This window comes from Mesorhizobium sp. P160927, assembly GCF_057766385.1.
The window spans coordinates 5,689,317-5,746,987 of record NZ_JBYMDW010000001.1; the positions used below are offsets into that span (position 1 = coordinate 5,689,317).

Sequence of the window (57,671 nt, forward strand, 5' to 3'; positions counted from 1 at the left end):
ATTGCGCGCCGCATTGCCGAGATCGAACCCGACGTCATCGTCATCGACCTTGGAAATCCCAACCGCGACATGCTGGAAAACATGTTCCAGCTGTCGCGGGCCGTAAAGCGCCCGATCGCCATGTTCGTCGACCGCTCGGACCAGGCCTCGATCGAGGCCGCGGTCGATGCCGGCGTTTCGGCCTATGTCGTCGACGGGTTGAGGCAGGAGCGCGTCAAGCCGATCCTCGACATGGCGGTGAGCCGCTTCAACGCTTTCTCGCGAATGGCACGTGAACTGGAAGAGGCGCGCAGCGAACTCGAGAGCCGCAAGGTGATCGACCGCGCCAAGGGCATCTTGATGAAGTCGCGCGGCCTGACCGAAGAGGCCGCCTACACGCTGCTGCGCAAGACCGCGATGAACCAGAACCGCAAGATCGGCGACATTGCCCAAAGCCTGGTGACTGCCGCCGGGCTTCTCGGACCGGCGGAGGACGAATGAGCATGGGCGCCGAGCACCAGATCACCGCCGGCTTCATGCCGCTTTTCGATAGCGCCGTGCTGGTCGCGGCCGGCGAACTGGGCTTTGCCGCGCGCGAAGGCATCGATCTCACCCTGCACCGCGAGACCTCCTGGGCCAACATCCGCGACCGCATCGCCATCGGCCATTTCGACCTCGCTCACATGCTCGGACCGATGCCGCTCGCCTGTAATCTGGGCCTCACCCCCCTCGCCTCCGAGACCATCGTGCCCTTTTCGCTGGGGCTCGGCGGCAACTGCGTGACCGTCTCCAACGCCGTCTGGACCGGTATGGCGGCGCACGGTGCCGTACCCGATCTCGATCCGGCCCGTGCCGGCGCGGCACTTGGCGCCTTCATCCGCGAGCGGGCCGATGCCGGCCGCGACCCACTGCGTTTTGCCGTCGTGCATCCGCATTCCGGGCACAATTACGAACTCCGCTACTGGCTTGCTGCCTGCGGCGTCGATCCATCGCGCGAGATCGACATCGTCATCGTGCCGCCGCCGTTCATGGCCGACGCGCTGGCCGCCGGCCGCATCGACGGCTATTGCGTCGGCGAGCCCTGGAACAGCGCCGCGGTGGCGGCCGGCACCGGCCATATCGTCACCGTCAAGGCGCAGATATGGCGCAATAGTCCGGAGAAGGTGATTGGCGTGCGCAAGGCTTGGGCCGAGCAGGTCCCCGAGGCGCTGGCGGCCCTCTTGCGCGCATTGCATCACTCGGCGCGCTGGTGCCAGGATCCGGCGAACCGCGACGAATTGGCCGCGGTGATGGCGCAGCGTGGCTTCCTTGGGCTGCCACCGGCCGTGCAGATGCCGATCCTGACCGGCCATCTTCGGCTGGGCGGCGGGGCGGAGCTGGACATCGACGATTTCTTCGTGCCGTTCGATAAGGCCGCCAACTTTCCCTGGAAAAGCCATTCGCTATGGTTCTACACGCAGATGGTCCGCTGGGGCCACGTCGCGCACACGCCCGACAATCTCGCCATTGCACGCGACTGCTACCGGCCGGATCTCTACCGCTCGGCACTGAAGCCACTCGGGGTGGCGCTGCCCGGCGCCAATGCCAAGGTCGAGGGCGCACTCAAGGCCGCGACCGCGGTAGGCGCGACAGGAGCCGGCCTCATGCTCGGACCGGACGGCTTCTTCGATGGCCAGATCTTCGATCCAGACGAGATCGACGCCTATATCGAGGGGCAAAAACCAGCTCTCGGGGAAGCCTGATCATTTCAGCGCCATGCTTGTGCATTGCACAAAAATTATGCGCCCGGAAGGTGAGCTGACCAATGTTTGACCTCAATCGCCACGGATGGGGTCGCCGCATAATGCTCCGATCATCTTGAATCCGTTTGGAATTTTCTTCCAGAGGTAAACTGGCACGGTTCCTGCTTTGAAATAAACAAGCCCTTCACGGGCAACTGAACAGGCGTCCAATGGCGGGCGCTACAGGCAAAGCTGCCGCTCAGGTCACTGCGTAATCCCAGGGATGCGCGAAGGCCTGGACGGCGGCTTTTTGTTTTTGGCCGAACACGCAATCGACGGCGCTTCCAAGGCGCCCAACCGGAGACGATGATGACGAAACGGATCGGAACTGGCACGTCCCTCAAGGATTTCACCCGCCGCGATTTTCTGGCCAGCAGCGCGCTGACGGCGGGACTGTTCCTCGCCGCGAAGACATTGTTTCCCGCTGGCGCTCATGCCGAAGGGAAGGGCCCCGAAGTAACCGGCGCCAAGCTCGGCTTCATTGCGCTGACCGATGCCGCGCCCCTGATCATCGCCAAGGAGAAAGGCCTGTTCGCGAAATTCGGCATGCCTGATGTCGAGGTCCTCAAACAGGCCTCGTGGGGCGCGACGCGGGACAATCTGATGCTCGGCGGCGAAGCCAACGGCATCGACGGCGCCCACATCCTGACGCCGATGCCTTACCTCATGCACACCGGCAAGGTGACGCAGAACAACCAGCCACTGCCGATGGCGATCGTCGCCCGTCTCAACTACGACTGCCAGGGCATTTCGGTCGCCCAGGAATATGCCGCCACCGGCGTCGGCCTCGATGCCGCCAAGCTGAAGGACGCCTTTGCCGCCAAGAAGGCCGAAGGCAAGGAGGTCAAGGCCGCCATGACCTTCCCGGGCGGCACCCATGATCTGTGGCTGCGCTACTGGCTGGCGGCCGGCGGCATCAACCCGGACAAGGACGTCTCGACCATCGTCGTGCCGCCGCCGCAGATGGTGGCCAACATGAAGGTCGGCAATATGGACGTGTTCTGCGTCGGCGAGCCGTGGAACGAACAGCTTGTCCATCAGGGCGTCGGCTTCACCGCCGCCACGACCGGCGAACTCTGGAAGGGCCATCCGGAAAAGGCGCTCGGCCTGCGCGCCGCCTTCATCGAAAAATACCCCAACGCCACCAAGGCGATCGTCATGGCCGTGATGGCGGCACAGCAATGGTGCGACGCCAAGGAAAACAAGGACGAGATGGCCACCATCATCGGCAAGCGTCAGTGGATGAATGTGCCCGTCGCCGACATCATCGGCCGTCTCAAGGGTGACATCAACTACGGCAATGGCCGGGTCGCCACCGCCACCGACCTCTACATGAAATTCTGGAAGGGCGGCGTGTCCTACCCGTTCAAGAGCCACGACAGCTGGTTCCTCGCCGAAAACATGCGCTGGGGCAAGTTCGCGCCGACTACCGACATCAAGGCGCTGGTCGACCAGGTCAACCGCGAGGATATCTGGCGCGAGGCGGCCAAGGAGCTCGGTGTCGCCGCGAGCGACATCCCAGCGTCGTCCTCGCGCGGCGTCGAGACCTTCTTCGATGGCAAGACTTTCGATCCGGCCAACCCCTCGGCCTATCTCGACAGCCTGACCATCAAGGCATCGGCTTAGTCGGGCCGTTTGTACCCCAACGCAAACGGCGCCAGCGCAGTTCATCGCTCAGTACCGCACCAGCACGCCACGGAGTATCCCAAGGACATGTCCATCCAAGCCGTCGAGGACACCAAGGTGAAAGCATTCCCGGCCAAGCCAGCCGAGGTGGTCGCCTTCACCGCCAAAGCGCGGCGCCGTATCGATCCGGTGGGGGTCGCCACCAAGGTGGCCAGCGCTCTCGTCCCGCCCGCCATCGTCATCGCCCTTCTGCTTGTCGTCTGGCAGGTCGCCTGCTCGTCGCCGACGGCAAGCCTGCCGCCGCCGAGCCAGGTGTGGAACGAGGCCTATGACCTGATCGCGCATCCATTCTTCGACAACGGCCCGCAGGATATCGGTCTTGCCTGGCGCGTGCTGATCTCGCTGCAGCGCGTCGCCATCGGCTTCGGCATGGCGGCGGTCGTCGGTGTGGCGCTCGGCGCGCTGGTCGGCCAGTCGATCTGGGCGATGCGCGGCCTCGATCCAGTCTTCCAGATCCTGCGAACCGTGCCGCCGCTCGCCTGGCTGCCGCTGTCGCTCGCCGCCTTCCGCGACTCCAACCCGTCGGCTCTGTTCGTGATCTTCATCACTTCGATCTGGCCGGTCATCATCAACACCGCCGTCGGCGTGCGCAACATCCCGCAGGACTATCGCAATGTCGCCCGTATCCTGCGGCTGAACCAGCTCGAATTCTTCATCAAGATCATGGTCCCGGCCGCTGCGCCTTACATCTTCACCGGCCTGCGCATCGGCATCGGCCTGTCCTGGCTCGCCATCGTCGCGGCCGAGATGCTGACCGGCGGCGTCGGCATCGGCTTCTTCATCTGGGACGCTTGGAATTCGTCACGGCTGCCCGACATCATCGTCGCGCTCGCCTATATCGGCGTCACCGGTTTCTGCCTCGACCGCCTGGTCGCGGCGGTCGGCGCCTTTGTCACCCGCGGCACGACGGCAAAGTGAGGAGAGCGCCATGACCGCCTATCTCAAGCTCGACCATATCGACAAATACTTCGCTCGTGGCAGTCAGGTCAGCGATGTGCTGAGGGACATCCGACTGACCATCGACAAGGGCGAATTCGTCTCCATCATCGGCCATTCCGGTTGCGGCAAGTCGACCTTGCTCAACCTGATCGCCGGCCTGACCAAGGTTTCCGCCGGCGCGGTGTTGCTGGAGGACAAGGAGGTCGACAGCCCCGGCCCCGAGCGCGCCGTGGTGTTCCAGAACCACTCGCTGCTGCCGTGGCTGACGGTCTACGAGAACATCAATCTGGCGGTGTCGAAAGTCTTCGGCCGCTCGAAGAGCAAGGCCGAGCGGCATGACTGGATCATGCGCAATCTCGACCTCGTGCAGATGGCGCATGCGAGCGACAAGCGGCCGGCGGAAATCTCCGGCGGCATGAAACAGCGCGTCGGTATTGCTCGCGCGCTCGCCATGGAACCCAAGATCCTGCTGCTCGACGAGCCGTTCGGCGCGCTCGACGCCTTGACCCGCGCCCATCTGCAGGATGCGGTGATGGACATCCATTCCAGGCTGGGTTCGACGACGATCATGATCACCCATGACGTCGACGAGGCGGTACTGCTGTCCGACCGCATCGTCATGATGACCAACGGCCCGGCGGCGACCATCGGCGAGGTGCTGCCGGTGCCTCTGGCGCGGCCGCGCCGACGCATCGAACTTGCCTCCGACCGGACTTTCCTGCGTTGCCGCGAGGCGGTGCTGAAATTCCTCTACGAACGCCACCGCTTCGTCGAAGCCGCGGAGTAACCCCATGACCGAAAAACTCGTCATCATCGGCAATGGCATGGCGCCCGGGCGCATGCTGGAGCATCTGCTGGAACAGGCGCCGGGCCGCTACGCCGTCACCATCTTCAACGCCGAGCCCAGGGTCAATTACGACCGCATCATGCTGTCGCCAGTGCTCTCCGGCGAGAAGGCCTACGAGGAGATCATCATCCACGGCGACGGCTGGTACATCGCCAATGACATCACCCTCTACAAGGGCCACAAGATCATAGCCATCGACCGGCAGGCGAAGACCGTCACCTCCGACCACGGCGTCACCGAGCCTTACGACAAGCTTGTCATCGCCACCGGCTCGGTGCCGTTCATCATCCCGGTGCCCGGCCACAATCTGCCGGGCGTGCTGACCTATCGCGATCTGGACGACGTTCAGGCGATGATGCTCGCCGCTCAGTCGCGCGCCAAGGCCGTCGTCATCGGCGGCGGCCTGCTCGGATTGGAGGCGGCGGCCGGCCTTAACGCGCAAGGCATGGATGTCACCGTGCTGCACGTCATGCCGACGCTGATGGAGCGCCAGCTCGATCCGGCCGCCGGCTACCTCCTGCAGCGCGCGGTGGAACAGCGCGGCATCAAGGTCATCACCAAGGCCAACACGCAGGCAATCGCCGGCAATGGCAAGGTCGAGCAGGTGGAACTCGCCGACGGCACAATCATCCCGGCGACGCTGGTCGTCATGGCGGTGGGCATCAGGCCGAACGCCGCTCTTGCCAAGGATGCAGGCATTGCCGTCAACAGAGGCATCGTCGTCGATGCCGGCATGCGCAGCAACGACCCGGATATCTACGCACTCGGCGAATGCGCCGAGGTGGGCGGCATGGTCTACGGGCTGGTGGCACCGCTCTATGAGATGGCGCGTGTCGCCGCTCATCAGCTTGCCGGCGACGAGACCGCCGCCTTCGTCCACATGGACACGCCGACCAAGCTGAAAGTCACCGGCATCGACCTCTTCTCGCTCGGCGACTTCGCCGATGGCGACGACCGCCAGGAGATCGTGCTGCGCGACGCCTCGGCCGGCGTCTACAAGCGGCTGGTGCTCAGGGATGGCCGCATCATCGGCACCGTGCTCTATGGCGAGACATCGGACGGCGCCTGGTTCAACGATCTGAAGAAGAAACAGACCGACATATCGCGGATGCGCGATACGTTGATCTTCGGCCAGTCCTACCAGGGGGGTGCCCCGCTGGACCCTATGGCGGCCGTTGCAGCCTTGCCGGATGATGCGGAAATCTGCGGCTGCAACGGCGTCTGCAAGGGGAAGATCACCGGCGCGATCACGGCCAAGGGCCTGACTTCGCTGGACGACGTGCGCGCCCACACCAAGGCGTCGGCGTCTTGCGGCTCCTGCACCGGGCTGGTCGAAAAGCTGATGGTGCTGACCCTCGGCGACACCTACAACCCGGCCGCCGTGCAGCCCATGTGCTCCTGCACCATTTTCGGCCATGACGACGTGCGCAGGCTGATCAAGGCCAAGGGGCTGAAGACCATTCCGGCGGTCATGCAGGAGCTGGAGTGGAAGACTTCCTGCGGCTGCGCCAAATGCCGGCCGGCACTTAACTACTACCTCGTCTGCGATTGGCCGGACGAGTATGCCGACGATTACCAGTCGCGCTTCATCAACGAGCGCGTTCACGCCAACATCCAGAAGGACGGCACCTATTCGGTGGTGCCGCGCATGTGGGGCGGCGTCACCAATGCGGCCGAACTGCGAGCCATCGCCGACGTCGTCGACAAATTCGAGATTCCGATGGTCAAGGTCACCGGCGGTCAGCGTATCGACATGCTGGGCATCCGCAAGGAGGACCTGCCGGCGGTGTGGGCCGACCTCGGCCAGGCCGGCTTCGTTTCCGGCCATGCCTATGCCAAGGGGCTGCGCACGGTGAAAACCTGCGTCGGTTCGGACTGGTGCCGCTTCGGCACGCAGGATTCGACGGGCCTCGGCATCCGCATCGAGAAGTTCATGTGGGGCTCGTGGACGCCGGCCAAGGTCAAGATGGCGGTGTCGGGCTGCCCGAGGAATTGCGCCGAGGCAACCTGCAAGGATGTCGGCGTCATCTGCGTCGATAGCGGCTACGAGATCCACTTCGCCGGTGCCGCCGGTCTCGACATCAAGGGCACGGAAGTGCTCGGCCTGGTCAGGACCGAGGACGAGGCGTTGGAGCATATCGTAGCGCTGACGCAGATGTACCGCGAGCAGGGCCGCTATCTCGAACGCATCTACAAATGGGCCAAGCGCATCGGCATCGCCGAAATAAAGCGTCAGATCATGGACGATGGTGAGAAGCGCAAGGCCTATTACGACCGCTTCATCTTTTCGCAGAAGTTCGCCCAGGTCGATCCATGGTCCGAGCGCGTGTCCGGCAAGGACAAGCACGAGTTTCGGCCGATGGCCTCGGTCGGGTTTGCGTAGGCGGCGGAGTGATGGAGATGTCGGTGCGAGGCACCCCCTGGGCGCGTTCCTATCAAGCAAAGGCAGCGCTATGAACTGGATATCTATCGGCACCGTCTCCGATATTCCCCGGCGCGGCGCGCGCTGTGTGGTCACTCCGCAAGGCAAGATCGCCGTCTTCCGCACAGCGGACGACGATATCTTCGCCATTGAGGACCACTGCCCGCACAGAGGCGGACCGCTGAGCCAGGGCATCGTTCATGGCGCGGCCGTGACATGCCCCTTGCACAATTGGGTCATCTCGCTTGAGACGGGCAAGGCGCTTGGCGCCGACGAAGGCGCCGTGCGCACGATTCCCGTGAAGCGGGAGGGCGAGCGCCTGTTCATCGCGCTGGAAGCGCTGGCCAGCCGCGCGGCCTGACCCATGGAGATTGACGCAGCGCGCGAGGTGAGGACCACTTGCCCCTATTGTGGGGTCGGCTGCGGCGTGCTGGCGAAGATCGCCGCGGACGGGCAGGTATCTGTCCGTGGGGATCCCGATCATCCCGCGAATTTCGGCCGGCTCTGTTCCAAGGGCTCCGCACTGGCCGAGACCATCGACCTGGACGGCCGGCTGCTCCATCCACAAATCCACGACCGGCCCGCCGGCTGGAACGAGGCGCTCGACCTCGTCGCCTCGACCTTCCAGCACACCATCGCCGAACATGGCCCCGACGCGGTCGCCTTCTACGTCTCCGGCCAGTTGCTGACCGAGGATTACTATCTCGCCAACAAGCTGATGAAGGGATTCATCGGCTCGGCCAACATCGACACCAATTCGCGGCTCTGCATGGCTTCGTCGGTTGCCGGCCATCGCCGCGCGTTTGGTTCGGACACCGTGCCGGGAACCTACGAGGATCTGGAACTAGCCGACCTGATCGTGCTGGTCGGGTCCAATCTCGCCTGGTGCCATCCCGTGCTCTATCAGCGCATCGCGGCTGCCCGGGAAAAGCGACCCGAGATGAAGATCGTGCTCGTTGATCCGCGCCGCACCATGACATCTGACATCGCAGACATGCATCTGGCGATCGCGCCGGATGGCGACGTCGCCCTGTTCACCGGCCTGCTCGCCTGGCTCGGCCAGTACAATGCGCTCGATCGTGCCTATATCACGGCGCATACGGCCGGATTCGGACAAGCCCTGTTCGCCGCTTCGACGCTCGATCTTGCCGGCGTCGCTGCCGCCACGGGCCTCAGCGAAGACGAACTTAGCCGTTTCTACAGCCTGTTCGCCAGGACCGAAAAGACCGTCACCGTCTACAGCCAGGGCGTCAACCAGTCGTCCCAGGGTACCGACAAGGTCAATGCCATCATCAACTGCCATCTCGCCACCGGTCGCATAGGAAAACCGGGCGCCGGCCCGTTCTCGGTCACCGGCCAGCCCAACGCCATGGGCGGCCGCGAGGTCGGCGGCATGGCCAACATGCTCGCCGCCCACATGGAGATCGAAAACCCCGGGCACCGTGAACGCGTGCAGCGCTTCTGGAAGGCACCGGCGATTGCCGGAAAGCCCGGCCTCAAGGCGGTCGAGATGTTCAAGGCGGTGGCCGATGGGCGCATCAAGGCGATGTGGATCATGGCCACCAACCCGGTCGATTCCATGCCGGATGCAGGTGCAGTCGAGGCGGCGATCAAGGCCTGCCCCTTCGTCGTGGTGTCGGACGTTCTTGCCAAGACCGACACAATCCGCCACGCCCATGTCCGGCTGCCGGCCACTGCCTGGGGCGAGAAGGACGGCACGGTCACCAATTCCGAGCGCCGCATCTCGCGCCAGCGCGCGTTCTTGCCGGCCCCCGGCGAGGCGCGGCCCGACTGGTGGATCATTGCGGAAGTGGCAAGGCGGATGGGCTTTGGCGAGGCGTTTGCGCGTGAGAGCGCGGCGGGGATCTTTGCCGAGCACGCCGCGCTGTCGGGGTTCGAGAACGACGGCGAGCGGGATTTCGACATTGGCGCTTATGCTGCGATCGATGTTGAGGATTACGAAGGATTGGGTCCGTTCCATTGGCCAGCGCCGAGCCCGGGCACCCCCCTCCGGCCTGCCGAGAGGGGTGGTCACGCTCGACGTCAGTCAGAGAATGACGTTCAAGCTGACCCTCAACCGCGGAAGAATACTCAATCTGGGCACGCCCCAATCACCACCCGCTTCTTCGCCGACGGCAACTTCTACACGCCCGACCGCAAGGCCCGCTTCATCGCTCTGCGCCCAACCGTCGAAACCCGCATCACCGCCGCCTTCCCGCTCGTCCTCAACACCGGCCGTATCCGCGACCACTGGCACACCATGACGCGTACCGGCAAAAGCCCGCGCCTGTCCCAGCACATCGCCGAGCCCTTCGTCGAAATCCATCCCGAGGATGCACAGCGTTACGGCATTGGCGACGCCGACATCGCGCGCGTTTGGACTCCACGCGGCAAGGTGCTGGTCCGCGTGCTGGTGACCACGCGCCAGCGCCCGGGCAGCCTGTTCGCGCCGATGCACTGGACCGACCAGTTCGCCGCCAGGGGCCGCCTCGACACGTTGACGGCATCGCTTACCGATGCCGTGTCGGGGCAGCCGGCGCTAAAGCATGTCGCTGCCCGCATCGAGAAATTCACCGCTGGGGCCTTTGGCTTTGCCGTGACACGCAAAAGGCCCGTGACGATGGCCGCCGACTACTGGGCGATCGCCAGGTGCCGGGGCGGCTGGCGGGTCGAGTTGGCCTTTGCCAATGACGATGCCGACTGGCCAGCCTTCGCCGGCTCGCTCTTCGATGCCGCGGATGCCGAAATGCTCGCCTACCACGACCGCGACGCCGGCCAGCACCGCATCGCCGCTTTCCAAGGCGAGCAGCTGGCGGGCGCCTTGTTCGTCGCCCCCGGTCCAGTCGCGGTGTCGCGCGGCTGGGCCGCCGAGCAGCTCGGCGAGGTTCACGCCAGCCAGCGCGAACGCTTCAGAATCGTCGCTGGCCGCGCCGGTGCCGATAGACCCGATGCCGGCGCGACCGTTTGCTCGTGCTTCAGCGTCGGGGCCAACCAGATCGTGGCCGCAGTGGCGGCCGGCTGCGCCAGCGTCGAAGCCATCGGCGCCGCGCTGAAGGCAGGCACCAATTGCGGTTCCTGCCGGTCGGAAATACGCGCGATCATAAAAACCGGTCGGGTGCAGGCGGCTGAGTGAAGGCGTCCGTCCCACCTGGCAAAGTGGCACGGCCTACGAAATCGGCGAAACCCGCAAGGGCTCCAACCTGTCCAACAGCTAATTCGACCTGGCCGGGGTTCCTCATATTGGTTCATGGGAGTGAAAGATGGCGCCATGGACCAGAAACTGGAGACGCCCTTGACGACCGTTGCGCCACGCTGCGGCTGGATCTCGCCGTTCGGCTAACAATTCGGGAAGGGCTTCTCAAGCCATAGCAAACGAGACGCATAACCGTTGCCGTGGATCTGTGTCTCTGCTGGCCCTGTTCTTCGTAGTTGATCCGTCTGGACATAGATGTCGAAGACTGGAAAATGGGGAACGCAATCTCGCCATGCGAGTTGATCCAAGGCATCGGGAGATCAGTGCTGAATCTGCAAGACATAGCCGGCCATCCAGCCTTGCACCGCTACGTTCAGGAACAGTCGCAGTCCCTGATCCGCATCTATGAGGAAAGCCCGCGACTGGCTTCCATCTTTGCCACGCAGCAACGCTGGCTGTTGGGCCATGTCGGCCTTGCCATGCACTTCAGGCGCGACCCCAACGACCGCCGCAAGGACCTGACGGTATCGCGTTTCATCGAGGTCGTGCACAAGAACGCGGTGGCCAGCCGCAACACGGCGGACGCCTTCATCAAGGAGATGCTGCACTACAACATCGCCGAGTATGTGGCTGGTGGGGACGGCCGCACGCATCCCCTGCAACCGACGGCGGCGACGATTGAGCGATTCACCGGCTGGGTTACAGCCCATCTGCGCACGCTCGACCATATCGATGGCGGCAACCGGCTGGCCAGGTTTCTTGAGCGGCCCGACATGCTTGCCACGCTGCAGCCGCTGGTGGCTGACGGCTTGCTAGCCTCAAAGCCGGTGCGCGAACCCAACCAGACCTTTTCCCTGTTCATCTGGCTCAACAATGGCGGCATCGTCATGGACTGGCTGATGTCAGGCATCAACCCTGACCATGCCGGGCTGGAGCGAATTCCGACCGGCGTGGTTTCGATCGGCGACTTCGCCAAATGGCTCAAGCTGTCGCGGACCCATCTCGGCCGTAAACTGCGCACGGCGGAGGAACTCGGCAGCATTGGCTGGCTTGGTCAGCGCGGCAATTCGGTGATGTGGGTGTCGCACGGATTCTATGACGAATACATGATCGTCCAGGCCGCCAAGCTGGCCGTCGTCGACAGCGCCTTCGCAGCGTGTTTTTCCACCGACCGCCGAGTCCCGCCACCTCCCAACTTGTGAAGGTGATACAGGCTTATTTAAAGCGTCGACCGCGCGGGCGCGGCGCTGGTCAGACTGGTTGCGCCTCTTCGGCGCATCTCGGCACCATGTGAAAGATGTTCGGGTGCGCAAAGACACCCGAACCGGGCCGGCGTTCTCAATCGATGTCGAACGAGACGCCCTGTGCAAGCGGCAGCGCCTTGGAATAATTCACGGTGTTGGTGGCGCGCCGCATATAGGCTTTCCACGCATCGGAGCCACTCTCGCGGCCGCCACCGGTTTCCTTTTCCCCACCGAAGGCGCCGCCGATCTCGGCGCCGGAAGTACCGATATTGACGTTGGCAATGCCGCAATCCGAACCGTCGACACCGAGGAAGCGCTCGGATTCCTGCAGGTCGCGGGTGAAGATCGACGACGACAGGCCGGCGCCGACCGCATTGTGCTCGTCGAGCACAGCGTCGAAATCGGAATACTTCATCACATAGAGGATCGGCGCGAAGGTCTCTTCCGTCACCGGTGCAACCTGCTTCGGCATTTCGACTAGTGCCGGGTGCACATAATAGGCATCGGGATGACCGTTCTCGACTCGGCTGCCGCCAGTCACCTTGCCCCCATGCGCGGCCGCTTCCGTCAGCGCCTTCTGCATGGCATGGAAGGCGGCCTTGTCGATCAGCGGACCGACCAGTGACGAGGTCTCCAGCGGATTGCCGACCGAGACACTCTGATAAGCCTTCTTCAGCCGCGGCACCAAGGCATCATAGACGCTGTCATGGACGAACAGGCGGCGCAGCGTCGTGCAGCGCTGGCCCGCGGTGCCCATGGCGCCGAAAGCGATGGCGCGCAGCGCCATGTCGAGATCGGCCGTCGGGCAGACGATGCCGGCATTGTTACCGCCCAGTTCCAGCACGGCGCGGGCGAAACGCTTGGCCAGGCGCGGACCGACATCCCGGCCCATGCGGGTCGAACCGGTGGCCGAAACCAGCGGCACCCTGGGATGGTCAACCAGGATTTCGCCGACCGCACGGTCGCCGATCAGAACCGGTGCCAGGCCTTGCGGTGCGTCGGTACCGAAGCGCTTGACCGCACGCTTGAAGATCGCCTCGCAGGCAAGCGCGGTCAGCGGCGTCTTCTCCGACGGCTTCCATACCACTGCATCGCCGCAAACCAGCGCAAGTGCTGCGTTCCACGACCACACCGCGACCGGGAAGTTGAATGCGGAGATGACACCGACGACGCCAAGCGGATGCCAGGTTTCCATCATGCGGTGGCCCGGGCGCTCGGTGGCGATGGTCAGGCCGTACAATTGCCGGGACAGACCAACGGCGAAATCGCAGATGTCGATCATCTCCTGAACTTCGCCGAGCCCTTCGGACGGGATCTTGCCGACCTCGATCGACACCAGCCGGCCAAGCTCGGTCTTGTGCGTGCGCAGTTCCTCGCCCAGCAGCCGCACCAGTTCGCCGCGCTTGGGACCCGGCACCAGCCGCCAGGACTGGAACGCCTTGTGGGCTGCATCGATGGTCTTTGCCGCGTCGGCCGGCGAGATCGTCTTCAGCGCCGCGATCGGCTCACCCGTCACCGGACTGCGCACGACCAGGTCGCCGCCGTCAAGCGCCTCCTTGGCCACGCCCAGTTTCGCCAGAAGCTCGGCCGTTTCGTTCGCTATCGTCATTTCTGTCCCTTTCAGAATCCCGCCGCTCGTAGGGCGCGGCTCAACGCCTTGCCATGCCTTCCGGCGCCGTCGCGGCTGGAAGGGGCTGTCATGGCGTGCCATTACCTGTTTCGGGGGAAAATCGCCACCCCGGCATGGTCCAAGCCCGGGCTGCACGATTGAGCCAGACGATGCTTGAGCAGAACGGGCGTAGGGGCTCAGTTTTCCTTTTTCGCCGGCGTGCGTACGGCGCCGTCCTTGATCAGACGGTCGATATGCATGCGGATATGGGCTGCTTCAGCCGCCGTGTTGGCGAGCGCGATGGCGCGGTCGAAGGCAATGCGTGCCTCCTCGCCCCGGTCGAGTTGCATCAACAGCCCGCCCTTGAGGCCGAAGAAATGGAAATAGCCCGAAAGCCTCTGCTCGAGCGGCTCGATCATCGCCAGGGCCGCTTCCGGTCCGCGCACCTTGGCGACCGCGACCGCACGGTTGAGCGTGATGACCGGCGACGGCTGCATCTGCTCGAGCAGGCCGTAGAGCAGGTCGATCTCCACCCAGTCGGTGTCCTCGGCTTTCTCGGCCCGCGCATGGAGCGCTGCGATCGCCGCCTGGACTTGATAGGGACCTGGCTTGCGATGGCGCAGCGCCTTGTCGACGAGCGCCAGCCCTTCGTCGATCATCTTGCGGCTCCACAGGCTTCGATCCTGGTCCTCGAGCAGCACGATCTCGCCGTCATTGTCAAAACGTGCCGGTGCGCGTGCGTGCTGCAGCAGAAGCAGCGCCGTCAGCCCCATGATCTCCGGCTCGGTCTGGAACAGCCGCAGCAGCAGCCGGGCAAGCCGGATCGCTTCCTCGCACAATGGCGCGCGAGCCGGCGCCTCGCCGCTGTTGGTCGAATAGCCCTCGTTGAAGATAAGGTAGACCATGGACGCGACCGCCGCGAGCCGCTCGGAGCGCTCGATCGCGCCCGGCGTCTCGAACGGGACGCCGGCGTCCGCGATGCGCGCCTTGGCGCGGGTGATGCGCTGCTCCATCGCGCTCTCGCCGACCAGGAAGGCGCGCGCGATCTGCTTGACGGTGAGGCCGGAGACGACGCGCAGCGCCACCGCGATCTGCTGCGTCGCGGGTAAATCAGGGTGACAGCAGATGAACAGCAGCCGCAATATGTCGTCGCGATAATGCGCTCCGTCCAGCCGCTCGGCGATGTCGCTTTCGGCGTCCTCCAGATCGGAAACTTGGTCCTCTTCCGGCATCGGCGCCTGCTTGGCACGCTTGCGCACCGCGTCGATGCCGCTGTTGCGGCCGACGAATATCAACCAGGCCGCCGGATCGCGAGGCGGCCCGTTCTGCGGCCAGTTCTTCAGCGCCTTGAGGCAGGCATCCTGGAAAGCTTCCTCCGCCGTGTCGAGATCGCGGAAATAGCGCAGCAGCGCGCCCATCGCCTGTGGGCGGGCAGCGCTGATCGCGGAGCTTATCCAGGCGAGTTCGGTCATGCCGGAACCCTGGTCGGATTGAACACCGATACCGGGCGGATTTCGTAGGAACCGCCGCTTGGGTTGACCTCGGAGAGTTCGCGGGCGAATTCGACGGCCTCGTCGAGGTCGGCGCAATCGAGCGTGTAGAAACCGAGGAACTGTTCCTTGGTCTCGGCGAACGGCCCGTCGATGACCAGCGATTCACCTTTCACTTTCCGCAGCGTCGTTGCCGCCGTCGTCGGCAAAAGCCGCGCCACGGGCCCAAGCCGGCCGGCGTTGGCATACTTCTCCTGAACGCCGAGCAGGTCGGCCATGACCTTGTCGTCCTGTTCCTTGCTCCAGGAACAGACGACGTCTTCGCAGGCGTAGCAGAGGATGGCATAGAGCATGGGCGGTCCTTTCTGTATCAAAGGACGAAACAGTAGGGCCGATCCCGACATGGCGTCGATAAAAAAATCGAGACGTCGCGGATTCAGCGGCCGCTGATTGCCGCCGATCGGTCCTCCTGCGTTTTCAACCACCTCAACACGAGCGCTTCCTCTTCATCAAGGCCTTCGATGGACCGCTTGCGCTTGTTGGCTTCCGCCATTTCGGCAAGCAGTCGTCCTTCGCTCCATGCCTCGAAGACCCGCGGATGGATATAGCATTTGCGGCAGACCGCGCGCGTATTGCCCAGCCGTTCGGCCACCTTGTCGATGAGGTTGTTCATCACCCGTTTTTGCTGTGCCTGGCTCTCAGGCAGTTCCGTCTGCGCAAACAGGGACGCGGCGTGGATGGTGCCGCCCCATGTGCGGAAGTGCTTCGAACTGAACGCGTCGCCGACCGCTTGGCGGATATAGTGGTTCACGTCATCGGAGCGGACAGGGCGTCTGTTACCGTCCTCGTCGAGATACTGGAACAGTTTTTGGCCGGGCAGGTCCTGCGCGCTCCGAACAATCCCCGCGATCCGGCGGTCAACCAGCTTCAATCTCCATTCCTTGCCGGACTTGCCCTTGAAGGCGAAGCGCAGGCTCGATCCCTTGATGTCGACATGCCGGTCCCGCAATGTCGTCAGGCCGAAGCTCTTGTTGTCGCGAGCATAGGCTGCATTGCCGACGCGGATCATCGTGTTGTCGAGCAGCCAGACCACCGCGGCGGCGACGCGTTCGAGCGGCAGGCCGTGACGGCGCAGGTCGCTGTCGATCCTGCGCCGAAGGTCCGGCAGGCTTTCGGCGAAAGCCACCAAGCTCGAATATTTGGCGCCGTCGCGCTCCTCGGCCCATTGCGGATGATAGCGATACTGCTTGCGCCCCCGCTGATCCCTTCCGGTCGCCTGGATATGCCCGTTCGGATCGGGCGAAATCCAGACATCGGTCCAGGCCGGCGGAATGACGATCGCCGCGATGCGCGCTCTGTCGGCACCGGAGACCGCTTTCCCGTCCGCTAGCTTGTAAGCGAATCCCTTGCCTGCCTTCAGCCGACGGATGCCCGGCTCGGCATCGCTGACATAGGTCAGCGCGGCACCCCTGGCGGAAATCTGTGCTCCATTCTTGGCTACGCTATCAGCATCGGCCAATCGGCTGCGCGACGATCCGGTTCTCTGCAGCATGTAAGCTCCACACGAAATATGCGTAGATAAGCTGCGGGTTGACCGCCGGTTCCACACCCGTCTGGAAAGAAGGCAATCCCCGTGGCAGCGGTCAGGCCTACAATGCGCGCTGCATCTGTGTCGGCGGAAGGGATAGCCGGCGGCGCGCCGCGAGCTTGAATTTGTAGCGCAGGCATCGCCAAGCTTCCGAGCGCCGCTTCGGCGCCGCCGAGGCTATTGCGAGAAAGCGCGCGGCCATGTCCAGGTCGCCCCGCGCATAATGGACACGGGCGATCTTGAGCGCGACGAGGCCCTCCCTGGCTTTCAGTGCCGAAATCGGGATGCCGCAATCGGTGAGCGTACGCAGCTCCCGGCGCCAGTCCAGGAAGCGCCGCACCGGGTCGACCGTGAAGCGATCGTCCGAGCGCTCCGCTGAAACTTCGTAGATCATGACGGGGCGGTGAACCATGACCAGCGACGCCTTGCTCATCAGCCGCGCCCAGAACAGCGTGTCCTCATCGAAGGCGAGCCCGACGGGGAACCGGGTCTCGCCGATGAGACGCCGGGAAGCCAGCACGCTGCCCACCGCCACCGAGCGTATATCCCCTTTCACGTAGGCCGAGGCGTTGGTGAGGCAGGCCGCGGTATAGCCGTTTGGCACCTTGATCTGCCGGTCCTGGCCGTTCACCCTGCGCCGGAAGGCGCCGACGATCATGTCGGCCTTGGGCTGGGTTTCCGCCTGCGACAGCAAGGAGCTTAAGCCGCCCTGCAGGTGCAGGTCGTCGGCGTCGATCAGGTAGACCCACGGATGGGCTGCCTCGTCGAGCGCCAGGTTGCGGGCGCCGCCGGCGTCGCGGCAACTGGCGGGCAGCACGCGCAAAGGCAGGGATGATTGCGCCGCGGCCTGCCGCGCCGCATCGGCCGTGCCATCGGTCGATTGGTCGTCGACCAGCAGGACCTCGCCGATAAACCCGGCCTCTCCGCCAAGCGACGCCAGCGTTTTAGCGATCGTTGCCGCCGCATTGTAGGCGGGTATGACGACGCTGACGGTTTTCAATGACAAACCTCATGCCTGTGCGGCAGCCTAGACTATTCTCCGTTAAGACGAATACAGACTAAGGACTTACAGGAAAAGTGTGAAACGGCTTTTCCCGCCGGAATTGCGCGCAATCAAAGACTTGGATCGGCTCGCCTTTTCCGTGAACCGGTGAACTGCTCTACTGGCCGTATCGATCTTTGAGAAGTCTGCCCCATCCTTGTGGGAACTCGCAGCGCCGGGCAAGTTAATGCGCCCCTTTTCACGCTTTTTCGAGCACGACCGGGATGACGTCGACAGCCTGGTCGCCGACCTGTCCGCCAGTCGTCTTCAGCACGCCGACGATGGGCGCCACATCCGAATAGTCGCGCCCGCAACCAACGGTGATATGGTCGTTGGAGGCCCGCATGCCATTGGTCGGATCGAACTCCTGCCAGCCGGCATCACGCCCGCACCAGACCTTGACCCAGGCATGCATGGCATCCGCGCCTTCGAGCCGGGGCTTGCCTTTGGGCGGAATGGTGCGCAGGAAGCCGCTGACATAGCCGGCCGGAATGCCGAGCCCGCGTAAGCCGGCGATCATGATGTGCGAGAAATCCTGACAGACGCCCCGCTTCAGCTGGAAGGCGTCGCTGGCCCGGGTCCGCACCGTGGTCGCCTCGTCATCGTATGTGAAATCGCGATGGATGCGATTGCACAGGTTCATCGCCGTCCCCGCGGCCGAGATTCCGATGCTGTCTTGCGCGAATGCGGTGATCGCCGCATCGATGCCCGCATGGCTGCTGGCGGCCAGGAAATGGTGCGGCGAGGCAGGCGCAAGCGACCGCACGGCGGCCAGATCCTGTCGAAGGCGGCCGAGATCCGGCGACACGTCGAGCCCCGGCTCGGGCCGCGCCACCGACACACGCGCGCTCATCCTGATGTCGAGCGTGTCATGGGCGTCGCGAAAAGCGATCGAAGTGACATTGTTGCCGAAGAAATCGGAAAAATCCGACCTTTCGTTGGGTGCGGGTGAAAAAGAAAGCGAAGCGGCGATGACACGCTGCACACCGTCAATGGTCGACGGCAGCACGCGCACCTGATGGCGTCCGCCACCAGCCGCGGCAGCATAGTCGTAGTGGAGCAGAAGCCTGATGTCGTACAGCATGGCCATCTCTTTCTAGCCGAAATAGGCTTTGGCGAGGCTGCTGTAGAGCCCGCCTATTTCGCCCGCGAGATCGTTCAACGCCTTCACCGTCATGTCTGCCGGCTCCTTGATGGCGATGGACGTGTTGAGCTGCAGGATTTCCTTGGCTGCCGCCGACATGTGCCCCTCGCCGCCGGTCGCCGGCAATAGCCCTATCTCGGCTTTCAGCCGTTCCAATTGGAACAGGATGGAGCGTGGATTGAGTGGATCGAGCGCCAGGAGGTCGATCACCGTGCGCCGGCCGGCCTGCACCGGATATTGCCGTCGATGGGTCATGACGCTGTCGCCGATCTCCAGCATCATGTCCAGCGCCCCGTCCGGCGCCTTGCTGCTGGTCAGTCGGGCCAGCGTGCTGGCGATCTGGATGCCGCGCTCCAGCCGCCGGCCGATCTCGAGGAACCGCCAGCCAGCGAAGCGGTACATGTTCTCATGCAAAAGGCCTGAGAATCCGGCCAGCTTGCGCAGGATCACGGTCATCGCCCGCGTCGCATCGTCGCCGGGCGCCACGGTGGTGGCGAACTGATGGATCGTTTTTGACAAATCCTTGAGCGCCAGCCAGCCATCCGGCGAGAAACGATCGCGGATCTGGCCGGCGCTGTAGACCGCGCTGTCGAGCGTGCCGATCAGCCCTGGCGGGATTGCCGTTTCGACATCGATGCCGAACGGTTCGAGATAATCCCTGATATCGGCCAGCAGCGGCATGTCCGGATCGGACGTTTCGGCGAGCCGCACGTGATAGGCGCGCAGGATACGCACCGTGTCTTCCGAGCGTTCGATGTAGCGGCCGAGCCAGGTCAGGTTTTCCGCCGCGCGGCTGGGCAGGCTGCCGGGCATGGTACGGTTGAAGCTGTCGCTCTCCTGCGGCAGCAGCGTCTCGCGCTCCACGGGTCTGTCGCTGACCACCCAGACATCAGCCGCCTGGCCGCCGCGCTGCATGGCGATCGCCGTTGGGTCGAGCGACAGGCCAACGCGCGCAAACCCGCCCGGCATCACCGTCCAGCCCTCGGGCGTACGCGCCAGGTAGACGCGAAGGCTCGCCGGCCGCGGTTCCAGCCAGCCGCCGACATAGACCGGCGTCGTCGAAAGCGTCACCGCCTCCTGGCCGACGAAGGCCTTGCCGTCGCGTTCGATGCGCGCCACCAGTTCCGCCCGCTCACCGACCGAGAGAGCCGAGCCGAGCTTCGTCTGTCCGTCATCTTCGAAGGCAAGTCTTGTCGACAGCGCCGGGCCGACCACCATGCGGTCGATATTGGCGAGCACGTGGGCGCGCTCCGTCTCCTGTCCGCACCACCATGTCGCCACACTGGGCAAAAGCAGCTCCTCGCCCCACAATTCGCGCGCGATCTTGGGCAGAAAGGCGAGCAGCGCGCGCGTCTCCATCAGGCCCGAGCCCAGCGCATTGACGGTGGACACCGTGCCTTGGCGGATCGCCTCGACCAGGCCCGGCGTACCGATCTGCGAATCCGGGCGCAGCTCGAGCGGATCGGCGAACGCGGCATCGAGCCGCCGCCACAGCACGCTGATCGGCATCAGACCGGACACCGTCCGCACCATCAGCTTGCCGCCGGAAACGGTCAGGTCCTCGCCTTCGAGCAGCATGATGCCGAGGTAGCGGGCGATATAGGCGTGTTCGTAATAGGTCTCGTTGAGTGGCCCCGGGGTCAGGATGGCGACGCGCCCGTCGCTCTCCTTTGCCATGCCGATCAGCGCATCGCGAAAGCGTCGGAAGAAGCCGGCGAGCCGGTGCACATGCATCTCGCCATAGATGTCGGACAAAGCGCGCGTGGTGGCGACCCGGTTTTCCAGCGCGAAGCCGGCGCCCGAAGGCGCCTGGGTGCGGTCGCCCAGCACCCACCAGCGGCCGTCCGGACCGCGGCCGAGTTCGAAGGCGCAGAAGTGCAGGAAATGCCCTCCGGCCGGCCTGGTGCCGACCAGGGGCCGCAAATATTCAGGGCTCGCCGCGATCAGTCCTGCTGGCAGGATGCCTTTTTCGACCAGCCGGTTCGGCCCGTGGATATCGGCAACAATTTCCTCGAACAGTTCGGCGCGCTGCACCAAGCCGGCGCTGACCGCCTGCCACTCGCTGTCCTCGATGAGCACGGGGATATGCGCCAGCGGCCATTCCCGCTCGTTGGCGCCCGCCTTGTCGTAGACGCGGTAGTAGACACCCGCATCGCGCAGATACTGGTCGGCGCGGGCGAAGCGCTGGCCGAGCTTCTCGGCCCCGAGTTCGTCCAGCGCTTCGACAAAATGCTTCCAGACCGGACGGGGATTACCTGACGCGTCGACCATCTCGTCGACGACGCCGTCGATCGGCTGGTAGTGCTCCAGCAGGCTACGGGCCTGCGGCTTGCCGCGCACCCTTTTGTGATTCCCCTTTGCCATGTCAGATCACAGTCTTGGTGGACGCCTGAGGTCAAGGGTCATCGGGAAATCTTCCGCCGGCTGTTCCTCGCGCAACACATAGCCGGAGGGTGTGTGGCCGCGCGGTTCGAAGCGGGCGAGCCGCCGTGCCTCCGCCTCGTTGCCGTTGACCGGGAAAGTGTCGTAGCTGCGCCCCCCGGGATGCGCGACATGGTAGACGCAGCCGCCGACCGCCCGGCCGGACCAGCGGTCATAGATATCGAACACCAGCGGCGTGTTGACCGGAAGGGCCGGATGCAGGCCCGAGGCCGGCTGCCAGGCCTTGAAGCGCACGCCAGCCACCGCGACCTCTCTGTTGTCGGTAACCCTCATCGGCACGATACGACCGTTGCAGACGATCGCATGGCGCTCCGGATTGAGGCCTTCGGTCCTGACCTGCAGCCGTTCGACCGAGGAATCGACGAAGCGCACGGTGCCGCCGATCGCGCCCTGCTCGCCCATCACGTGCCACGGTTCCAGTGCCTGCCGCAGTTCCAGTTTGATGCCGGCATGCTGCACCTCGCCGCAGAAGGGAAAGCGGAACTCGAGCTGGGCATCGAACCATTCGGGCCGGAATTCGAACCCATTGAGCTTGAGGTCGTCGAGCACGTCGAGAAAGTCCGCCCAGACATAATGCGGCAGCATGAAGCGGTCATGGAGCGAGGTGCCCCAACGCGCGAAGCGCCCGTCGAGCGGAGTTTTCCACGCGCGGGCAATGATGGCCCGCACCAGCAATTGCTGCGCCAGGGACATGCGCGCATTGGGCGGCATCTCGAATCCGCGGAATTCGACAAGGCCAAGCCGGCCGGTTGGACCATCCGGGGAAAACAGCTTGTCGATGCAGATTTCCGAGCGATGCGTATTGCCGGTGACATCGGTCAACAGGTTGCGGAACAACCGGTCGACCAGCCACGGCAAGGGTGCGGCACCTTGTTCGGGATGCGGCACCTGCGCCATCGCGATTTCGAGCTCGTAGAGCGAATCGTGCCGCGCCTCGTCGAAGCGCGGCGCCTGGCTGGTCGGGCCGATGAACAGGCCGGAGAACAGATAGGACAGCGAGGGATGCCGCTGCCATTGCAGCACCAGGCTCTTCAGCAGGTCGGGCCGGCGCAGGAACGGGCTGTCATTGGGCGTCGCGCCGCCGACGACGACATGGTTGCCGCCTCCGGTACCGGTGTGGCGGCCGTCGATCATGAACTTGTCGGCGCCAAGCCGCGTCTGCCGCGCTTCCTCGTAGATTGCCGTTGTGGTGGCCACGCAATCTCGCCAGTTGGAAGCTGGGTGGATGTTGACCTCGATGACGCCGGGATCGGGTGCCACGCGGATGACGTTGAGGCGCGGGTCATGCGGCGGACCGTAGCCCTCGATGTGCACGGGAACGCCAATCGCCTTTGCCGCGTTCTCGGCGGCGGCGACGAGTTCGAGATAATCCTCGAGCGCCTCGACCGGCGGCATGAACACGCACAGCCGCCCGTCGCGCGGTTCGACCGAAAGTGCCGTGCGCACCGCGCCACCAATCTCGGTGATCTCCTGCTCGACGCGATCCTGCTGGCCGCTCGTCGCCGTGAACGAAGCTGCGTGCTGGCGGCGGGCCATTTCGTCGGCGCCTTCGAGTTCCGCCGGAGCGGCCGCTGGCAAGATCGCTTCGCGCACGGGCAGCGGGTCACGCGGCAGTGACGGATCGACGGGCACGATGTAGGGGAACTGCGCCGGCGGCACATAGGGCAGCGTGCCCAGCGGCAGGCGATAGCCGACCGGTGAATCGCCGGGCACCAGGAACAGACGGCCGCGCCGCGTCGTCCATTTTTCCGAACGCCAGCGCGGATCCGACGCCTGGCTGTTCCAGCGCTGCACCGGCAGCACATAGCCGGACGGCTTGGTCAGCCCGCGCTCGAACACTCTCGCCATGCGGCTGCGTTCCTCCGGATCTTCGAGCTTCGAATTGGCCGGGTCGACATTCTCGGGCAGCTTGCCTTCCTTGAGCAGCCATTCGGCTGGATCCTCATAGGCTTCGCTGACCATGGACGTGTCGATGCCGAGTTCGCCGGCGATCGCCGTCAGCAGGCTTTCGGCTTGTTTCGGCCCGATATCAGCCGAACTATCTTCCCGCGCGATCAGCGACGGGTCGCTCCACACCGGCTCTCCGTCGGCGCGCCAAAAGAGCGAAAACGTCCAGCGCGGCAGGCTTTCACCGGGATACCATTTGCCTTGGCCGTAGTGGAGGAAACCACCTGGCGCGAAACGTTCGCGCAGTTTTCTGATCAGCGCGTCGGCCTTTTCGCGCTTGGTTGGCCCAACGGCGGCGGTGTTCCATTCGGCGGCCTCGAAATCGTCTATCGAGACGAAGGTCGGCTCGCCCCCCATGGTCAGCCGCACATCCCCGGCCGCGAGCGCGGCATCGACCTTGTTGCCGAGCGCGTCGAGCGCCTGCCAGCTCTCGTCGGAGAAAGGCTTGGTGATGCGCGGATGCTCGGCGATGCGGTCGACCCGCATCTCGAAGCCGAACTCGACATTGGCGAAGCTCCCCATGCCGGAAATAGGTGCGGCATTGCGGAAATGCGGTGTGGCGGCCAGCGGCACATGGCTTTCGCCGGTGAGCAGGCCCGAGGTCGGGTCGAAGCCGATCCAGCCGGCACCAGGAAGATAGACCTCGCACCAGGCATGCAGGTCGGTGAAATCGACCGCTGTGCCGGCCGGCCCATCCAGCGCGACAAGGTCGGGCCTGAGCTGGATCAGATAGCCCGAGACGAAGCGCGCGGCGATGCCGAGATTGCGCAGGATCTGCACCAAGAGCCAGCTCGAATCGCGGCACGAGCCCTTGGCGGCCGCCAGCGTTTCCTCCGGCGAGAACACGCCGGTCTCCATGCGCACGATATAGGCGATCTCGCGCTGCAAGCGCGCATTGAGATCGACGAGGAAATTGACCGTGTTGGGCGCGCTGCGGTCGACGGTTTTCAGAAACGCCTGGAGCAGCGGCCCGGCCGGCTCCGGCGTCCGGTAGATAGTGAGATCGTCGCGGATCTCCTCGGGATAGTCGAACGGGAACGCCTCGGCCGACGGTTCGACAAAGAAGTCGAACGGATTGTAGACGGTCATGTCGGCGACGAGGTCGACCTCGATCTTCAGCTCCGTCACCGGCTCGGGAAAGACGAAACGGGCGAGGAAGTTGCCGTAAGGATCCTGCTGCAGATTGACGAAGTGGTTCGCCGGCTTCACCTTCAGCGAATGGCTCAACACCTTGGTGCGGGAATGCGGTGCAGGCTGCAGCCTGATGATTTGGGGGCCGAGAACCACCGGCCGGTCGTATTTATAGTGGGTCAGGTGGTAGACGGCTGCCAGAATTGCCATGGGGCCCCGGAGTTCGGCGTTTCATCAGCCGAACCCTGACACATCTGGCCGCCATTCTCCAAGCGGATGTTGCGGTGCACCTAAATTAAAGAACCCTTTGCCGCCTTAAAGTCACTCAAAAGAACGCCTGTATTCCGGTCTGCGCCCGCCCCAGGATCAGCGCGTGTACGTCATGCGTGCCTTCGTAGGTGTTGACGGTCTCCAGATTCTGCGCGTGGCGCATGACGTGATAGCCAATCTGGATGCCGTTGCCGCCATGCATGTCGCGGGCCTGGCGGGCGATGTCGAGCGCCTTGCCGCAATTGTTGCGCTTGACGATCGAGATCATTTCCGGCGCCATCTTGCCTTCATCGAGCAGGCGCCCGACGCGCAACGAAGCCTGTAACCCCAGAGCGATCTCGGTCTGCATGTCGGCGAGCTTCTTCTGGTAGAGCTGGGTGCCGGCCAGCGGCTTGCCGAACTGCTTGCGGTCAAGGCCATACTGTCGAGCGCGATGCCAGCAGTCTTCCGCTGCTCCCATGGAACCCCAGGAGATGCCGTAGCGGGCTCGGTTGAGGCAACCGAACGGTCCGCCGAGGCCCTTGGCGTTGGGCAACAGCGCGTCCTCGCCGACCTCGACGCCTTCCATCACCACCTCGCCGGTGATCGACGCCCGCAGCGACAGCTTGCCGCCGATCTTCGGCGCCGACAGCCCTCTCATGCCTTTCTCCAGCACGAAACCGCGGATCTCGTCCTTGCCGTTCTCGCCCTTCAACTTCGCCCATACGACGAACACGTCGGCGACCGGCGCATTGGAAATCCACATCTTGGAGCCGGAGAGCTTGTAGCCGCTGGCGGTCTTTTCGGCGCGGGTCTTCATGCCGCCGGGGTCGGAGCCGGCATCCGGCTCGGTCAGCCCGAAGCAGCCGATCCACTCGCCGCTGGCGAGCTTGGGCAGATACTTCCTGCGCTGTTCGTCCGAGCCATAGGCGTAGATCGGGTACATCACCAGCGACGACTGCACCGACATCATCGAGCGATAGCCGGAATCGACGCGTTCGACTTCCCGCGCCACCAGCCCGTAGGTGACATAGCTGGCGGCGAGGCCACCGAACTCCTCCGGAATGTTGATCCCGAGCAGGCCGGCCTCGCCCATCTCGCGGAAGATCGCCGTGTCGAAGGTCTCGTTGAGATAGGCTTCCTCGATACGCGGCGCGAGCTTGTCGGCGGCAAAGGCGGCAGCGCCATCGCGCACCATGCGCTCGTCCTGCGAAAGCTGGTCCTCGATCAGGAACGGGTCTTCCCACACGAATGCATTCTTGTCGGCCATGGCTTCTCGATCCTTGAGACAGGTGAAGCCCGGCTTATCGGCTCGTGGCCTGAAAAAATCAAACGAAATTGCTTCACCGATCAATGAGCGTTAGGAATGGATCATGAGTGTCCAGCGCCGCCTTTTGCCCAACATCAGCGCCCTTGCCGCCTTCGAGGCCGTGGCGCGACTTGGCTCCTTCACCGCCGCCGCCCGGGAATTGGACCTGACCCAAGGTGCGGTCAGCCGCCAGATCAGGCTTTTGGAAGATCAGTTCGACCGGCCGCTGTTCGAACGCGACAGTCGCAATGTAAGGCTCTCCACGGCAGGTGAAATCTACGCCGAAGCGGTACGCTCGGCGCTTGGCCAGTTGCGTGACGCAGCTCTTGGATTGATGAGCAACCGGCATAGTGGCATCCTGAATCTTGCCATTCTGCCGACTTTCGGCACACGTTGGCTGATGCCGATGATCCCCGATTTCGTCGAGAACAATCCCGACATCACCATCAATTTCGTCACCCGCGTCGGGCGCTTCGACTTCGCCCGCGAACGGTTGGATGCCGCCATCCACTACGGCCTGCCGGACTGGCCGGACGCCGACTCGACACTTCTGGTGCACGAGACGGTGGCGCCGGTGGTGTCACCCGACTTCCTCGCCGGCCGCACCATCGCCACGCCGGCCGATATCGGCCGTTTGCCGCTGCTGCACATGACGACGCGCCCAGGCGCCTGGAGCGAATGGTTCGAGCATCAAGGCCTGAGCGCGCCGACCGGGCCTGGCATGCAGTTCGAGCATTTCGGCACCGCCGCCCAGGCTTGCATGACCGGGCTCGGCGTGGCGCTCTTGCCGCAGATCCTCATCGAGGGCGAACTGCAGCGCGGCCAGCTTGTGCTCGCGCCCGGCCAGCCGATGCAGAGCCGCAGCGCCTATTACCTCGTTATTCCCCACGACAAGCGCGGCTATCCGCCGGTTGCCAGTTTCCGGGACTGGCTGCTAGGCCAGCGTGAGAAGGAGCCAGCTGTTCTGGCTTGGTAGCTACTTTCGCTTCAGCGCGTCCGCCAGCGCTGCGCCGAACGCACCTTGCTGTGCCGGCCGCTCCGGCTGGCGTTGCGGTGTAGGCCCGCGTGGCGCCGGCCTACCGCCGCCATTGTCGCGCGGCCCGCCCTTCGATGCGCCGCCTTCGCCACCGTCCCTGCGCATGGAGAGCGCGATGCGCTTGCGCTTGATGTCGACATCGACGACGCGCACCTTGACCACGTCGCCGGCCTTGACCACCTCATGCGCGTCCTTGATGAAGCGGTCGGCGAGCTGTGAGACATGCACCAGCCCGTCCTGGTGCACGCCTATATCGACGAAGGCGCCGAAAGCGGCGACATTGGTGACGGTGCCTTCCAGCAGCATGCCTGGCTTCAAATCCTTGATCTCGTCGATGCCATCGGCGAAGGTCGCCGTCTTGAAGCCGGGACGCGGGTCGCGGCCGGGCTTCTCCAGCTCCGCCAGAATGTCGCGCACCGTCGGCAAGCCGAAACGCTCGTCGACGAAGACGCGCGGGTCGAGCGCCTTGAGCGCGGCACTGTCGCCCAAAAGCGAACGCACGTCGCGGCCGCAGGCGGCGACGATCTTCTTGGCCACGCCATAGGCCTCCGGATGCACCGACGAGGCATCGAGCGGCTCGCTGCCATTGGCGATGCGCAGGAAACCGGCGGACTGCTCGAACGCGCGCGGTCCAAGCCGTGCCACCTTCAGCAGGTCCTTGCGGCTGGCGAACGGGCCGGTCGAATCGCGATGGGCGACGATGGCGTCGGCGAGCGACGCGCCGAGGCCTGAAACCCGCGCCAGCAGCGGCGCCGAGGCGGTGTTGAGGTCGACGCCGACCGCGTTGACGGCGTCCTCCACGACAGCCTCCAGTGAGCGACCAAGCCGATACTGATCGACATCGTGCTGATATTGTCCGACGCCAATGGATTTCGGTTCGATCTTGACCAGTTCGGCCAGCGGATCCTGCAGCCGTCGCGCGATGGACACCGCGCCGCGCAGCGACACGTCGAGGCCGGGAAACTCGGCGGCAGCCGTTGCCGAGGCCGAATAGACCGACGCTCCCGCCTCGCTGACGATCACCTTGAGCGGCTTCGGGCCGCCGTCCGAAGGCATGTCGGACAGCATGTCGGCGACCAGCTTCTCCGTCTCGCGGCTCCCGGTGCCGTTGCCGATCGAGATCAGCTCGACCTTGTGCTGGCGAATAAGCGCCGCAAGTTCGGCCTGCGTGCCACGCACATCGTTCCTCGGCGGAAACGGATAGACCGTCGTCGTCGCCAGCAGCTTGCCGGTGCCATCGACCACCGCCACCTTGACGCCGGTGCGGATGCCGGGATCGAGCCCCATCGTCGGCCGCGAGCCGGCGGGAGCCGCCAGCAGCAAATCCTTGAGGTTACGGGCAAAGACATGGATCGCTTCTTCCTCGGCCCGCTCGCGCAGGTCGCGCATCAGGTCGAGCGTCAGGTGCAGCGACAGTTTGATGCGCCAGGTCCAGCCTGCCACTTCCATCAGCCAGCGGTCACCGGGCAGGCTGGCAGCGATGGCGTAGGCGTTGGCGATCATCCGCTCGACCGGCTTCACCGACGATGTGTCGTCGGCATCCACCTCGATGTCGAGCGACAGCACCTCCTCGTTGCGGCCGCGCAGCATGGCGAGCGCCCGGTGGCTCGGCACGGTCGCCCAACGTTCGACATGGTCGAAATAGTCGGAGAATTTCGCGCCGGCTTCCTGCTTGCCCTCGACCACCCTGGCGCGCAGGAAGGCGCGCTCCTTCATGTAGCTGCGCAGCTTGCCGACCAGGTCGGCGTTCTCGGCGAATTGCTCCGACAGGATGTCGCGCGCGCCCTCGAGCGCCGCCTTCGCATCGCCTACCTCTGCGGTAACATAGGCGAGCGCGACGTCCGCGGGCACCAGCGAACGGTTGTTGAGAATGGCTTCGGCCAGCGGCCCCAATCCACGCTCGCGGGCGATCTCGGCCTTGGTACGGCGCTTCGGCTTGTAGGGCAGGTATATGTCCTCGAGTTCCGCCTTGGTCGCGGCGCCCGCGATCTTGGTTTCAAGCTCTTCGGTCAGTTTGCCCTGCTCGCGGATCGAGCCCAGGATGGTGTCGCGGCGCGCGTCGAGTTCGCGCAGATACACAAGACGCTCGGCAAGGTCGCGCAATTGCGTATCATCCAGCCCGCCGGTCACTTCCTTGCGGTAGCGTGCCACGAACGGCACCGTCGCACCCTCATCGAGCAGTCCGATCGCCGCGGCCGCCTGTTCCGGCCGCGCCTTGATTTCGGCCGCGATAATGGTTGCGATGCGCTTGATGTCGGATGCCATGTCGTTCCCACTCTCGTCGAAAAGAGCGGCGACCATAAGCGCAGACATCAGGTCCGCCAACCGCCGCGTTTTCAACGGCGGCGGAGGTCCACAGGAAAGCGCCTCGATTTGGGCGCTCAGGCACGGCGCAAGGTGTGTTGAGATTCAGGTCAGGCCAAGCTGAGAACGATGGCTTTCGGGGTCGCTCTCTTGCGACGAGCGCAGCGGACATTCCGTCCTTGAGCGCCGGAAGCGCGGAAAGTCGCCGTTCGCAGGCCGGCATCACCTGAATATCAGCACGCCTTAGACCATCCGGCTCAGCGCCTCGAGGAACGCAACGATCTCGATATCCAGCGGATCGTCGACCGGTTCCGGCTGCGACGACATCTTGGCGATCACCACTTCGGTGCTAGGATCGACATAAAGCCACTGGCCATGGATGCCGATGCCGCAATAGGCGCCGTTCTCGTGTCCTGTCTGGTACCATTTGTTGCGGTAGCGCCCGTTGGGAAACAGCGAAACCATCGTGCCCCGCCGCCAGGCCTCATTACTGCCGCCGGTGCTGGTGGTGTCGCGCACCCAGGCCTCGGGCACGATGCGGTGGCCATTGGCCGTGCCGCCCTGCCGCAGCATCTCGCCGATGCGAGCCAGGTCACGCGGCGTCACCGAAATGCCGCCGGCGGCGCGCGCCGTACCTTCCATGTCGACCCCGACAGAGGCCTCGCTGACGGCGCCAAGCGGCAACCATAGCTTCTCGCGCATGAGGTCGGTGAAGCGCTGGCCCGAGGCGCGCTCGAGCAGCAGCCCGAGCAGGTCGGAATTGGGCGAACGGTAGCGGAAGGTCTGGCCATGCGGCTCGGCAAGCCGCTGCAGGGTCAGGATGAATTCACGCAGGCTTTCGGTGCCGCCGCCGGGATTCCACAGCGTCGCGCGGCGATAGCGGGCGAAGGCGCTTTCCGGATCGAGATAGGCCTCCTCGAAGTCGAGGCTGACGCTCATGTCGAGCACATGCCGAACGCTTGCATCGCCATAGGCCGAGCCGGCTGCTTCAGGGATATAGTCCGTCACCGGCGCTTCCGGATCGAACACCCCCTCGCCTTCCAGTATGCCGGCGATGATCGCGGTCACCGATTTGCTGATCGAGAAGATGATGTGGCGCGCGCCAAACTCCATATGCGGCGCGAACCAGTCGCCAATGATCTTGCCGCCCTTCATCACCGTCACTGCGTCGGTGCTGGAGCGCAGGAGGAATTCAGCCACCGTCTCCGGTGCAGTCGCGACCCTGACCTTTTCCCCGAGCAAGCCGTCCATGTCCCGCTGACGGGCTTCCGCGGCGCCGGGCGCTGCCGCCACACGGGCGGTCGGCACCAGTTCGCCGAGATTCTGGAACGACCACCGATTGAACGGGCTCACACGCCAATTGCTAAGCAGCACCTCGTTGCGGCGGAATCCGTATCGGGTCTCGAACGCGGTCTTGCCGGTCATGGCGTTTCCTCCCAGTCCATTGGTCTTGAAGCTCAGGCAAGCGCCGCGGCGATGGCGTGCACGGCCTTCAGCGTTGCCCTGGAATAGGCGATGTTGCTGAAATCCGGCCATGTCGACAGCTTCACCACGACCATTCCTGTGTTCCAGTCTATGTGGATCAACTGTCCGAACACGCCACGGCACATCAGTGCCCGCGAGCTGGGATTCTCGATCCAGAACTGGTTGCGATAGCTGCCCTCGGGCAGGCTGGCGGAGAAATCCGGACCATGCTTGCCGGTACGCGTCGCCTCGATCCAGTCCGCCGGCACGATGCCGCCGCCATTGTCGAGGATCAGCTGGCCAAAGCGGGCGTAGTCGCGCAGCGTCGCGTTGAAGCCGCCATCGGCTAGCGCATAGCCGGCGCTGTCGACGGTGAAGCAGGCGCTTTCGTCGGCCCCGAGCTTTTGCCAGAGTTCCTCCGAAACTAGCTGCGCCAGCCGCTTGCCCGTCACCCGTTCCATGATGAAGGCGAGCACGTCCGTCTCGATCGATCGATATTCGAACGCGGCTCCATGAGGGCGAACCGTGTCCTTCAAGCCCAGGATCAGTTCGAACATGTGGGATGGCCAGCGGAAATCCGGATCGCTGCCCGGTGGCACCGGCTTCCAGCCCGTGGCGACATCGACCTGGCCGATGTCGGAATAGCGGTCGGTGTATTCCTCCGAGAACCGCACGCCGGTGGTCATATCAAGCACATGCTGGACGCTGGCGCCGGCCCAGCCGGTCGCGCTCAGTTCCGGCAGGTAGTCTGTCACCGGCTTCACCGGATCAATCAGGCCGCGCCCGGCCAATATGCCGAACACCGAGCCGGTGACCGACTTGGCCATCGACTGCGACAGATGCAGCGTGCGCTCGTCCATGCCGTTGAAATAGCGCTCATAGACTATCCTGCCGTCCTTGAGCACCAGGAAGCCGTCCGTATAGGTCTCGTCGAGCAGACCGGCGAGTGTCGAAGGCCTGCCCTCGCTGTCCTCGACCGCCAGCCCGTCGAGATCGACCTCGGCGCGTTCGAGACGGTGGCGATGGCCAGCGCCGCGCCAGACTTCGGCGGTCGGCAGAATTTCCCGTATGTGCTGGAAAGCCCAGCGGTTCCAAGGCGGCCTGTCCCAGTCGAGCCTCGGCGGCAGCATGGCGGGCGGCGAGCCTTGCATGATCGGCGGCCGCGGATCGGTGTTGCGATAGGACGTCATGGAACCCTCCCCGTAGGCGCAAAGAAGGGAGGCCGAAGCCTCCCTTCCGCTGGAGTTTAGACCGAACCTATTTGCGCAAATTGGTCCAGATCTTGTTGTAAATTTCCACCACATCTGGCGGACAGGGCGGAACGAATTCCGCTGCCGGCGCGCCTGCCGGCGGATTTAGTTCCGGCGAATTGGCGAAATCCGGCTGCAGGAACTTGTGGCTGCCGGCAATGCCGTTGTCGTAACCGGCGAATTCCGAGATCAGCGCGGCGTTTTCCGGAGCCATGATAAAGTCCTGGAACAGCTTGGCATTGTCGAGGTTCTTGGCGCCCTTCAGCACCGCGACATTGTCCATCCAGCCCTCGATGCCTTCCTTGGGATAGGCGTATTTGATGGCCGGGATTTTCTGCCGCGAACGATAGGTCGCGCCATTCCACTGCTCCGTCACGATCACGTCGCCGGAGGTGATCTTTGTGATGGTGTCGTAGCTGAAGGTCTTCCATGACGGCTTGGCGGCCGTCAGGATGTCGTTGACCTTCTTCAGATTAGCCTTGTCGGCACCGCAGCGCGGCACGCCGGCATAACGCTCGGCCGCATGCATGACGGTGTTGACATCGTCGAGCATATTGATCTGGCCCTTCAGTTCCGCCGGCGGGTCGAAGAGGATGGCCAGCGTGTCGATGTTGCCCTTGAACTTGTCTGTGTTGACCGCGAACGCCGTGGTGCCAAACTGCCAAGGCGCGGTGTAGTGGCGGCCGCTGTCCCAATAGATGTCGAGAAAACGCGGATCGATGTTCTTGCCGTTCGGCATCGCGTTGGGCTCTGTCTTTTCGAGCAGGCCTTCGTCGACCATGATCTTCACCGTGTAATCAGACGGCACCACGATGTCGTAACCGGAATTGCCGGCGCGCACCTTCGACAGCATGGTTTCGTTGGAATCATAGTCGTCCAGCGTAACCTTGATGTTGTACTGCTTCTCGAACTTTTCGATCAGCTTGGGATTGGTGTAGTCACCCCAGTTGTAGATATGCAGCTCGCCGTCGGCGAGCGCGGGCACCGCCCACAACAGCACGGCCGTCGAAACGGCAGCCATCAGTTTCCTAGACATTTTTTGTTCTCCTTTGCCTTCCCATTGATTCACTTGGCGCGTCGGCGCGCGATCAGGAACGATACCGAGACGAACAGGATCGAGACCAGCAGCAGGATGGTGGAGATGGCATTGATCTCCGGCGTCATCGGCCGCCTGATCTGGTTCCAGATGTAGAGAGGCAGGGTCGTCTGGCCGGGGCCGGCGACGAGCTGCGTGATGGTGAAATCGTCGAAGGAGACGATGAACGCGAGTGCCGCACCCGACATGATGCCGGGAACAAGCAACGGCAGCGTTATGCGCCGGAACGCGTGCCACGGCGTGGCGTAGAGATCGGCGGCGGCGTATTCGAGCGTCAGATCCATGTCCTCGAGACGCGCCCGGATCGGCATGTAGGCGAAGGGAATGCAGAACACACTATGGGCGAGGATCAGATTGCCGATGCCGAAATTCAGACCGAAGGCCCCGGCGATCAAGGCGAAGAAGGACAAGGTCGCCACTGCCGTGATGATCTCGGGAACCATCAGCGGCAGGTTGATGACCATGAAGGCGGCCGGCAGGCCACGCCACGGCTTCACCCGGGTCATGCCGATCGCCGCCAGCGTGGCGCAGATCGTCGAAACGATCGTTGCGCTCACCGAGATGATCAGCGTGTTCTCGGCGGCGTTGTGGAATTCCTCATTGAGCAGTGCGGTGCCGTACCAGCTCAGGCCGACGCCCTCCCAATGGGTGACGAGCGAACCCGTGTTGAACGAAAAAATCATCAGGATCAGGATCGGGACGTAAAGCACGGCAACGCAGATGATGGCGATCGTGCGGAACCCGGGCTGGTCCTTGATATCGACGTTGCGGGGATCAGCCATGCTGGATCTTCCCCGACGTGGTGCGAACATAGAAGTAGAGGGCGACCAGCACCGCGGCCATCAGGATCAGCGCTTGGGCGCAGCCGAGCGGCCAGTTGCGCCCGGAACCGAATTGCTGCGCGATGAGATCGCCGATCATCAGATGGATGCCGCCGCCAAGGATAAGCGGCGTCACATAGGCCCCGAGCGCGGGGATGAAGACGAGCAGACAGCCGGCAATGATGCCGGGCAGCGACAGCGGAATAATCACCCGCCAAAGAACTTGCCGGCGCGTCGCGTAGAGGTCATTGGCCGCCTCGACCAGCCGGAAATCCAGTTTTTCCAAGCTGGCATAGAGCGGCAGGATCATGAACGGCAGGAACGAGTAGAGCAGGCCGAGCTGGATAGCGAAGTTGGTGTAAAGCATGGTGATCGGCTTATCGATCACGCCAAGCCCGATCAGCAGGTTGTTGATGAGACCTTCGTCGCGGATGATGAACATGATGGCCAGCGTGCGCACCAGAAGGTTCGACCAGAACGGGATGGTGATCAGCAGCACCCACCAGTTGCGCTGCGCCGGCGTGCGCGTGGCCATGAAGTAGGCGGTCGGAAAACCCAGCAGCAGGCAGATGACCGTCGTCACCACGGCGAACAGAAACGAGCGCAGATAGATGATCAGGAAATCCGGCGTGAACTGCAGCGTGTCGTCGAAAATATCCTGCTGAAACAGGAAGTTAAGATAGGCGTCCGTCGAAAACTTCCATTGCACGCCGCCATAGGGCGCGGCCTGGAGAAACGAATAGACAAGGATGATCAGCAGCGGCAGCACGCCGAAAATCCCGATTACGATCAGCGCCGGCAAGGAAAGCAGGCGGTTGCGCCTGGCGCTTGCCTTCTCGGCCTTGGCCTCGAACAACGCGGCTTGGGAAAGCGCCATCGTCATCAATCCCTTAGTATCCGCGCGCCGTCGTCCTCGAACACGATGCCTACCTTGGCGCCCGTCTCGAATGTCACTGCGCCGGACCGGCTGTTCTGGTAACGCACGATGAAGTTGTCACCGCCATCGAGCTTGACGTGGTAGTGCGTGTCGGTTCCGAAATAGACGACATTCGCCAAGGTTCCTGAGACCGTGCTCTTGGACACATCGGCGATCAGATCCGCATGCTCGGGCCGCACCACGACCGTGACTGCGTCAGAGGGATCGAAGTTCTCCGGGAACCCTGCCGCCACGGTTGCGCCGGAGGCGAGCTTCACGGTGGCGACGCCCGATTTCTTCGACACCACGGTACCCTCGAGGAAATTGGTCTCGCCGATGAAGTCGGCGACAAAGCGTTCAGCCGGTCGGTCGTAGATGTCGCGCGGCGCGCCGACCTGCAGGATCTTGCCCGACGACATCACGGCGATACGGTCCGACATGGTCAGCGCTTCTTCCTGGTCGTGGGTGACGAAGATGAAGGTGATCCCGGTCTCGTGCTGCAGCCTCTTCAGCTCGATCTGCATTTCCTTGCGCAACTTGTAATCGAGCGCGGAGAGCGGCTCGTCGAGCAAGAGCACCTTCGGCTGTGGTGCGAGCGCCCGCGCCAGCGCCACGCGCTGTTGCTGCCCGCCGGAGATCTGACTGGTGCGGCGATTGCTCAGCGCTTCCATCTTGACCAGTTTCAGCATCTGGGCGACGCGCGCCGCAATCTCCGCCTTCGGCTTGCCCAGCATTTCCAGGCCGAAGCCGATATTGTCGGCCACCGTCATGTGGGGAAACAGCGCATAAGACTGGAAGACAGTGTTGACTGGCCGCTTGAACGGCGGCAGCGGCGCGATGTCCTGTCCGTAGAGCAGGATTTCGCCGGCACTCGGAAAATCAAAGCCGGCTATTAGCCGCAACAACGTCGTTTTTCCGCAGCCGGATGGTCCCAGCAGTGTGAAGAACTCATTCTCGCGGATCGATACCGAGACCTTGTCGAGGGCAGCGACCTGCCCCTCACCCGATCCGAAAATTTTGCTGACGTTAACTACTTCAATCGCATTCCGATCCGGTTTGTCCGGCACGATTACGCCTCACTGTTGACCCCGCTCTTGCTGGCGGAGTTTGTCCCCTGTTGGATGTGACCACACGGCCGGCAGGTTGGCAAGCCCGGCATTGAATCACAGTTCAGTTAGCAATCTTGGGCTAGCAAGCCCCATGCCACAGTCAGGCTTGGTAGGTGATTTTGCCGCCACAGATGGTCGTCACCGGCCGCACCGTATGTAACGCTTCCGGGGCAGTCCTCTCGATATCGGCCGACAAAACGACCAGATCCGCCAGATAACCCGGCTTCAGCACGCCTTTGCGGTGTTCCATGAATTCGCTGTAGGCGCCCTCGACCGTATAGCCGGCAAGCGCTTCATGCAGCGAGAAACTCTGGTCCGCCAGGCCCTCTGCCCAAGGTTTGCGCATCACCGCCGCTTGGATGCCCAGGATCGGGTCAACCGGCGAGACCGGCCAGTCGGAAGCGAACACGACGCGGGCGCCAGCATCCTTCAGTGTGCGCCAGGCATAGCTAAGCGGCCACCTTTCGCGACCGATGCGCGAAATCGTCGGCTCCAGCGGAAAATTCAAGGCGCCGGGCGGATGCGGCGGTTGCATCGAAGCGATGACGCCAAGTTCGGCGAACCGCGGTACATCCGTCGGGGTGATGACCTCGATATGCTCGACGCGGTGACGGCTGTCCCGCTTGCCGTTGTTCTCCTGCGCCGCCTGATAGCCGTCGAGCACCGCGCGGACTGCGCCGTCGCCGATAGAATGGACGGCGATCTGCAGGCCTCGGCGATCGGCCTCCACTGCCACCTCGACGAAGTGCTCGGGCGTGAACAATGGCTCGCCGCGCCAGCCGGGACGGTCGGCGTAGTCGTCGACCATCACGGCAGTCCAAGAATCGAGCACGCCGTCATAAAACACCTTGACCATGCCCGAGGACAGCCATTCGGAGTTATAGGTCGCGGCCATACCCGACGCTTTTTCAAGCATGGCCAGTGCCATGAAGTTCTTGAAATGGAACGGGATTTTGGTACGGCAAATGAGCCGCCCTTCCGCCTCCAGGCCGGCAAGCAGTTCAAGCTGGTAGAGGTTGCCATCCATGTTCTGGATCGACGTAATGCCATGCCTGGCGCACCATTCGAGACCGCGATGCATCAGATCGCGGTCGGCAGCCAATTCCTCGGCCGAAGGATAAGGCTCCGGCTCCATGCCAGTCAGGCCAAGCCGCGTGCGGTTCTGGCCAAAGAATTCCAGAATCGGACCGAATGCCTCACCTTCGCGCAATTCGCCCGAGGCCAGTCCGTCGGCGCCCATGACGATTTCGTTGCCCGGCCCCAATTGGCGGCCATGCAGAAGCCCGGCCTGCTCCAGCGCCTTGGTGTTCGCCCACATCGTATGATGGTCGGAAGCCGACATGGCGAAGGGGCGGTCGAGAATGATGCGGTCGAGATGATGCCGCGTAACCGGCTCGGGAAGGACCGCATAGTCGACGCCAGCGCCGATCAGAAGCTTGGCATTGGGCCGCGCCGCGGCAAAGAACTGGATAGCATCCCGCAAGGCATCGAAGCCATGCACGCCAGCCAGATGCAGATTGTCGAGTTCAGCCGCGCCGCCGAACAGATGCATATGGGCTTCGATGAAACCGGGGATCACCGAACCGCCCTCGGCGTCGATGACCTTTGTACCCGTTCCCTTGAGCTCTTCGATTGCAGCACGGCTGCCAATGGCGATGATGGCGCCGTCCTTGACGGCAACGGCCTCGGCGGCGGGATTGTCGCCGTCCATGGTCAACACACGACCATTGATGACAATCAGGTCCGCATCATCCCCCGCATCCGTGACCGACATCGCAACTCCGCGCTTTTGACGACTGAAATGAGACTGGGCAAAACTCCGCGTCCAACGACCCGCCGCTACGGAGCGGCGCTATCGGACAATGAATGGCGCCAAGTACGCTGTCTTCGAAATTTCCCTTGTTATCCCTTGGGACAGCGTGGATAAAGAATGCGACTGATTATTCGCGTTTGTCAACATGCCGGATTTAGAATGTATTGTGGACAGCACGCCCCGCTTGTGTTGGGACCAGGCGGGGAACGAGGACATCAAGCAGTGAAGCGCAGTCTCGATCGCAAAACCAAAATAGCGCTCGAACCGCGCAAGCAACCGCGGCAGCAGCGGTCGAGCAAGGTGGTCGACCGCATTCTCGACGCGGCGCTGACCTTGACGCGCGAGCAAGGAACCAAGGCGCCGACGACGCTCGCCATAGCGCAGCGCGCCGGCCTGTCCGTCGGTTCGGTCTACCAGTACTTCCCCAACAAGGAGGCCATTCTTCTGGATCTCGCCCGGCGCTGGCTGTCATCCTTTCCCGAGGTGATCGCGAGGCGCATCAAGGTCGCGCCGCCTACCAACCGCGAAGAGTTTCGGCGGGAAGTGCGCAAGCTCTTCATCGACACGTCCAGGATCTATCTCGACAACGCCACCCTGATGCCGGTGATCGAGGCGATATCCGGCAATGCCGATCTCAGGCCTATCCAGGACGCATATGACGAGGAGATCGTCGCCCTCTATGCCGCATGGCTGCGGCATGTGAACCCGGCCCTCGAAGACAAGATCGCCAAGCGGCTTGGCCTGGTGATGATGGAAGTCGGGCACGCCTGCCGGCTTGTCGGGATGAAAAGAGATCGCAGGACGTACGACCTCATCGAGGACGATGTCGAAACCATGTGGCTCGCTTTGGTGAGCCCCTACCTCAACCTTGACTGACCAGTTTCAATGAGATTCCGGACGGAAACCGCTTTCTGGAATTGCCTTAGCTTCGCATTTCGAGAGGAATTTCATGAAGACTGTCTATTCGCCCCTCCATGCCGGTCATGCCGGACAGATGGAACTGGTCACCTCGGCCATCGTGCCCGGTTTTGAAAAGCCCTCGCGGGCGGAGTTCATCAAGGCGCGGGTCGAAAGCGAGAAGCTCGGGCCGATCCTCGCGCCGGTCGAGCATGACCTTGCCGCCGCCAAGCGTGTTCACAGGGCCGACTTCATCGACTTCCTGCCGACCGTCTGGCCGCAATGGATCGCCGAGGGTCATGCGGGCACGGCGATGCCCTTCACCTGGCCGACGCGCGGCCTGCGCGGCGACGTGCCGCCCAAGCGCATCGACGCCCTGCTCGGCTATTATTCCTTCGACGGCGGCGCCACCTTCGTCGAGGGCACCTGGGCCGCGATCAAATCGTCCTTTGACGTCGCGCTGACCGCCGCCGGCCTCGTCAAGGACGGCGAGAGGTCGGCCTTCGCGCTCTGCCGTCCGCCCGGCCACCATGCCGGGGCCGGCTTCATGGGCGGCTATTGCTACATCAACAACGCGGCGGTCGCCGCGCAATGGTTCCGCGACCAGGGCGCCAAACGTGTCTCGATCCTCGACGTCGACTATCACCACGGCAACGGCACGCAGGAGATCTTCTATGACCGCGCCGACGTACAGGTTCTCAACTTGCACGGCGATCCGATGGTCGAGTACCCGTTCTTCCTCGGCCATGCCGATGAGCGTGGCGCGGGGGCCGGCGAAGGCTTCAACATCAACTATCCCATGCCCTTCGGCACCGGTTGGGATGCCTGGAATGTGTCGCTGGAGGACGCCTGCGCCAGGCTCGCCGCCTACGCTCCCGACATCGTTGTCGTCTCGCTCGGCGTCGACACTTTCGAAAAGGACCCGATCAGCCAGTTCAAGCTGAAAAGCCCGGATTATCCGAAGATCGGCCAGCGCATCGCCAAGCTCGGCCTGCCGACGCTGTTCGTCCAGGAAGGCGGCTATGCCGTCGAGGAGATCGGTATCAATGCCGTCGGCGTGCTGACCGGGTTCGAGGATCGGTAGAGCGGTCGTCCTGAGCACGCAGCGTCTGCGGGGAGGACGGACAAAGCAAGGGGGGCGGCAGCCGCCCTTTTTTGGACCCAGAGGCGCCGCGTAAGACCATCGCAAGAATTATGACCGGCCTGCGCGGCTCGATTTCCGGGCTCCGGAAATGCAAGGAAATTGGCCGCTGAGTCGCAGTCCGAGTCCACCGGATTCGATTTTGTCAAATCGCGTTTGATGTCGGATTCATCTGCGGGTAGATTAGACCCGAATCAGCCGGTCCTCGGGGGCACGGCGACCACCCAAAGTCTCACGTTCCGGAATTTTTCCGGCGCCAGACGCGGATGTCTCGCGTTCCCTGAATGGATTCCGTCTGGTTGGGCGCGGCCCCGCGCCTCGTGTGTGTCTCGTAAAAGTAACGCGTTTTCGGGTTCGGCGGCTGGCACTCCAGCATCCGGGCATCAGAATTGATTCCGACCAAAAGCAGCAGATGAGCAGTCCCGCCGCGCCTCTTCAATCCGACACATTGGGCTCGCGCCTGACGTCGCGCGGTGATCTCACCTCCTTCTTCATGGAGCTAACCGCCGAGATCGGCGCCGACAGCTACATGCTGGTCGCCATCGTCCATGACCAGGACCGCAACGATGCGCGTATCGTCTCTTCGAACTGGATCTTCGACGCCATCGAGTTGATCGGCAAGCGGCTGATCGCCGGCCTTGCCCAGGGCCCGCTCACCGCCGCACCCGGTATCCGTCCGACGCCGCTGGTGGCGGCCCAGGCGCCGAATTCCGGTGGACTGGTCTCGGGCGAAGAGGCTCGGCTCCTCGACGTGCTCGGCCATGCCGAGGTCTATTCACTGCGGCTGAATGTCGGCCGTCAGCGCCTCTTCGCCTTGTTCTCGGCGGCGGCCGCCGGCCGGATCGACCAGCCGGCGCTGATGAAGGCGCAGCTGAAATGCTGCTACGCGCTTTCGCACATCCCGCAGTTGATCGCCGCCGCGGCGATGCAGGATCCGCTGTCGGACCGCGAGCGCGAATGCCTGTTCTGGGTCTCGGAAGGCAAGACCACCGACGAGGTGGCGGTGATCCTTGGCGTCTCGTCCAACACGGTCAACAGCTACATCACCCACGCCATCCAGAAGTTCGCGGCCTCGAACCGTGCGATGGCCATCGCCACGGCGATCAGGAGTGGCATCATTTGAAACACGCCGACATCAAGGACGCCGCGGAGGCCCTTTTCAACGAGCAGCGCAGCCCGTTCGGTGCCTTCTCGCTGGGATCCGAAACACATCACGCCGTCACCATTCCCGATGCGGTGCGCCGCTGCCGCTGGATCTCAGTCGACATCAATGCCTCCGCCTTCGGCCTGTTCTTCGTCAGCCCGTCGCCGGAGCGAGCGCGGCTGGTCCCGTGCTTTGATTCAGATTATCCCGGCGTCGCGGTGGCGACCAAGTTCATTTCAGGCGCCAATGGCGAGGACATCGTTCGCCATAGCCGGATTTCGACCGAGCCGCGCTGGTGGACGGATGACGGCGTGGCGGCCGTGGCCGACATGTTCGGCAGTCTCGCCTGGACCGGACAGATGGCGCCGCTGACACCCGGGTCGAGCGGCATTGCCTTCCCCGTCCATGCCGATCGCGGTCAGTGCGGTCTTGTCGTCTTCCTGGGATCGGAGATCGCGCTGCCGCAGGATGCGCTCTACGAAATTCACGCCCGCTGCTTCTCGCTGTTCGCCGCCGTCGCGCGGATGCGTCCGGGCGACGTCGGCAGAATGCGCTCGATCTCCAAGCGCGAGCTCGAATGCCTGAAGCTGACCGCCAACGGCAACACCAGCGAGGAGATCGCGCGGCTCCTGAAACTGTCGGTGCACACCGCCAACCAGTACCTCACCCAGTCGACCCAAAAGCTCAATGCGGTCAACCGCAACCAAGCGGTCGCCAAGGCGTTGCGGCTGGGGCTTATCGAGTAGCCGCTCTCGGCTGAAGGAAGCGCTTTAGAACGCCAGCGGTTCGACCTTGCGGATGCGGGCCTGTTCGATCACCGCCTCCAGCAGCGCCGTATTGTGCCCGGGGTCTTCGCCCGGCTTTTCGAACGACACGTAATTGACCAGGACCGTGCTGCCGGTCTCGCTCAGCGTCAGCTGGAAATAGACGGTCACGCCGGGCGGCCTGAGTTCCAGATCGAGCACGATGCGCGGGCTGCCGCTCCAGTCGACATGCGCCTCGCCGCCATGACCGAGCCTAAGCGTACCCGGCATGAAGAACAGCTCCGCCGCTGAATCGACCAGATCCGACAGGCAGGCGAAATGCTCCAGCCGGATGAAGGCGATATAGTCGGCGACGTCGATCAGTCTGAGCTCCACCACCACCTGTTCGATGGCGCTGGCGACGATGATCTCGCGGGATTTTGCGTGCGGTTGCCGGTTCATGAAATCTGTCTGCGCTCAGCCTTTTTCGAGTAGACGATCCGCACCAGTTCGGCGACGGCCTGGTAGAATTGTGACGGGATCACATTATCGACCGAAACTTGCTTGTACATGGAGCGGGCGAGCGCCACGTCCTCGAAGATCGGGATGTTATGCTCCTTGGCGATTTCGCGGATTTTCAGCGCGACTAGATCCTGCCCCTTCGCTACGACCAGCGGCGCCGAATCTTCGTCGCGCACATATTTCAGCGCGATCGAGAAATGGGTCGGGTTGGCGATAACAAGCGTCGCGCGCGGCACCGCCGTCATCATCCGCTTGCGCGCGCGGTCGCGCGCCAACGAACGCAGCCGCGACTTGACGATCGGGTCGCCCTCCGACTGCTTGAACTCGTCCTTGACCTCCTGCTTGCTCATGCGCAGGTCCTGCTTCCAGTGAAAGCGCGACCAGACGATGTCGATCGCCGCGATCAGTCCCATGACGAAGACGATCGCCACCAGTATGTCGACGGCGATGCCGCGGATGACGAGGCCAAACGTGACGGGATTGGTGATCATCCCGGCAAGCAGCTTGCGGTGGTCCTCCGACAGCGTGAAGATGAGCACGGTGGTGGCAAAACCGACTTTTGCCAGCGACTTCAAAAACTCGACCCAGCCCTGGGCGCCGAACATCCGGTTCCAGCCCTTGACGATCGAGATGCGTGACATTTGCGGCCTGATCCGCTCGCCGACGAATTGCGGCATGTTCTGCAGCACCGAGGCGCCGATGCCGGCAACCGTCAGCAGCACCAGCAGGCTGAGTAAGGCGCGGCCCACCTCCAGCATGACAAGTTTGTAGAGGGCGATGACATCGGTCTCGGTGTCCATCGGCCATGCCTCGGGTTTCTCGAGGAACATCGACAGGAACATGCCGAGCTCGACAATCGCGTCCTTGGCATAAAAGACCGTGAACACCAGTATGGCGACGAAGGAGGCGAGGATCGCGGTTTCCCTCGAATGGGGCAGCTTGCCCTGTTCGATGGTGTCGCGGATTTTCTTTTCGGTCGCCTCTTCGGTTTTCGAATCCTTGTCGACGGCGTCGGACATGCCTTAGGCGGCGTTCTGCGTCGAGGGAAGTTCGAAAGCCCCTTCGCGCGACAGGCGGATGGTGGTCGTCACGATCGTCTTGCGCGCGGCCATGATGTCGGCGGCCGGGACACCCTCCGAGCCTTGCCCGAGTTCGGCCTCGATCATGCGCCGCGAGCGCGCGCCGATCGCCGACAGCACCGCCTCGGCCAGTGCCGCCGACGTGCCGCGCAGCGCCAGCGTGACAAGCTCGGTCGACAGCCCGTCGAACAAAAGCACGCGCGCCTTCTGGGTGAGCAGCGGCAGGTCGTCGAAAGCGAACAGCCTGGCACGGACACCGTCGAGGTCGGGCGTGCCGGCGGCTTCGAGATCCTGCATGACCTCCTCAAGCAGGGGCTTTTCCAGCTCGTTGAGCACGCTGGCGACGCGCGCCTGCCCGGCCGAAGTGTCCTTGGTCGAGGTATCCGACAGCACGCTGGCGCGCAGCCGGTTCTCGACGATCCTGGTGGCGGCGGCCGGAACATTGGCCATCGTCACCATGCGCTTGATGATCTCGCCGCGCATCGGCTTCGTCAGCGTCAAAAGCACACTCGCCGCCGCCTGCGGCGCCAGTTTCGACAGCACCATGGCCGCCGTCTGCGGGTGTTCGCCCGCCAGGAAGGCGCCCAGCCGCGAGGGTTCCAGCTTTTCGAGATCGGGCCAGATCGGCGGCGGCCCTTCAGGCGCGACTTCGACTTTCTTGTCGCCCATGATGGCGCTCATCTCTTCGGGCGAGAGAGAACTCGTTGAGAATGGTGTCCATCCTGTCGGCGGAATCGAGCAGGCCCGCGCCCTCGGTGAACTCGGCCTCGAATTCGGCGACGATGCGCTCGAGATCGCTCTGCGGTATGGTCCTGAGCAGCCGCGCGCCCTCGATGAGCGCCTTCAGCTCTTCCTGCTTGAAGAATTTCAACAGGCGGCTGGCGGACGGTTTGCCCATCGCCACCAATATGGCTGCCGCCTTCTGCGCCCGCGTCAGGGTCGTCAGCGGCGTCGTCATGCCTTTCGCCTCCGCTGCCACCGGCGAGCTCCGCGATCCATGTCTAGGCGCCTTTCGTGCCGGCGATGATTTCGGTCAGCCTGATGCCAAAGCGCGAAGGGTCGCTTTCGAGCACCGTGATCTCGCCGCGCGCGATTTTGCGGCCGTTCACCACGACATCGACCGGCTCGCCGATGCGGCGATTGAGCGCGACCGTCGACCCCTTTTGCAGCGCCATCAGATCGGCAACCGCCATCTCGGTGCTGCCGAGGATGATCTGGACATCGACGGGGATGTTCATGATGACGCTCGAATTGGCTCCCGCGGCGGCCCGGAACGCGGCATCGGGGCGCTGCTCTTCTTCGTGCAGGACCCCGCGCAATTCCTCGATGGCGCGATCGAGCTGCTCGTCGGGCTGGTCGAGCTCTGCTTCTACCTTGGTCTTGGCCATGCGTCGTCTCCAAAAGCTCAGGCGCGCCCGGCACCAGCCGGCATGAGCCCATCGATGAAATCCTGCCCGGCATCGAAGGGATGCCTGATTCGGACGGTGTAATTCTGCCCCAGTTTGCCGAACTCGCATACGAACAGCGTCTGGCCGCGTGCGCCGAGGCGAGCCCGCGATTGTGCCGTCTCTTCGAAGTCGATGACCTGGCCCACTTCGAGGTTGGCGAGGTCGCCCAGCGTCAGCCGCGCCAGCGGCATGGTGGCTTCGAGCGCTACGGTCGAGCGCATCACCTCTTCCGAAAAGCGTGCCCGCCAACTGGTTCCATGATCGTCCTCGCTGATGCTGGCCGTGGCATCGCGGCCTGCCAGAACGATGCGCTGCGGCATCGTCACGGTGATCGAACCGCTGTCGACCGGCGTCGAGATGCCAAGGACGATGCGGATCGCGGCACCGTCGCGCAACACGTGCCGCCTGGCCTCGATCCCCGACATGGCGCGCGGTGCGGGCAGCCGCAGTTCGAGCGAGCGCCGCCCCGATCCATTCAGCGCCTGCGCCACTTCCTGGAGCACCATGGTCGAGACGTCGGCCTCGATCGACGACAGTTCGCGCTCGATCGGCGACACCGGCATATCCGGGTCGCCGCCGAACAGGGTGGAGACCATGATCGCGATTGCGGGAGCATCCATGACGAGTGTCATCGCGTCCGAGGACGCCGGCGAGCCGACGACGGTCATCGCGAAATTGTCACCGGCGCGCGAGCGCGCCTCCGGGACGCGGCTGACCTCGACGGCCTTGAGGTCGACAATCACGGGAATGCCGAGCTCGCCCGAGAGCCCCTTCTGCAGCAGCGGCACGGCGCGTTCGGCCATGGCACGGCCGGCGGCGACGACCTGATCGGTCTCACCGCTGTCGCCGACCAGACGCTCGATGATCAACGAACGCGCCTGCGAGGGGCTGCCCGGACTCGTCATGACAGTTTTGGCACCGATCTGTCGCGCATCGCTCAGGCGGCCTTCTTCTCGGCGCTGCCGGTGTTCATGGTGCTCTGTTCGACGGCGTCGATGGTCGGCCGTTCATAGGAGGAGATGGTCTTACGGCCGAACTCGATCGCCACCTGCGGCAGCGCGCCGTTCATGTAGGCGAGCAGCGTCTGCTTGACGATGATGTAGAGGCGGTTCTTCTTCTCGCGCACCGTCTTGATCTTGGTGGCGACAGGTCCGACCACCGCATAGGACAGGAAGATGCCGAGAAAGGTGCCGACCAGCGCTGCGCCGATCAGGCCGCCGAGGATTTCCGGCGACTGGTCAAGCGCGCCCATCGCCTTGACCACGCCGAGCACGGCGGCGACGATGCCGAGCGCCGGCAGGCCGTCGCCGACCGCGACCAGCGCGTGATAGGCCTTCATCTTGTCGGATTTGATGGTCTGGATTTCCTCGTCCATCAGCGCCTCGATCTCGTGTGAGCGGGCATTGCCGATGATGATGATGCGGCAGTAGTCGCAGATGAAATTCATCAAATCGTGATTCTTGAGCACGGTAGGAAAGGCCTGGAAGATCGCCGACTCCTCCGGATTGTCGATATGCGCCTCGACCTCGCTGCGCGACTTGGAGCGCAACTCGCGCATCAGGCTGTGCAGCACGCCGAGCGTTTCCAGATAGTCCTGCTCCTTCGGAACCGCCTGTTTGAAGGCCTCCAGAATGCCCTTGCCGGTATCCTTGACCGTCTTCATCGGATTGGCGACCAGGAAGGTGCCGAGTGCGGCGCCGCAGATGACCACGGCTTCCCATGGCTGCACCAGCACGTGCAGATGCCCGCCCATGGCCATGAAGCCGCCTAGGACGCAGCCAAGCGTCACCACAAGTCCAATCAGAATGCCCACGACCGGTCCTTCCGCATTTCACGTCCGACAAGGGATAGTCCCCGTGCCTTGTGTGAGGCTTGAATTCGAGCCGCCATGGAACGAAAGTTGGCGATTCAGTTTCGCGCAAGGAAGTGAGCTTATTGTGCTGGCATAGCTTCGGCCGGAGGCGCGTCCTTGCTCAGTACCTATACCAGCTACCAGTTGATCACCAAAGACATCAACAAGTCGATCGACCGCATCGAGCAACAGCCGACGGTCGACCGCGATACCCGATATTATCTCGCCAACATCACCAAGGTGAAATCGATCGACGATTTCGTCAAAAATGATCGGCTGTTCAAATACGCCATGAAGGCCTACGGCCTGGAGAACATGGACTACGCCAAGGCGTTCATGGTGAAGGCGCTCAAGGAAGGCGTCTCAGATCCCGACAGTTTTGCCAACAAACTGACCGACAAGCGCTACGCCGCGTTCGTCAGCGCCTTCAATTTCGCCGCCAACGGCCCCAATGCGACGATCTACAACAAGGCGCAGCAGTTGGTGACCAAGAACTATGCCACGCAGGCGCAGATCGCCGGCCTCGACCCGAATTCGGACTATGTGAAGGGCGAGACGACATATTATCTCGCCAACATTACCAAGGTGAAATCCGTTGACGACCTGATCTCGAACAGCCGGCTCTACACCTACGCGCTGGCAGCGTTCGGTCTCGATTCGGCGACGGAGAACAAGGATCTCATCAAGCAGGTCTTGCAAGGTGGCGTGCGCGACCCCAACAGCGTCGCCAATAAGCAGACGGATCCGGCTTACGCGGCACTGGCCTCAGCCTTTAACTTCGAGCAGTACGGCGAGAACGCCACCACCATCAATCCGGCGCAGCAGCCGACCGTCGACAAATACATGCGCCAGACGCTGGAAGAGGATGCCGGCCAGACCAATGAGGGCGTGCGGCTGGCGCTCTACTTCCAGCGCAAGGCGCCCGACATCACCAGTTGGTACGACGTACTCGCCGACACGGCGCTTGCCAGCGTGGTGCGTACCGCGCTTGGGCTCCCCGATTCCTTCGCCACCGCCGACATCGACAAGCAGGCGCAGTTGTTTGGGCAGAAGCTCGACATCTCGGATTTCACGGACCCGGTCAAACTGAACAAGTTCCTGACCCGCTTCACCAGCATGTACGAGATCAACAACCCGACATCGACGGCCGTGACATCGGTCAGTGTGCTGTTCGCGCAACCCGTCACATCGGGCATCTCCACCGACCTGATGATGGCCATGCAGAGACTGAAGTTCTGATCATGCGAGACAGTCTCTACGTCGCCCTCTCCGCGCAGATAGCCCTCGAGCGCCGGCTCGACACGATCGCCGACAACGTCGCTAACGCCAGCACCGTCGGCTTTCGCGCCACCGGCGTGAAGTTCGAGGACGTGGTGTCTGGCGCAGGGCAGAAGTCGGTTTCGTTCGCCTCCTCCGGCAAGACCTTTCTGTCGGGGGCTCACGGCGCCATGACGGAGACCGGCAGCCCGTTCGATTTCGCCATCCAGGGCGACGCCTGGTTCGCCATCGACACGCCAGTGGGCACCGTCATGACCCGCGACGGCCGTTTCTCGATGAACGAGAATGGCGAGCTGATGTCGGTCGAGGGCCATCCCGTTCTCGACGCCGGCGGGGCGCCGATCCAGCTCGATCCCCGCAACGGTCCGCCCAAGGCCGGTGCCGACGGCTCGCTGCGCCAGAACGAACAGCTCGTCGGCTCGATCGGCCTCTACAATTTCGACCCGGGCGAGAATTTCGTGCGCTACGGCAATTCCGGCATTGTGCCCGCACGCACGCCCGAACCGGTCACCGACCGCTCCGACATCGGCGTCGCCCAGGGTTTCCTCGAGGAATCCAACGTCAATCCCGTGCTGGAAATGACCCGGCTGATCATGGTCCAGCGCGCCTTCGAGAACACTGCCGCGCTGATGCGGCAGACCGATTCCTCCGCCGAGGAGGCGATAAAGACGCTCGGCTCGAAGTCGTAGCATGTCGTCAGAGCAGCCAGCCCTCCGCGCACCCGAAAGACAGCTCCAGCCGGCGCCGCTGGATCGGCTTGCCGCTTTGGAACGAATTATAAGGCGCTTTGGCGACAGCGACGGGCTGGTCAAGCGCGGCGGGCTCGTCACCGAAGTCACTTCAACGCATTACAAGGTGCGCGGCCTTTCCGATTTCACCAGGCTGGGTGACATCGTCGAGCAGCGCGGCCAGTCCGGCTCGCGCCGCGGCGAGATCGTCAAGATCAGCCGTGACGAGGTTGTGATCGCCCCCTTCGAACGCAGCGCCGACGCCGGCATCGGCGATGCCGTGTTCCGGAGGGGTCCGCTCGCGGTGGCGCCGCATGCCTCATGGCGCGGCCGCGCCATCGACGCGCTCACCCGGGCAATCGACGGTGGCCCGCCCTTGGTCAGGGGTGACGACATGTCGGCTATCGCCGCGACACCCGGCGCCATGGCGCGGCAGCGCGTCGGAACCGCCTTCATGACCGGCGTCAAGGTCATCGACATCTTCACGCCGCTCTGCTTCGGCCAGCGCATGGGGGTCTTCGCCGGATCGGGCGTCGGCAAGTCGACACTGCTTGCCATGCTCGCCGGCGCCGACGCGTTCGACACCGTCGTCGTGTCGCTGATCGGCGAACGCGGCCGCGAGGTCCGCGAATTCCTCGAGGATACGATCGGCGACAGCATGGCCAAGACAGTGGCCGTCGTCGCCACCAGCGACGAGAGCGCCATGATGCGCCGGCGCGCGCCCGACACCGCCATGCGCGTCGCCGAGCATTTTCGCGACCAGGGCCACCGTGTGCTGCTGGTGCTTGATTCGATCACCCGCTTCGCTCACGCCCTGCGCGAGGTGGCGACGGGAACAGGGGAGCCGCCGGTTGCCCGCGGCTATCCCGCCTCGGTCTTCACCGAACTGCCCAAGTTGCTCGAGCGCGCCGGGCCTGGAACCGAAGGCCCAGGATTGGAAGGCAAGGGATCGATCACGGCCATCATTTCCGTGCTGGTCGACGGCGATGATCACAACGATCCGGTCGCCGATTCGGTGCGCGGCATCCTCGACGGCCATGTCGTGCTCGACCGCGCGATCGCCGAACAGGGCCGCTATCCGCCCGTCAATCCGCTGTCGTCCATCTCGCGACTGGCCGGCAAGGCCTGGAGCGTCGAGCAGCGAGCCCTAGTGACGCGGCTGAAGTCGATGATATCCCGCTTCGAGGACACGCGCGACATCCGGCTGCTCGGCGCCTATCAGGGCGGCGTCGACGCTGAGCTCGACATGGCCGTGCGCCAGGTGCCCGTCATCTATGAGGCGCTGACGCAATCGCCCAGGGACCGTCCGTCCGCCGATCCGTTCTCCGATCTTGCCCGCCATCTCAAGGGAAAGCAGAATGCCGAACCAGGAGACTGAACGCCAATACACCGAGCGCCTCCTGAACGAGATGATCGCCGAAGCGAACGCCGCGGAGCAGGCTCGAGCGGAGGAGGCCAGGGTCGCCAGGGCAAACGCCGCCGGCGCCATGGCTGCCCGGACCGCGCTTGTTCTGGCCAGGGCCGTGAAGCCGGCTCTCCCCAGATCCGAGCCTTTTCCGGCCCGGACCGCCAAGCCCCGTATGAATTCCCTTCCCCGCGAGGCTGCCGATTTGGCGCAAGCCAGTCGTGAATCGCTGATCGACGGCCTGTTTGCCGCCGGCGAATGGCCGCAGCCGCCAAAGCCGCAATTCCCCAGACTGGGCAAGAAGAAGGCGGACCGTCGCAGCGACATCGTCATCGCCGCGCTCGGCATCGCGCTCGGCCTGACCTGCGCCCTGTTTCCCTGGTACATCTTCTTTAACCAGGACCAGTTCGGCGTGCAGGCGATCAAGTTCGGCGGCACCGGCACCAATTCGGGACGTGCGGGGGGTGGCGTGGTCGCCGAGCGCAGCGCGCCGCTGACCGACAGGGACGTTCCCAATGCCGATGTTGATCTGCTTGCCACCGGCACGGTGCAAGACGATTCCAAAACGCAGCCGCCCGGCGACCAGCCCTTCCCCGCAGACATCGCGAAATTCCGCATGGTCCATGTCGCCAATGGCCGCGCCATGATCGAGGACGACACCGGCCTGTGGATGGTCCAGCGCGGTTCGACGCTGCCGGATTCCAGCAAGGTATCGGCGATCGAGCAGCGCAACGGCAAATGGGTCATGCTCACCAGCGCCAACCATGTGATCGAGCTGTCCAGATAAGCCGCCACGACCGATCGCAAGGTCCGCGCAAGACTGGCGTCCTAGTCTTTGGGCACATGCCCGGAGATTCCCATGGAGCCTGTTTCCCTTTTCGACCTCGCCGCCAAGCAAGCGCAGTGGCTGTCCGTGCGTCAGTCGGCGGTCGCCGGCAACATCGCCAATGCCAACACGCCGGGCTACACGGCAAACGATGTCGAGCCGTTCGAGAAGGTGCTCGACCGCACCGCCGTGTCGCTCCAGATCACCGAGCCCGGCCATCTTGGCACCGCGGCGACCAATGCCGGCTTCTCCATCAAGCCGCAGGAAGACGACGGGGTGGTCATGCCCTCCAAGAACACGGTCGTGCTTGAAGACCAGCTTCTCAAGGCCGGCGAGGTGCGCCGCTCCTTCGAACTCAACACGGCCATCGTCAAGGCATTCCACTCAATGATGATGATGGCGGTGAAGAGCTGACCATGGACGCACTGACCGCAGCCCTCAAAGTCGCAGCATCAGGCCTTGGCGCTCAGTCCGAGCGCCTGCGCGTGGTTTCGGAAAACCTCGCCAACGCCCAGTCGACAGGCACGACGCCGGGCGCCGACCCGTATCGCCGCAAGACCATCAGCTTCGTCTCCGAACTCGACCGGGCCTCCGGCAGCTCGACGGTGGAGGTGAATTCGATCGACCGCGACCCCAGCAATTTTCCCGTCGAATTCCAGCCGGGTAACGAGGCCGCCGACGACAAGGGCTACGTCAAGATGCCCAATGTGAACGTGCTGATCGAGATGGCCGACATGACCGAGGCCAACCGCTCCTACGAGGCCAACCTGCAAGTCGTGAAGCAGGCGCGTGATCTCATTTCAATGACCATCGACCTGATGAGGAATCAATGATCGTCAACGGCATAGGCGCGCTTAACCTGAAGCCTGGGCTGGGCGATACAGCCACCGATCTGCTGCAGGGTGGCGTTGCGCCGGCGGCATCGGGCAACCTTGGCACCTCCTTCGCCGAAGCGGTGAGCCAGGCTGCCTCCAAGACCGTCAGCACCATGCAGAATGCCGAGCAGGTGTCGATGCAGGCGCTCAAGGGCGAGGCCGACACCCGCCAGGTGGTCGATGCCGTGATGAGCGCCCAGCAGGCGCTGCAGACCGCCGTCGCCATCCGCGACAAGGTGGTCTCGGCCTATCTCGAAGTCAGTCGCATGGGCATCTGAGGAGCAGGCCATGAAAGCACTCGCCATCGCCGCCACCGGCATGAATGCCCAGCAGACCAATCTAGAGGTCATCGCCAACAACATCGCCAACATCAACACCACCGGCTACAAGCGCGCGCGCGCCGAATTCTCCGACCTGCTCTACCAGGTCGACCGTACGCAAGGCGTCCCCAACCGGTCCAACGCCTCGCTGGTGCCGGAAGGCGTTTCGATCGGTCTCGGCGTCAAGACAACCGCCGTGCGCAACGTCCACACCCAGGGCGAACTGACCAGCACCGGCAACAGTTTCGACATGGCGCTGACCGGCAGGGGCTGGTTCCAGATCGAGGGCGCCGATGGCGGCACGCTCTACAGCCGCGCCGGCGCCTTCAACACCAACGCCACCGGCCAGTTGGTGACGGTGGACGGCGCCAGTGTCATTCCGGCCATCACCGTACCGACCAATGCGGTCGAGGTGATCGTCAACAAGACCGGCCAGGTCTTTGCCCGCATCGACGGCCAGACCAACCTGCAGACTCTCGGCCAGCTTCAGATCGCCAACTTCGCCAACGAGGCAGGCCTGGCACCCCTCGGCGACAATTTGTTCCAGGAAACGACAGCCTCCGGCCCTGCCAATGTCGGCGTGCCCGGCGATCCCGGCTTCGCCACCATCCAGCAAGGCTATCTCGAGGCTTCCAACGTCGACCCGGTCAAGGAGATCACCGAGCTGATCTCGGCGCAGCGTGCCTATGAGATGAATTCCAAGGTGATCCAGGCCGCCGACGACATGGCCTCCGTCGTCTCCAAGAACATCAGGTAACGGATGATGGCCATGCCGATCTCCTGCTCCGCATTCCGTCGCACCGCGCTGTTCCTTGCGCTGGTGGCCGGCGGCATGCCGGCTTTCGCCCAGGACTCGGCCAACCAGATCGCCAGCAACCAACCTGCTGGCGAGGTCGTGCTGATCCCCAACCGGGTCATTTATCCCGGCGAGACTATCGAACTCGCCGCCCTGAAGCAGGTCACTCTGATCCCCGGCAAGCACAAGCCCGATGCTGTTGCGACCCGTTCCGAGGAACTGCAGGGCAAGATCGCCAAGCGCACGCTGCTTCCCGGCCGCTACATTCCTTCAGCCGCGGTTCGTGAGGCCTGGCTGGTCGAGCAGGGTGCCGCCGTGCAGGTCTACTTCGTCGCCGGCGGGCTGACGATCACGGCCACCGCCGTGACCTTGCAGCCGGGCTCGGCGGGCGATTTCATCAAGGTCCGCAACAGCGACAGCGGCAAGATACTCTCCGGCACGGTGATGGCCGACGGCACCATCCAGGTCGGCGCTTCATGATGCGCCCTTTTGCCCTCCTGCTCGCGGCGGCCCTTGGCCTGCAGCCGGCGCTGGCCGATGGCTTGACGCCCAAGGCCAAGCGCGAACTCGCCGCCAGGAATGGCGGTGTCTACGACGATCCGGAATATGATCCCGCCACCACCACGCGGATGTTCCGCGTATCGCCCGGGCCGAGTTCACTGCCGCCAGGCCAGGTCGCCTCGCGCATCAAGGACATCGCGCAGCTGCAGAGCTCGCGCGACAACCAGCTCGTCGGCTACGGCCTCGTCATCGGGCTGGCCGGATCCGGCGACAGCCTGCGCAATTCGCCATTCACCGAACAGTCGATCCGCGCCATGCTCGAAAATCTCGGCATCGCCACCGAAGGCGGCAGCGCACGCGCCAAGAACGTCGCCGCCGTCATCGTCACCGCCAATATGCCGCCATATGTGCAGTCCGGCGCCCGCATCGACATCGACGTCTCCTCGATGGGCGACGCCACCTCGCTTGCCGGCGGCACGCTGATCATGACGCCGCTGAAGGCGGCGGACGGCGAGATTTACGCGGTCGGCCAGGGCGCGGTGATCGTCTCCGGCTTCACTGCCCAGGGCCAGGCCCAGCAATTGACGCAAGGCGTACCGACCGCCGGCCGGGTGCCGAACGGGGCCATAGTCGAGCGGCAGGTGAAGGCTGAGTTCGATGACCAGTCGACGCTGACGCTGCAATTGCGCAATCCCGATTTTTCGACCGCCATCCGCATCGCAGACGCGATCAACGACTACACCGCCCAGCGCTTTGGCATTCGCGTGGCCGCGGAGCGCGATTCCCGCACCGTGCAGATCAGGCGGCCGAAGAGCGTTTCGGCGGCCCGCTTCTATGCCGAGATCGAGAATCTGGTGGTCGAGTCCGACACGCCGGCCCGCGTCGTCATCGACGAGCGCACCGGTACCATCGTCATCGGCAACGACGTCAAGATCTCACGTGTCGCCATCAGCCACGGCACACTGACAGTGCGCATTACGGAAGCGCCGCGCGTCGTGCAGCCCGAACCCTTCTCGAAGGGCGAAACCGCCGTCGAACCGTTCACAGCCATCGATGCCAGCCGGCCCAACGCCCGCGTAGCCGTGCTCGACGGGCCCGACCTGCAAACTCTCGTTTCCGGCCTCAACCGTCTCGGCGTCAAGCCGGACGGCATCATTGCCATCCTGCAAGGCATCAAGTCGGCCGGCGCCTTGCAAGCCGATCTGGTTCTCCAATAGCGATGCCGATGATCATCTCCATCTCATCCCATCAAGGACGCCCTCCGCGCGCAATCGTGTTCGCCGCCGCGGTCATCGCGGCCATGTCCGTTTCGAGCAGCGGCGCACGCGGCGAGGATGTCGTTCGTCAGATCATGCCCGGAGCGCAGCCCGGGATCGCACCGCAGCAACTGACACGAGAAAAGGCGCCGGACCAGAGCGAGATCGAGCGCTTCTGTTCCAACATCGCCGATGCCGCGCGCGACCGCCGCTACGCCTTGCAGGCGGAGGAGTTGAAGCAGCTGCAGGCAGGCATCGACGAGCGCATGAAGGCGCTGGACGCAAAAAAAGCCGAATACGAAACCTGGTTGAAGCGGCGCGAGGTGTTTCTGGCCCGGGCCGAGGACGGCGTCGTCAAGATCTATGCCGGCATGAAGCCCGATGCGGCGGCCGAACGCCTGGCGATCGTCAATGCGGACCTCGCCGCGGCTATCCTGATGAAGCTCGATTCACGCAAGGCGGGTGTCATCCTTAACGAAATGGACCAGAAGGCGGCGGCGACGCTCACCGGCATCATGGCCAGCGCAGCCCGAAGGGTAGATCCGTCATGATCCGCAGAATGCTCATCCTGTGCGCGGCCGCGGCCTTGTCCGGCTGCGCAACCAACTTAAAGGAAATCGGTAGGGAACCATCGCTGTCGCCGGTCGGTTCGGGCATCGCCGGCGACGGGGCAGCACCCTACAGCTATCCCCAGCCGCCCGCCGCTCCGATCAAGAAGTTCTCTTTGTGGGACGACCGCCAGAGCCGGCTTTTCACCGATCCCAGGGCGCTGCGCGAAGGCGACATCTTGACCGTCAGGATCAAGCTCAACGACAAGGCCAACTTCAAGAACCAGAACGACCGGAGCCGCACCGCCGCACGTAAGCTGGGCTATGACGTCACGCTCGGATGGGAAGGCAACAGCACCAGCGGCAAGGGCGACGCCGGCTTGAGTTCCAGCACCGAAACCAACGCCGACGGCGAAGTCAAGCGCTCCGAAAACCTGGAGCTCAACGTCGCCGCCGTCGTTACCGAGGTCCTGCCCAACGGAAATCTGATGATCAGGGGGTCCCAGGAGGTGCGCGTCAACTACGAGCTCAGGGTGCTCACCATCGCCGGCATGGTGCGCCCGTCGGACATCGGCGCGGAAAACACCATCTCCTATGAACGCATCGCCGAGGCGCGCATCTCTTATGGCGGCCGTGGCCGCGTCAGCGAGGTCCAGCAGCCGGCCTATGGCCAGCAGGTTCTCGACCAGGTTCTTCCGTTCTAGGCATTGGAGAGCGTAGCGCCATGGCCAATGTCGATCAGGTTCAGCCTCGCAAGGCTCCTTCTCTTGCCGTGCAGGGCGCCATGCTGCTCGTGGTGACGGCCGCCGCCATCGGCATGGGCTGGATGTCGGGCGGCTATCTCAAGGGCGTCGGCGCACCATCGTCGGTGCCAGGCGCGCCTGAGAACGAGGGCAAGCCACCCCAGCCCGAAGCCCAACAAGCAGGCGCGGGGCCGACGGTCGTCGCGCTGGCGCCGATCACCACCAACATCGCCTCACCCGCGGACACTTGGATCAGGATGGAAGTCTCCGTGGTCTACGACGCTCCGCAGCCGCCGGCGATGGCGGAGGACGTCCAGCAGGATCTTCTGGCCTTCGTGCGTACCCTCAAGATGCACCAGATCGAGGGCGCCAGCGGCTACCAGCACCTGAAGGCCGATCTCGACGAACGCGCCTCGATCCGCAGTCAGGGACACGTCAAACAGGTTCTCGTCAGGACATTGCTGCTCGAATGAGAAAACTCCTTCTTGCCGCGGCACTGATCGGTGCCGCCACCTCCGTCGCGGCGGCCCAGCAACTGGACCTTGGCGGTATCGGCAAGGCCGATGGCGCCACCGTCGGCTACATCATCCAGATGTTCGGCCTGCTTACCGTGCTGTCGGTGGCGCCGGGGCTGCTGATCATGGTGACCAGCTTCACCCGCTTCGTCATCGCCTTCTCGATCCTGCGTGCCGGCATCGGCCTGCAATCGACGCCGGCGAACCTCATCCTCATTTCGCTGTCGCTGTTCATGACCTTCTATGTCATGGCGCCGACCTTCGATCAGGCGTGGAACACTGGCGTCAAGCCGTTGATGGACAATCAGATCAGCCAGACAGAGGCCTTCGAGAAGATTTCCGATCCGTTCCGCACCTTCATGCTGCACAATGTGCGCGACAAGGATTTCGACCTTTTCGCCGACCTCGCCCGCGAACGCGGCCAGACCGTTGCAAAAGAGACGGTCGACCTGCGCATCCTGGTGCCTGCCTTCATGATCTCCGAAATCCGGCGCGGCTTTGAGATCGGCTTCCTGATCGTGCTGCCATTCCTGGTCATAGACCTGATCGTGGCCACCATCACCATGGCGATGGGCATGATGATGCTGCCGCCCACGGTTGTGTCGTTGCCGTTCAAGATCCTGTTCTTTGTCCTGATCGACGGCTGGAACCTGCTCGTCGGCAGCCTGGTGCGCTCTTTCACCTGACCTTCCCGCGTCAGCCGCGCCCGTTCTATTTTTCTCGGAATATTTTCGATTAACCGTGCGGTTTAGTCGTTTGGTAGGGACTTGCCGCCATAGTCCTCGCAGATGGCGGGTGATTGGAAATAACGATCATTGGCATGATGCCGCTCCGTCATACCGGGAAAGCCGGTATGCAAAAAAACACCGTGTAAAAACAAGGTACGAGTAGCCATGTCCAGTATCATGACGAACACTGCCGCGTTGACGGCGCTGCAGAGCCTTAACGCCACCCAGAACAACCTCGCAACCACCCAGGCCCGCATCTCGACGGGCTATCGCGTTTCCCAGGCTTCGGACAACGCTGCTTACTGGTCGATCGCGACCACCATGCGCTCCGACAATCAGGCCATGTCCACCGTTTCGGACTCGCTCGGCCTCGGCGCCTCGAAGGTCGACACCGCCTACACCGGCATGAGCAGCGCGATCACAACCATCAACACGATCCAGCAGAAGCTGACCGCGTCCTATGGTCAGACCGACG

Annotated in this window: 51 protein-coding genes and 1 pseudogene (2 of these 52 cut by a window edge); 29 read left to right on the forward strand and 23 right to left on the reverse strand. The window is 63.7% G+C overall.

Going from position 1 to position 57,671, the window contains the following annotated elements:
• The 9 genes from AC3CB8_RS27895 to AC3CB8_RS27935 form a co-directional block, all read left to right on the forward strand.
• Positions 1-480, forward strand: the 3' portion of a protein-coding gene (locus AC3CB8_RS27895; RefSeq protein WP_023770408.1) for an ANTAR domain-containing response regulator. It extends 123 nt beyond the left edge of the window; the window shows 480 of its 603 coding nt (coding positions 124-603); the start codon falls outside the window, past its left edge; it ends in the stop codon at positions 478-480.
• 2 nt (positions 481-482) lie between these two features.
• On the forward strand, positions 483-1,721 hold the full coding sequence (locus AC3CB8_RS27900) for a CmpA/NrtA family ABC transporter substrate-binding protein (RefSeq protein ID WP_352563780.1): 1,239 nt from the start codon (positions 483-485) through the stop codon (positions 1,719-1,721).
• A 348-nt stretch (positions 1,722-2,069) separates the two neighbouring features.
• Positions 2,070-3,386 (forward strand): CmpA/NrtA family ABC transporter substrate-binding protein, encoded by a 1,317-nt coding sequence (locus tag AC3CB8_RS27905; protein WP_352563751.1) that lies wholly within the window; start codon positions 2,070-2,072, stop codon positions 3,384-3,386.
• An 87-nt stretch (positions 3,387-3,473) separates the two neighbouring features.
• On the forward strand, positions 3,474-4,364 hold the full coding sequence (gene ntrB, locus AC3CB8_RS27910; protein WP_023770411.1) for a nitrate ABC transporter permease: 891 nt from the start codon (positions 3,474-3,476) through the stop codon (positions 4,362-4,364).
• Positions 4,365-4,374: 10 nt separating this feature from the next.
• Positions 4,375-5,172, forward strand: a complete 798-nt coding sequence (locus tag AC3CB8_RS27915; protein WP_023770412.1) for an ABC transporter ATP-binding protein — start codon at positions 4,375-4,377, stop codon at positions 5,170-5,172.
• A gap of 4 nt (positions 5,173-5,176) precedes the next feature.
• Positions 5,177-7,615: a nitrite reductase large subunit NirB gene (gene nirB / locus AC3CB8_RS27920; RefSeq protein WP_352563750.1), complete on the forward strand. Its 2,439-nt coding sequence runs from the start codon at positions 5,177-5,179 to the stop codon at positions 7,613-7,615.
• A 70-nt stretch (positions 7,616-7,685) separates the two neighbouring features.
• Positions 7,686-8,015 (forward strand): nitrite reductase small subunit NirD, encoded by a 330-nt coding sequence (gene nirD / locus AC3CB8_RS27925; protein ID WP_023770413.1) that lies wholly within the window; start codon positions 7,686-7,688, stop codon positions 8,013-8,015.
• A gap of 3 nt (positions 8,016-8,018) precedes the next feature.
• The gene (locus tag AC3CB8_RS27930) at positions 8,019-10,787 is read left to right on the forward strand and encodes a nitrate reductase (protein ID WP_352563749.1); all 2,769 of its coding nucleotides are present in this window, start codon (positions 8,019-8,021) and stop codon (positions 10,785-10,787) included.
• Between the two features lie 332 nt (positions 10,788-11,119).
• Entirely contained in the window at positions 11,120-12,049 is a 930-nt protein-coding gene (locus AC3CB8_RS27935) for a hypothetical protein (protein WP_023770415.1), read from the forward strand.
• Positions 12,050-12,185: 136 nt separating this feature from the next.
• On the opposite strand, the gene amaB is transcribed toward AC3CB8_RS27935, so the two are convergent.
• The 9 genes from amaB to AC3CB8_RS27980 all read right to left on the reverse strand — a co-directional run bounded on the left by amaB (position 12,186) and on the right by AC3CB8_RS27980 (position 26,003).
• Positions 12,186-13,700, reverse strand: coding sequence for an L-piperidine-6-carboxylate dehydrogenase (amaB, locus tag AC3CB8_RS27940; protein WP_023781340.1), 1,515 nt, complete (start codon positions 13,698-13,700; stop codon positions 12,186-12,188).
• Between the two features lie 197 nt (positions 13,701-13,897).
• Complete coding sequence (locus AC3CB8_RS27945; RefSeq protein WP_352563748.1) at positions 13,898-15,172, reverse strand: RNA polymerase sigma factor; 1,275 nt, start codon at positions 15,170-15,172, stop codon at positions 13,898-13,900.
• The gene (locus tag AC3CB8_RS27950; RefSeq protein WP_023770418.1) at positions 15,169-15,543 is read right to left on the reverse strand and encodes a YciI family protein; all 375 of its coding nucleotides are present in this window, start codon (positions 15,541-15,543) and stop codon (positions 15,169-15,171) included. Before AC3CB8_RS27950 ends, AC3CB8_RS27945 begins: the two co-directional genes overlap by 4 nt.
• Positions 15,544-15,626: 83 nt before the next feature.
• A complete protein-coding gene (locus AC3CB8_RS27955) occupies positions 15,627-16,742 on the reverse strand; it encodes a DNA topoisomerase IB (RefSeq protein WP_023770419.1) in 1,116 nt (371 codons plus the stop codon).
• Between the two features lie 97 nt (positions 16,743-16,839).
• A complete protein-coding gene (locus tag AC3CB8_RS27960; RefSeq protein ID WP_023770420.1) occupies positions 16,840-17,778 on the reverse strand; it encodes a glycosyltransferase family 2 protein in 939 nt (312 codons plus the stop codon).
• Between the two features lie 241 nt (positions 17,779-18,019).
• Complete coding sequence (locus AC3CB8_RS27965; RefSeq protein ID WP_023770421.1) at positions 18,020-18,904, reverse strand: transglutaminase family protein; 885 nt, start codon at positions 18,902-18,904, stop codon at positions 18,020-18,022.
• 12 nt (positions 18,905-18,916) lie between these two features.
• A complete protein-coding gene (locus AC3CB8_RS27970; RefSeq protein ID WP_023770422.1) occupies positions 18,917-21,328 on the reverse strand; it encodes a circularly permuted type 2 ATP-grasp protein in 2,412 nt (803 codons plus the stop codon).
• A gap of 6 nt (positions 21,329-21,334) precedes the next feature.
• Positions 21,335-24,694 carry a transglutaminase family protein gene (locus AC3CB8_RS27975; protein ID WP_352563747.1) on the reverse strand — a complete coding sequence of 1,120 codons (3,360 nt, stop codon included), beginning with the start codon at positions 24,692-24,694 and terminating at the stop codon, positions 21,335-21,337.
• Between the two features lie 115 nt (positions 24,695-24,809).
• The gene (locus AC3CB8_RS27980; RefSeq protein WP_031247668.1) at positions 24,810-26,003 is read right to left on the reverse strand and encodes an acyl-CoA dehydrogenase; all 1,194 of its coding nucleotides are present in this window, start codon (positions 26,001-26,003) and stop codon (positions 24,810-24,812) included.
• Between the two features lie 103 nt (positions 26,004-26,106).
• On the opposite strand from AC3CB8_RS27980, the gene AC3CB8_RS27985 reads away from it, so the two are divergent.
• Positions 26,107-27,018, forward strand: coding sequence for a LysR family transcriptional regulator (locus AC3CB8_RS27985; RefSeq protein ID WP_023770425.1), 912 nt, complete (start codon positions 26,107-26,109; stop codon positions 27,016-27,018).
• Here the strand turns inward: AC3CB8_RS27985 and AC3CB8_RS27990 are convergent, their stop codons facing one another.
• The 8 genes from AC3CB8_RS27990 to AC3CB8_RS28025 all read right to left on the reverse strand — a co-directional run bounded on the left by AC3CB8_RS27990 (position 27,019) and on the right by AC3CB8_RS28025 (position 37,812).
• Entirely contained in the window at positions 27,019-29,343 is a 2,325-nt protein-coding gene (locus AC3CB8_RS27990; RefSeq protein ID WP_352563779.1) for a Tex family protein, read from the reverse strand.
• Between the two features lie 282 nt (positions 29,344-29,625).
• Positions 29,626-30,807, reverse strand: a complete 1,182-nt coding sequence (locus tag AC3CB8_RS27995) for a serine hydrolase domain-containing protein (RefSeq protein WP_352563746.1) — start codon at positions 30,805-30,807, stop codon at positions 29,626-29,628.
• Between the two features lie 32 nt (positions 30,808-30,839).
• Positions 30,840-32,036 (reverse strand): serine hydrolase domain-containing protein, encoded by a 1,197-nt coding sequence (locus AC3CB8_RS28000; protein WP_352563745.1) that lies wholly within the window; start codon positions 32,034-32,036, stop codon positions 30,840-30,842.
• 67 nt (positions 32,037-32,103) lie between these two features.
• Positions 32,104-33,132, reverse strand: coding sequence for an extracellular solute-binding protein (locus AC3CB8_RS28005; RefSeq protein ID WP_023770428.1), 1,029 nt, complete (start codon positions 33,130-33,132; stop codon positions 32,104-32,106).
• 29 nt (positions 33,133-33,161) lie between these two features.
• Positions 33,162-33,974 (reverse strand): ABC transporter permease, encoded by an 813-nt coding sequence (locus AC3CB8_RS28010; protein ID WP_023770429.1) that lies wholly within the window; start codon positions 33,972-33,974, stop codon positions 33,162-33,164.
• Complete coding sequence (locus tag AC3CB8_RS28015) at positions 33,967-34,896, reverse strand: ABC transporter permease (RefSeq protein WP_023770430.1); 930 nt, start codon at positions 34,894-34,896, stop codon at positions 33,967-33,969. The genes AC3CB8_RS28010 and AC3CB8_RS28015 overlap by 8 nt, the downstream gene beginning before the upstream one ends.
• Entirely contained in the window at positions 34,896-35,996 is a 1,101-nt protein-coding gene (locus tag AC3CB8_RS28020) for an ABC transporter ATP-binding protein (RefSeq protein ID WP_023770431.1), read from the reverse strand. Before AC3CB8_RS28020 ends, AC3CB8_RS28015 begins: the two co-directional genes overlap by 1 nt.
• Positions 35,997-36,138: 142 nt before the next feature.
• Positions 36,139-37,812 carry an amidohydrolase gene (locus AC3CB8_RS28025; RefSeq protein ID WP_023781330.1) on the reverse strand — a complete coding sequence of 558 codons (1,674 nt, stop codon included), beginning with the start codon at positions 37,810-37,812 and terminating at the stop codon, positions 36,139-36,141.
• A 261-nt stretch (positions 37,813-38,073) separates the two neighbouring features.
• On the opposite strand from AC3CB8_RS28025, the gene AC3CB8_RS28030 reads away from it, so the two are divergent.
• The 4 genes from AC3CB8_RS28030 (at position 38,074) to AC3CB8_RS28045 (ending at position 41,779) form a co-directional block, all read left to right on the forward strand.
• Positions 38,074-38,727 carry a TetR/AcrR family transcriptional regulator gene (locus AC3CB8_RS28030; RefSeq protein WP_023770433.1) on the forward strand — a complete coding sequence of 218 codons (654 nt, stop codon included), beginning with the start codon at positions 38,074-38,076 and terminating at the stop codon, positions 38,725-38,727.
• 73 nt (positions 38,728-38,800) lie between these two features.
• Entirely contained in the window at positions 38,801-39,832 is a 1,032-nt protein-coding gene (locus AC3CB8_RS28035) for a histone deacetylase family protein (RefSeq protein WP_352563744.1), read from the forward strand.
• Positions 39,833-40,301: 469 nt separating this feature from the next.
• Positions 40,302-41,012, forward strand: coding sequence for a helix-turn-helix transcriptional regulator (locus AC3CB8_RS28040; RefSeq protein WP_023770435.1), 711 nt, complete (start codon positions 40,302-40,304; stop codon positions 41,010-41,012).
• Positions 41,009-41,779 carry a helix-turn-helix transcriptional regulator gene (locus AC3CB8_RS28045; RefSeq protein WP_352563743.1) on the forward strand — a complete coding sequence of 257 codons (771 nt, stop codon included), beginning with the start codon at positions 41,009-41,011 and terminating at the stop codon, positions 41,777-41,779. Before AC3CB8_RS28040 ends, AC3CB8_RS28045 begins: the two co-directional genes overlap by 4 nt.
• A 24-nt stretch (positions 41,780-41,803) precedes the next feature.
• On the opposite strand, the gene AC3CB8_RS28050 is transcribed toward AC3CB8_RS28045, so the two are convergent.
• The 6 genes and pseudogenes from AC3CB8_RS28050 to motA all read right to left on the reverse strand — a co-directional run bounded on the left by AC3CB8_RS28050 (position 41,804) and on the right by motA (position 46,638).
• Positions 41,804-42,238 (reverse strand): hypothetical protein, encoded by a 435-nt coding sequence (locus AC3CB8_RS28050; RefSeq protein WP_015315925.1) that lies wholly within the window; start codon positions 42,236-42,238, stop codon positions 41,804-41,806.
• The gene (flhB, locus tag AC3CB8_RS28055) at positions 42,235-43,317 is read right to left on the reverse strand and encodes a flagellar biosynthesis protein FlhB (protein WP_023770437.1); all 1,083 of its coding nucleotides are present in this window, start codon (positions 43,315-43,317) and stop codon (positions 42,235-42,237) included. Before flhB ends, AC3CB8_RS28050 begins: the two co-directional genes overlap by 4 nt.
• A 3-nt stretch (positions 43,318-43,320) precedes the next feature.
• A pseudogene (locus AC3CB8_RS28060) lies at positions 43,321-44,335 on the reverse strand (flagellar motor switch protein FliG).
• A gap of 43 nt (positions 44,336-44,378) precedes the next feature.
• Entirely contained in the window at positions 44,379-44,765 is a 387-nt protein-coding gene (gene fliN, locus AC3CB8_RS28065) for a flagellar motor switch protein FliN (RefSeq protein ID WP_015315922.1), read from the reverse strand.
• 17 nt (positions 44,766-44,782) lie between these two features.
• The gene (locus AC3CB8_RS28070; RefSeq protein WP_023770439.1) at positions 44,783-45,730 is read right to left on the reverse strand and encodes a FliM/FliN family flagellar motor switch protein; all 948 of its coding nucleotides are present in this window, start codon (positions 45,728-45,730) and stop codon (positions 44,783-44,785) included.
• A gap of 32 nt (positions 45,731-45,762) precedes the next feature.
• Positions 45,763-46,638, reverse strand: a complete 876-nt coding sequence (gene motA, locus AC3CB8_RS28075; protein WP_015315920.1) for a flagellar motor stator protein MotA — start codon at positions 46,636-46,638, stop codon at positions 45,763-45,765.
• 156 nt (positions 46,639-46,794) lie between these two features.
• Here motA and AC3CB8_RS28080 point away from each other — a divergent pair, with 156 nt between their 5' ends.
• The 15 genes from AC3CB8_RS28080 to AC3CB8_RS28150 form a co-directional block, all read left to right on the forward strand.
• Positions 46,795-47,916 (forward strand): DUF1217 domain-containing protein, encoded by a 1,122-nt coding sequence (locus tag AC3CB8_RS28080; protein ID WP_352563742.1) that lies wholly within the window; start codon positions 46,795-46,797, stop codon positions 47,914-47,916.
• Positions 47,917-47,918: 2 nt separating this feature from the next.
• A complete protein-coding gene (gene flgF / locus AC3CB8_RS28085) occupies positions 47,919-48,644 on the forward strand; it encodes a flagellar basal-body rod protein FlgF (RefSeq protein ID WP_023770441.1) in 726 nt (241 codons plus the stop codon).
• Between the two features lies 1 nt (position 48,645).
• Entirely contained in the window at positions 48,646-50,061 is a 1,416-nt protein-coding gene (fliI, locus tag AC3CB8_RS28090) for a flagellar protein export ATPase FliI (RefSeq protein WP_023770442.1), read from the forward strand.
• Positions 50,042-50,875, forward strand: coding sequence for a hypothetical protein (locus AC3CB8_RS28095; protein WP_352563741.1), 834 nt, complete (start codon positions 50,042-50,044; stop codon positions 50,873-50,875). The genes fliI and AC3CB8_RS28095 overlap by 20 nt, the downstream gene beginning before the upstream one ends.
• Positions 50,876-50,947: 72 nt before the next feature.
• Positions 50,948-51,328, forward strand: a complete 381-nt coding sequence (gene flgB, locus AC3CB8_RS28100) for a flagellar basal body rod protein FlgB (RefSeq protein WP_015315915.1) — start codon at positions 50,948-50,950, stop codon at positions 51,326-51,328.
• Between the two features lie 2 nt (positions 51,329-51,330).
• Positions 51,331-51,747: a flagellar basal body rod protein FlgC gene (flgC, locus tag AC3CB8_RS28105; protein WP_015315914.1), complete on the forward strand. Its 417-nt coding sequence runs from the start codon at positions 51,331-51,333 to the stop codon at positions 51,745-51,747.
• Complete coding sequence (gene fliE, locus AC3CB8_RS28110; RefSeq protein ID WP_023781324.1) at positions 51,744-52,067, forward strand: flagellar hook-basal body complex protein FliE; 324 nt, start codon at positions 51,744-51,746, stop codon at positions 52,065-52,067. The genes flgC and fliE overlap by 4 nt, the downstream gene beginning before the upstream one ends.
• Before the next feature lie 10 nt (positions 52,068-52,077).
• Positions 52,078-52,866, forward strand: a complete 789-nt coding sequence (flgG, locus tag AC3CB8_RS28115) for a flagellar basal-body rod protein FlgG (RefSeq protein ID WP_023770445.1) — start codon at positions 52,078-52,080, stop codon at positions 52,864-52,866.
• A gap of 6 nt (positions 52,867-52,872) precedes the next feature.
• Positions 52,873-53,385 carry a flagellar basal body P-ring formation chaperone FlgA gene (gene flgA / locus AC3CB8_RS28120; protein ID WP_023781322.1) on the forward strand — a complete coding sequence of 171 codons (513 nt, stop codon included), beginning with the start codon at positions 52,873-52,875 and terminating at the stop codon, positions 53,383-53,385.
• A complete protein-coding gene (locus AC3CB8_RS28125) occupies positions 53,382-54,623 on the forward strand; it encodes a flagellar basal body P-ring protein FlgI (protein WP_352574533.1) in 1,242 nt (413 codons plus the stop codon). The genes flgA and AC3CB8_RS28125 overlap by 4 nt, the downstream gene beginning before the upstream one ends.
• Before the next feature lie 2 nt (positions 54,624-54,625).
• Entirely contained in the window at positions 54,626-55,213 is a 588-nt protein-coding gene (locus AC3CB8_RS28130) for a MotE family protein (RefSeq protein WP_352563739.1), read from the forward strand.
• The gene (flgH, locus tag AC3CB8_RS28135; RefSeq protein WP_352563738.1) at positions 55,210-55,914 is read left to right on the forward strand and encodes a flagellar basal body L-ring protein FlgH; all 705 of its coding nucleotides are present in this window, start codon (positions 55,210-55,212) and stop codon (positions 55,912-55,914) included. The genes AC3CB8_RS28130 and flgH overlap by 4 nt, the downstream gene beginning before the upstream one ends.
• A 20-nt stretch (positions 55,915-55,934) precedes the next feature.
• A complete protein-coding gene (locus AC3CB8_RS28140) occupies positions 55,935-56,426 on the forward strand; it encodes a flagellar basal body-associated FliL family protein (RefSeq protein WP_023781319.1) in 492 nt (163 codons plus the stop codon).
• Positions 56,423-57,154 carry a flagellar type III secretion system pore protein FliP gene (fliP, locus tag AC3CB8_RS28145; protein WP_023781318.1) on the forward strand — a complete coding sequence of 244 codons (732 nt, stop codon included), beginning with the start codon at positions 56,423-56,425 and terminating at the stop codon, positions 57,152-57,154. The genes AC3CB8_RS28140 and fliP overlap by 4 nt, the downstream gene beginning before the upstream one ends.
• A gap of 207 nt (positions 57,155-57,361) precedes the next feature.
• Positions 57,362-57,671 carry the 5' portion of a flagellin N-terminal helical domain-containing protein gene (locus AC3CB8_RS28150; RefSeq protein ID WP_023770452.1) on the forward strand. Its footprint extends 677 nt past the window's final position, so only the first 310 of its 987 coding nucleotides appear in the window; the start codon lies at positions 57,362-57,364; its stop codon lies off the right edge, out of view.

Coding starts and splice junctions, on each gene's coding strand:
- AC3CB8_RS27900 (WP_352563780.1), top strand. CDS start 483: ATGGGCGCCGAGCACCAGATCACCGCCGGCTTCATGCCGCTTTTCGAT.
- AC3CB8_RS27905 (WP_352563751.1), top strand. CDS start 2,070: ATGACGAAACGGATCGGAACTGGCACGTCCCTCAAGGATTTCACCCGC.
- ntrB (WP_023770411.1), top strand. CDS start 3,474: ATGTCCATCCAAGCCGTCGAGGACACCAAGGTGAAAGCATTCCCGGCC.
- AC3CB8_RS27915 (WP_023770412.1), top strand. CDS start 4,375: ATGACCGCCTATCTCAAGCTCGACCATATCGACAAATACTTCGCTCGT.
- nirB (WP_352563750.1), top strand. CDS start 5,177: ATGACCGAAAAACTCGTCATCATCGGCAATGGCATGGCGCCCGGGCGC.
- nirD (WP_023770413.1), top strand. CDS start 7,686: ATGAACTGGATATCTATCGGCACCGTCTCCGATATTCCCCGGCGCGGC.
- AC3CB8_RS27930 (WP_352563749.1), top strand. CDS start 8,019: ATGGAGATTGACGCAGCGCGCGAGGTGAGGACCACTTGCCCCTATTGT.
- AC3CB8_RS27935 (WP_023770415.1), top strand. CDS start 11,120: ATGGGGAACGCAATCTCGCCATGCGAGTTGATCCAAGGCATCGGGAGA.
- amaB (WP_023781340.1), bottom strand. CDS start 13,700: ATGACGATAGCGAACGAAACGGCCGAGCTTCTGGCGAAACTGGGCGTG.
- AC3CB8_RS27945 (WP_352563748.1), bottom strand. CDS start 15,172: ATGACCGAACTCGCCTGGATAAGCTCCGCGATCAGCGCTGCCCGCCCA.
- AC3CB8_RS27950 (WP_023770418.1), bottom strand. CDS start 15,543: ATGCTCTATGCCATCCTCTGCTACGCCTGCGAAGACGTCGTCTGTTCC.
- AC3CB8_RS27955 (WP_023770419.1), bottom strand. CDS start 16,742: ATGCTGCAGAGAACCGGATCGTCGCGCAGCCGATTGGCCGATGCTGAT.
- AC3CB8_RS27965 (WP_023770421.1), bottom strand. CDS start 18,904: ATGCTGTACGACATCAGGCTTCTGCTCCACTACGACTATGCTGCCGCG.
- AC3CB8_RS27970 (WP_023770422.1), bottom strand. CDS start 21,328: ATGGCAAAGGGGAATCACAAAAGGGTGCGCGGCAAGCCGCAGGCCCGT.
- AC3CB8_RS27975 (WP_352563747.1), bottom strand. CDS start 24,694: ATGGCAATTCTGGCAGCCGTCTACCACCTGACCCACTATAAATACGAC.
- AC3CB8_RS27980 (WP_031247668.1), bottom strand. CDS start 26,003: ATGGCCGACAAGAATGCATTCGTGTGGGAAGACCCGTTCCTGATCGAG.
- AC3CB8_RS27985 (WP_023770425.1), top strand. CDS start 26,107: ATGAGTGTCCAGCGCCGCCTTTTGCCCAACATCAGCGCCCTTGCCGCC.
- AC3CB8_RS27990 (WP_352563779.1), bottom strand. CDS start 29,343: ATGGCATCCGACATCAAGCGCATCGCAACCATTATCGCGGCCGAAATC.
- AC3CB8_RS27995 (WP_352563746.1), bottom strand. CDS start 30,807: ATGACCGGCAAGACCGCGTTCGAGACCCGATACGGATTCCGCCGCAAC.
- AC3CB8_RS28000 (WP_352563745.1), bottom strand. CDS start 32,036: ATGACGTCCTATCGCAACACCGATCCGCGGCCGCCGATCATGCAAGGC.
- AC3CB8_RS28005 (WP_023770428.1), bottom strand. CDS start 33,132: ATGTCTAGGAAACTGATGGCTGCCGTTTCGACGGCCGTGCTGTTGTGG.
- AC3CB8_RS28010 (WP_023770429.1), bottom strand. CDS start 33,974: ATGGCTGATCCCCGCAACGTCGATATCAAGGACCAGCCCGGGTTCCGC.
- AC3CB8_RS28015 (WP_023770430.1), bottom strand. CDS start 34,896: ATGACGATGGCGCTTTCCCAAGCCGCGTTGTTCGAGGCCAAGGCCGAG.
- AC3CB8_RS28025 (WP_023781330.1), bottom strand. CDS start 37,812: ATGTCGGTCACGGATGCGGGGGATGATGCGGACCTGATTGTCATCAAT.
- AC3CB8_RS28035 (WP_352563744.1), top strand. CDS start 38,801: ATGAAGACTGTCTATTCGCCCCTCCATGCCGGTCATGCCGGACAGATG.
- AC3CB8_RS28040 (WP_023770435.1), top strand. CDS start 40,302: ATGAGCAGTCCCGCCGCGCCTCTTCAATCCGACACATTGGGCTCGCGC.
- AC3CB8_RS28050 (WP_015315925.1), bottom strand. CDS start 42,238: ATGAACCGGCAACCGCACGCAAAATCCCGCGAGATCATCGTCGCCAGC.
- flhB (WP_023770437.1), bottom strand. CDS start 43,317: ATGTCCGACGCCGTCGACAAGGATTCGAAAACCGAAGAGGCGACCGAA.
- fliN (WP_015315922.1), bottom strand. CDS start 44,765: ATGGCCAAGACCAAGGTAGAAGCAGAGCTCGACCAGCCCGACGAGCAG.
- AC3CB8_RS28070 (WP_023770439.1), bottom strand. CDS start 45,730: ATGACGAGTCCGGGCAGCCCCTCGCAGGCGCGTTCGTTGATCATCGAG.
- flgF (WP_023770441.1), top strand. CDS start 47,919: ATGCGAGACAGTCTCTACGTCGCCCTCTCCGCGCAGATAGCCCTCGAG.
- fliI (WP_023770442.1), top strand. CDS start 48,646: ATGTCGTCAGAGCAGCCAGCCCTCCGCGCACCCGAAAGACAGCTCCAG.
- AC3CB8_RS28095 (WP_352563741.1), top strand. CDS start 50,042: ATGCCGAACCAGGAGACTGAACGCCAATACACCGAGCGCCTCCTGAAC.
- flgB (WP_015315915.1), top strand. CDS start 50,948: ATGGAGCCTGTTTCCCTTTTCGACCTCGCCGCCAAGCAAGCGCAGTGG.
- flgC (WP_015315914.1), top strand. CDS start 51,331: ATGGACGCACTGACCGCAGCCCTCAAAGTCGCAGCATCAGGCCTTGGC.
- fliE (WP_023781324.1), top strand. CDS start 51,744: ATGATCGTCAACGGCATAGGCGCGCTTAACCTGAAGCCTGGGCTGGGC.
- flgG (WP_023770445.1), top strand. CDS start 52,078: ATGAAAGCACTCGCCATCGCCGCCACCGGCATGAATGCCCAGCAGACC.
- flgA (WP_023781322.1), top strand. CDS start 52,873: ATGGCCATGCCGATCTCCTGCTCCGCATTCCGTCGCACCGCGCTGTTC.
- AC3CB8_RS28125 (WP_352574533.1), top strand. CDS start 53,382: ATGATGCGCCCTTTTGCCCTCCTGCTCGCGGCGGCCCTTGGCCTGCAG.
- AC3CB8_RS28130 (WP_352563739.1), top strand. CDS start 54,626: ATGCCGATGATCATCTCCATCTCATCCCATCAAGGACGCCCTCCGCGC.
- flgH (WP_352563738.1), top strand. CDS start 55,210: ATGATCCGCAGAATGCTCATCCTGTGCGCGGCCGCGGCCTTGTCCGGC.
- AC3CB8_RS28140 (WP_023781319.1), top strand. CDS start 55,935: ATGGCCAATGTCGATCAGGTTCAGCCTCGCAAGGCTCCTTCTCTTGCC.
- fliP (WP_023781318.1), top strand. CDS start 56,423: ATGAGAAAACTCCTTCTTGCCGCGGCACTGATCGGTGCCGCCACCTCC.